A 57671-nucleotide genomic window follows, 5' to 3' on the forward strand; every position below is an offset into this window, starting at 1 on the left:
TTGTCGCCCACCGGGATGACCGAGCCGAAGTACTCCTCGAAGAACTCAGGGTGCTCCTTCAGGGCGGTGTCGGTGTCCATGAAGATCACGCCCTGCTCCTCCAGGTCCTCGCGGATCTGGTGGTAGACGACCTCGGACTCGTACTGGGCTGCGACGCCGGAGACCAGACGCTCACGCTCGGCCTCGGGGATTCCGAGCTTCTCGTAGGTGTTGCGGATGTCCTCGGGGAGATCCTCCCAGGTCTTCGCCTGCTTCTCGGTGGAGCGCACGAAGTACTTGATGTTGTCGAAGTCGATCCCGGAGAGGTCAGCACCCCACATGGGCATGGGCTTGCGCTGGAAGTACTTCAGGCCCTTCTTGCGCAGCTTGAGCATCCACTCGGCTTCGCTCTTCTTCGAGGAGATGTCCTCCACGACCGCTTCGTCGATGCCACGCTTGGCGTTGGCTCCGGCGGTGTCGGAGTCCGCCCAGCCGTATTCGTAGGAACCGATGCCGTGGAGCTCGGGGTTGCGCTCCAAGATGTCGGAGATGACCCCCTGGTCGTTCTCGCGCTGGATCTGCTCGGTCATGACAACCTCTCTTGTTGACGGGGGGAAATGACGATTCGCTTTCGTCCGCCGCTGACCTTGCGCGACTGATGTGTCGCACCGTCTGCGGCGCTGATCTGTAGTTCTGCCTCTGCGCTGGCAGCGGCACGCGCCCGCTGCTCTGCGGCGAGCTTCTCGCGGCCCACAGGGACGTGGGTGGTGCAGACATGGGCACCGGCCGCCTGTGTGGAAAGCCGCCTGACATCGACGTCGAGCAGGCGGGAGATCATATCGGTCTCCTCCTCACAGAACACCGGATGGGCCGCGGCTATTTCCCGGATCGGGCAGTGACCCTGACACAGCTGAGTGGACTGCATGGCCAGAAGTGGGTTGTCTCGGCCCACCAGGCGGGTGAACCCGGCGAACCCGGCCTCGTTGAAGAGCTCCGAGAGACGCTCGGTGCGCGCATCGAGGTCCTCGATCGCGGAGAGCTCCGGCTCCCAGCGCCGCTCGAAGTCGGAGAAGTACTCCCGGGCCAGCCCGGCCGCTGCGGAGATCTCTGCCTCGGGAGCGGCGGGTCCCTCTTCCAGCAGCCCCAGTGCGGTCTTGACCAGGCCGAGGTAGTCATCCCCCATGGTGCGCTGGCCGCGCTGGGAGACCACATAGCGTCGCGAGGGCCGGCCGGCCCCGCGGCGCCGCGTCGTGACATTCTTGACCTCGAGGATGCCTTGTTCGGTCATCGCGTCCAGGTGGCGGCGCACTGCGGCTGCGGTGAGCTGGAGCTGGTCCCCCAGTGCGGCGGCACTGATCGGGCCCTCCTCGACCACCAGCTGCAGGACCCGCTGCCGGGTGGTGCTTTCCGCCTCGCGGATCACCTCGGCCGGGGCGCCGGGCTCGGCTGCGTCCACCTCAGGTGAGGCAGGCGCTGCGGCGGCAGGCTCGGACGCGGGCGAATACATGACTCTATTCTGACCTATTCAGAACAAAGCCGCCAGCAAGGTCGACCTAAGTAGTGCTCAGTGCCCGCAGGCCTGGTCCCGGCGTCGCATCACCAGCACGTGGAACAGGACCCGGAGCGTCCCCCGCGATCTTCTACGGGGTGTAGAAATGTAGACTGGTGCGGTGCCCCAGTTTTCGCCCTGTCTGACTCTGCGCCACGTGCGCTATGCCGTCGGCTCAGCTCGCAGCCCGCAGGGACTCAAGGAGATCCTGCGCGGCGTGGACCTCACGGCTCGTTCCGGGGAGGTCACGGTCCTGCTCGGGCCCAACGGCGCCGGCAAGACGACTACGCTGAGCTGCGCCCAGGGACTGCTGCATCCCTCTCAGGGCACCGTCGCGCTGCTGGGCGAGGACCCCTTCCGAGCTGACGCGAAGCTCCGCGCTCGGGTCGGGGTGATGCTCCAGGACGGTGGCATGCCGCAATCGGTCCAGCCCCGCGCGCTGCTTCATCATGTGGCCGCCCTGCACCAGAACCCCTGGCCGGTGGAGGACCTGGTGGAGCGGCTGGGCATGGGTGATTTCCTGCGCACCTCCATCCGCCGCCTCTCCGGCGGACAGAGGCAGCGGGTCGCGCTGGCCGCCAGTCTGCTCGGCCGCCCCGAGGTGGTCTTCCTGGACGAGCCCACCGCCGGACTGGACCCGCAGTCCCGGCAGACCGTCTTCGCGCTGATCGGGGAGCTCCGGGAAATGGGAATGGGCATCGTCTTGACCACCCACCTGCTCGAGGAGGCCCAGAAGCTCGCGGATTCGGTCTTCATCCTCAAGGACGGCGAAGTGGTGCGCCACGGATCCGTCGCCGAGCTCACCGGCGCCGGGTCGGCGGGCACCGGTTCCACCGACGGCGCGGCGCGCCGGATGGTCTTCACGGCGGCCAGAACCCTGACCCGCGCCGAGATCGCGAGCGCGCCGGTGAGCATCGAGCTCGACGGCGGCACCGATAACGCCCCAGGTGCCACCTGGACGACCTCGCGCCTGACCGGCCCGGCACAGCTTCGCGAACTCGCGGCCTGGTGGGAGCTGATCGACATGATGCCCGTGGAGGTCCGTATGGAGGCTCGCACACTGGAAGACGTCTTTTGGGAGGTCTCTGCCGCATGAGCTCTCTGCACGCTCCGCTGGCGCCGGCGCCGCGCCCGGCCATCCGCCGGGTGCTTGCGCACGGGCTCTACGAGACCCGCAATGTGCTGCGGAACGGCGAGCAGCTGCTGGTCTCGCTGATCCTGCCGCTGCTGGTGCTCTTCGGCGCCCACCGCCTGGAGCTGATCACCTCCGCCGGGACTCCCAGCATCGATGTGATCACCCCCGGCGTGCTGGCCCTGGCCGTGATGGCCTCGGCGTTCACCGGCCAGGGCATCGCCACCGGCTTCGAACGGCAGTACGGGGTGCTGGCGTATCTGGCCACCACACCCCTGGGAGCCACGGGCCTGATCCTGGGCAAAGCCATCGCCGTGCTCGCGGTGGTCGCCGTGCAGGTGCTGGTGATCGGCGCCGCCGGGCTGATCCTGGGGTGGAGCCCAGACCCGGTGGGACTGGTGTGGCTGGGCGTCGTCGTCGTCCTGGGCGCCACCGCGTTCACCGCGCTGGGGCTGCTGCTGGCCGGCACGGTGCGCGCCGAGGCGACCCTGGCCCTGACCAATGTCATCTGGGTGCTGCTCGGCGCCGCCGGCGGCTCGGTGTTCCCGCTCAACCACGACGGCGCCGGGGCGCTGCTGCTGCTGCTTCCCTCCGCAGCGCTGGGTGAGGGCCTGCGCTCCGCGTCCTTCGATGGCTCGTTCCCTGTCCTGGAAGCTCTGATTCTCGCCGGGTGGGCCGCACTGGCCGTCCTGGCCGCACGAAGGTGGTTCAACTGGCGATGAAGTTCCCGATGAATATGATCGAAGCCTTTCGCAACAACCTGCCCACGCGCATCACCCGCGCCACCCAGGTGGTGGCCTGGGCGACGCTGGTCAGCAACATCGCCATCATCCTCACCGGAGGCGCGGTCCGGCTGACCGCCTCCGGGCTCGGCTGTCCGGAGTGGCCGCGCTGCACCCCGGAGTCCTGGGTCGCAACCCAGGAGATGGGACTGCACGGCGCCATCGAGTTCGGAAACCGGCTGTTGACCTACGTGCTGGTGCTGATCTGCGCGCTGATGTTCTTCGCGCTGCTGCGGCTGCGGCGCAGTCACCGTGCGCTGTTCCGGATGAGCCTGGTGATCCTGGCCGGGATCCCGCTGCAGGCCGTCATCGGGGGCATCACGGTGTGGACGAACCTGAACCCCTGGATCGTGGGGCTGCACTTCCTGCTCTCCGCGGCGCTGGTCATGGTCTCCACCATGCTGCTGAATCGGATCCGCCTGGAGCGGCGGGTGGCCCGCGAAGCCGGTCAGGACGCCGGCCAGCAGGCGGGCATGGACGCCACTCAGAGCGCCACCGCGGCCTCCGACGCGGGGTCCGGCCCGGAGTTCCAGACCAGCTCCGCCGCTGGGACTGCGGCAGACCGCGACGGCGTGGCCGGGATCCGGATGAGCCACGGCCCCTCCGACGCAGTGACCTCAGCGATGGCCCCGGTGATCCTGATCTCGACCTGGGTCTCGGTCTTCCTGGGCACTGTGGTCACCGGAACCGGCCCGCACGCCGGGGACCCCGGGTCGCCGCGGCATCTCTTCGACCCGGACCTGGTGACCCGGATGCATGTGGTCCCGGTCTACGTGCTGTGCTTCGCAGCGATCGCGCTTCTGGTGCGCCAGCATCAAATCGGCGCCGCGGCGAACCAGCGGCGCAGCGCCTGGGGACTCTTCGTCATCATCATCGCCCAGGGCGTCATCGGATACGTCCAGCACTTCACCGGGCTGCCGGTCCTGCTCGTCGGGCTGCACATGCTGGGATCGGCGCTGCTGGTGGTCACCGCCACCGCGGTCTTCGACAGCTACCGCGCCCGGTATCGCACCCGGGGCCTCTCCCAGGCTCCGGCCGAGCCGGCCGGCCAGCCGGGACTTGCTCAGCCCAGCCGCGCCAGCTGAACCAGGGTCGCGTCGAGATCCCGCGTCTGAGTTGCGGGAACCGAGTCGACTTTCGCCAGGCGCAGCTCTGAGTCCAACAGGAAGCTGATGCGCTGGGCTGCCCCGGTGACCGGATCGAAGGCGCCGTAGCGCTGGGCGATCTCGCCGTGCGGCCAGAAGTCACTGACCAGATCGAAGCCCAGCTCACCGGCCCGGGAGGCAGGGTCGGAATCAGGCGCAGGGTCGGAATCAGGTGCCGGGTCGGCCCGGTCCTCGGAGCGCAGCATCTCGGCGTAGGCGCGCAGACTGTGGATCGGGTCGCAGCTGATGGCCAGTACGCGCGCCGAGGTCTCACGGATGCTGCCTCGGCGCGCCGTGAGGGCCTGCAGCTCGGAATCACAGACCCGGCTGAAGGCGAAGGGGTAGAACAGCAGCAGCACCGGTGTGCCACGGAGCTGATCGAGCTCGAGCACCTCCCCGTGCTGGGTGCGCCCCGAGAATCCCGGCGCCGGCTCGCCGATCCTCGGGAGCCGCGAGGCGGTCACTGCTTCTTGCGGCCCATCAGCCGGGTGGCGGCCCAGTGGGTGCTCACTCCGGCGGAGGAGGTGACATGGAGTCCGGCGTTCGGCGCCGCGTCCTGGATCTCCACCGGCGCGACGTAACCCTCGCGACCCGACCGTGGGGTCAGCAGCCACAGCACGCCGCCCTCGTCCAGGGTGGCCAGGGCGTCCACCAGCGCGTCCGTGAGGTCATCGTCGCCGTCTCGGAACCAGACCAGCACGGCGTCGACGACCTCTTGGACGTCCTCGTCGAGCAGCTCCTCGTCGAGGAGGTCCTCCAGACGGTCACGGAAGTCGTCGTCGACGTCCTCATCCACACCGATCTCCTGGACCAGCGAGTCGGGCTTGAGCCCGAGCTCCTGGAGCAGGTCGCCGAGCGAGACGACGTTGGTTCCGGCGTCGTTCTTGTGGTCCGTCGCGATGCCCGACGGATCCTCGGCTGCAGAAGCCTGACTCACCTGAGGTTCCCTTCCTCTTTCATTAGCGTCTGGAGCGCGGCTCCTCCGCAAGGGAAGGGGCCGCCACCAGCAACGTTACGCGGACCCCTGTCGGTTCGGGAAGTGCGACACCACCTGAGCGGGTAGAGTTGAGCTGAAATTCGGCCGCCAAACAACCGGCGGCAGATGACCTTGTGGGTCCCGCCCGTGGCACATCCCTGTCTGCGGAGCGCATGACCCGCCACCCTTACCCCTTGAGAGGTGACCCGTGAGCGCTGGTGAAGAGAACTCCCATATCCGCAGCGGACTGACGAACCAACTCCCGGACCTGGATCCGGAGGAGACCCAGGAATGGCTGGAGTCTTTTGACCAGCTCGTGGAATTCCACGGCACCGAGCGCGCGGAGTACATCATCCGCTCCCTGCTGCAGCGGGCCGGGGCGAAGTCCATCGAGGTCCCGATGGTCACCACCACTGACTACGTCAACACGATCCCGGTGGACCAGGAACCTGACTTCCCCGGCGACGAGGAGATGGAGCGCCGGGTGCGCCGCATCCTGCGCTGGAACGCGGCCATCATGGTCCACCGTGCCCAGCGCGGTGACATCTCGGTCGGAGGGCACATCTCCTCCTACGCCGGAGTCGCCACCCTCTACGAGGTGGGCCTGAACCACTTCTTCCGCGGCGCCGATCATCCCGGCGGCGGGGACCAGATCTTCTTCCAGGGGCACTCCTCCCCCGGCAACTACTCCCGCGCCTACCTTGAGGGTCGGCTCACCGAGGCCCAGCTCGACGGGTTCCGTCAGGAGCGCTCGAAGGCCCCCAACGGTCTGAGCTCCTACCCGCACCCGCGGCTGATGCCCGAGTTCTGGCAGTTCCCGACCGTGTCCATGGGCATCGGTCCGATGAACGCGATCTACCAGGCCCAGTTCAACCGGTACCTGCACAACCGCGGGATCAAGGACACCTCGGAGCAGCAGGTCTGGGCGTTCCTGGGCGATGGAGAGATGGACGAGCCGGAATCCCGCGGGCTGCTCCAGCTGGCGGCGAACGAGAAGCTCGACAATCTGAACTTCGTGGTCAACTGCAACCTGCAGCGCCTCGACGGTCCGGTGCGCGGCAACGGCAAGATCGTCCAGGAGCTGGAGGCATTCTTCCGCGGCGCCGGCTGGAACGTGATCAAGGTGCTCTGGGGCCGCGAGTGGGACGAGCTGCTGGACAAGGACGACGACGGCGAGCTGGTTCGGGTCATGAACGAGACCCTGGATGGTGACTACCAGACCTATAAGGCGGAATCCGGGTCCTTCGTGCGCGAGCACTTCTTCGGCCGTTCCGCGAAGACCAAGGAGCTCGTCGCGGACATGTCCGACGACGACATCTGGAACCTCAAGCGCGGCGGACACGACTATAAGAAGGTCTACTCCGCATACAAGGCGGCCACAGAAGCCACCGGCAAGCCCACCGTGATCCTGGCCCAGACGGTCAAGGGCTACGGACTGGGCCCGAGCTTCGAGGGGCGCAATGCGACCCACCAGATGAAGAAGCTCACCGTCGATGACCTCAAGCGGTTCCGCGACACGCTGCGGATCCCGGTCAGCGACGAGCAGATCGAAGCCGATCCCTACAACGTGCCGTACTACCACCCCGGTGCGGACTCCGAGGAGGTCAAGTACACCCTCGAGCGTCGTCAGGGCCTGGGTGGATCGGTTCCCGAGCGTCGCACCGCCGGCGAAGGGTTGATCCTTCCCGAGGCGAAGACGTATGCGCAGGCCAAGAAGGGCTCAGGCAAGCAGAAGGCCGCCACCACCATGGCGCTGGTCCGGCTGCTGAAGGATCTGATGCGGGACAAGAACATCGGGCACCGGATCGTGCCGATCATCCCGGATGAGGCACGCACCTTCGGGATGGACTCGTTCTTCCCCACGGCGAAGATCTACAACCCCAAGGGGCAGAACTACATCTCCGTGGACCGCGAGCTGATGCTGGCGTACAAGGAGTCCCCGCAGGGTCAGATGATCCACCCGGGCATCAACGAGGCCGGAGCCACTGCGGCCTTCACCGCGGCCGGCACCTCCTACGCCACACATGGCGAGACCATGATCCCGTTCTACATCTTCTATTCGATGTTCGGGTTCCAGCGCACCGGTGACTCCTTCTGGGCCGCGGCGGATCAGCTGGCCCGCGGCTTCATCATCGGTGCCACGGCCGGGCGCACCACGCTGGTGGGCGAAGGTCTGCAGCACCTCGATGGGCACTCCCCGCTGCTGGCGGCGACCAACCCCGCGGTGAAGCACTTCGACCCCGCGTTCGGCTATGAGATCGCGCACATCATGGAGAACGGGCTGTACGAGATGTACGGCGATCATGACGGTGACCACAACGTGATGTACTACATCACCGTCTACAACGAGCCGGTCCAGCACCTTCCCGAGCCCGAGGGCTTGGACATCGAAGGTGTCAAGCGCGGGATCTACCGGCTCTCCGTCTCGGAGCAGGACGGCCCGAAGGTCCAGCTCCTGGGCTCCGGAGTCGGTGTGCCCTGGGCCAAGGATGCCGCCGAGATCCTCGCCGAGGAGTGGGGCGTCTCCGCCGATGTGTGGTCGGTGACCTCCTGGAACGAGCTGCGCCGCCAGGCGCTGCATGTGGAGCAGTCAGCCATGCTGGACCCCGAGCGGGAGCCCGAGGTTCCCTTCGTGACCCAGCAGATGGAAGGCGCCGAGGGTCCGATCATCGCGACCAGCGACTTCGCCACGCAGGTCCCGGATCAGATCCGGCAGTTCCTGCCGAACCGTTTCGCGACGCTGGGGGCCGACGACTTCGGCTTCTCCGACACCCGCGCCGCAGCCCGGCGGCACTTCAAGATCGACGCCCACTCGATGGTGGTGCGCGCACTGCAGATGCTCGCCGAGGACGGCGACATCGACGCCGGTGTCCCGGTCGAGGCGATGAAGAAGTACGACCTGGGCAACGTCAACGCCGGCGCCTCCGGTGAGGTCGAAGACGGCTGATCCCCACCACCCCGGCTGAGCCGGGGCGGAGATGAGCACCAGAAGGGCCCGGAGCAGCAGCTCCGGGCCCTTCTGCGTCGCTGGGGTCATGACGCCGGGCCCTGCTGCGTTGCTGGGCCGCACCGTGGCGCGGACCGCCTCGCGGAGTGCCGCAGGCCCCTGATCAGCCCTCCACCACCCTCGGATCGGTGTTTGTAGGGATCGCACAACTGGCGGGTCACCGGCACACGCCCTAGGCTCCAGAGCATGACTGCATCTGCTCCGACGACACCAGGGCCCGTACCGGTCTCCTGGGAGGCCCTGGAGGTGCTCCGCTCCGACGCGGGCAACCTCACCCACGAGGTCAACTGCCATCTGGAAGAGACCCTCACCTGGTACCGCCAGCTGAGCACCGATGAGCGCGCCTCGCTGCGCCTGATCGCCCAGCGCGGCATCGGGGGGCTGATCACGTGGCTGGAGAACCCGTCCTCACGCTCGCTGCCCCTGGTCAACGAACTGCTCGGCAGCGCCCCGACCGACCTGATGCGCACCATCTCGCTGCAGCGCGCGCTGCAGCTGATCCGCAGCATCGTCGAAGCCGTGGAGCAGCGACTGCCCGGCCTGGTCCCGGCCCAGGATCAGCAGCTGATGCTCGAGGCGGTGCTGCGCTACTCCCGTGAGGTCGCCTTCGCGATCGCGGACGTCTACGCGCGCGCCGCAGAGTCCCGCGGGGCATGGGATTCCCGCCTGGAGGCGCTCCTGGTGGACGCGGTGCTGCGCGGGGAGCCTGCGGAGCAGATCGCCTCCCGGGCCGCGGCCGTGGGGTGGCGCAGCCACGAGGGGGTCGTCGTCGTCGTCGGGGAGGCCCCGGAACAGGCCGACGCCGTGTTCATCTCGCAGCTGCGCCGGCAGTGTGTGCGCTTCTCCGCCGATGCTGTCGTCGGGGTCCACGGTGACCGGCTGATCCTGCTCCTGGGCCGGGTCACCGAGCTCGAGGCGGGCCTGGAGCGGATCATCCCGCGCTTCGGCGCCGGCCAGGTGGTCTTCGCCAGCTTCGCTGGGTCGATCAGCCAGGCACACGCCAGCGCACAGTCGGCCTTCATCGGGTTCGGCGCCGCGGGCGCCTGGACCTCCGCCCCGCGCCCGGTCGCCGCGGAGGACCTGCTTCCGGAACGGGCGCTGTGCGGGGACGAGACCGCGAAGACCGCGCTGCGCGAGAGCATCTTCGAGGTGCTCCGCGCGGCCGGGAACGGGCTGCTCGAGACCGTCACGGCTTACCTGGAGGCCGGCCACTCGCTTGAGGCCACGGCGCGCGAGCTCTTCGTCCACACCAACACTGTGCGCTACCGGCTTCGCCGGGTCACGGATGTCACCGGGTGGGACCCGGTGAACCCGCGAGACGCCTACGTGCTGCAGACCGCCCTCGCCGTAGGACGCCTCTGACCACGCGTTGTAGGGTACCTACAAACGCCACGTGCGAGCTTGGTGAGCCCATGACCGCCGAAAATCAGCCCCCATATGGGAAGTTGGAGTTGTGCTTGCCATAGTTTGCCCCGGACAGGGGTCCCAGACCCAAGGCTTCCTCTCGGAATGGATCCGTGACGACGCCTCCCGCGCCGCACTTGACACCTACTCCCAGCACTCCGGCACCGACCTGGTCACCCACGGAACCGTCTCTGACTCCGAGACGATCCGAGACACCGCCGTCGCTCAGCCGCTGATCGTGGCGGCCTCCCTGCTCAGCGCCTCCGCGCTGGACCTCTCGGCGCTGAACCCGGAGCGGGTGCTCTTTGCGGGACACTCCGTGGGAGAGGTTCCCGCCGCGGTCCTGGCCGGGGTGCTCACCCATCAGCAGGCGCTGGAGTTCATCAAGGTACGGGCTACCTCCATGGCGGCCGCAGCAGCCGCGGTGCCCACCTCCATGGCGGCCGTGGTCGGCGGGGCAGAGGACGAGGTCCGGCAGGCGATCGCCGACGCCGGGCTGACCCCCGCCAACGCCAACGGCCCGGGGCAGATCGTCGCGGCCGGGGAGCTGGACAAGCTCGCCGCGCTCGAGGCCAACCCACCGACTCGCGCCCGGGTGATCCCGCTCACGGTGGCCGGCGCGTTCCACACCGACTTCATGGCTCCCGCGCAGCAGTCCCTCGCCGCCGCCGCAGCCGAGTTCACGGTCACCGATCCCCGCCACCGGCTGATCTCCAACCGCGACGGCGGCTATGTCACCTCTGGAGAAGAGGTCCTGCAGCGCCTGGTGGATCAGGTGACCCGACCGGTGCGCTGGGACCTGTGCATGGAGACCATGGCAGACGCCGAGGTCACCGGCGTCCTGGAGCTGCTGCCCGGCGGCACGCTCACTGGCCTGGCCAAACGCGGGCTCAAGGGCGTGAAGTCCCTGGCCGTGAAGACTCCCGCAGACATCGACGCCGCTGCGGAATTCATCGCCGAGCATGCGGGTTGAGCCGAAGGGCCCGTGCTCCACGGGCCCACAGACCCCCTGCTCCGGCGACCCCGCCGGGCAGCTGCCCGCCCATGACCTATGAAGGACGTTGACGTGACTCCAGCTCTGAAGCAGCCCACCGCCATAGCGGGCACCCGTGTCATGGGCCTGGGTGCCTATCGTCCCGACGTCGTGATCGACAACGAGCAGATCTGCCAGTGGATCGACTCCTCCGACGAATGGATCCAGAAGCGCACGGGCATCAAGACCCGGCACCGCGCCCCGCGCGAGGTCTCCGTGGTGGACATGGCCGAAGGTGCCGCCCGGGAGGCGCTGGAGCACGCCGGGATCTCCGGGGATCAGCTCGGCGGAGTCATCGTCGCCACCGTCACGCATCCCTTCGCAACCCCCTCAGCGGCCGCCGACCTCGCGCACCGCCTCGGCGCCACCCCGGCGGCGGCGTTCGACGTCTCCGCGGCCTGCGCCGGGTACTGCTACGGAATCGGACAGGCCGACGCCATGGTGCGCGCCGGGCTCTCCCGCTACGTCCTGGTCGTGGGCGTGGAGAAGCTCTCGGACTTCATCGACAACCATGAGCGCACCATCTCCTTCCTCCTCGGCGACGGCGCCGGGGCGGCGATCATCGGTCCCTCCGAGGAACCCGGAATCTCCCCCTCGATCCTCGGCTCCAACGGCGAGAAGTGGGAAGCCGTGGCGATGGACAGCACGCTGCTGAACTTCCGCGACGCCCTGTCTCGGGCGCGGGAGACCCAGGACGCGACCGAGCTGCTCGACGCCGAGAACCGGTACTGGCCCACGCTGCGCCAGGACGGGCCCACCGTCTTCCGCTGGGCCGTCTGGGAGATGGCGAAGGTGGCTCAGCAGGCGCTGGACGCCGCCGGGATCACCGCCGATGACCTGGTGGCGTTCGTCCCGCACCAGGCGAACATGCGCATCATCGACGAGATGGTCAAACAATTGAAGCTTCCTGAGCACGTGAAGGTCGGCCGAGACATCGTGGACGCGGGCAACACCTCCGCGGCCTCGATCCCGCTGGCCATGCACCGTCTGCTCAAGGAGAACCCAGAACTCTCCGGCGGTCTTGCTCTGCAGATCGGCTTCGGAGCCGGACTGGTCTACGGCACGCAGGTCATCCGGCTGCCCTAGACCCCGGGTCCGGGCCTGCCTGGCAGACCCGGAGCAGATCCATCGTCAACCCGAAGAACCACCTACAGAAAAGGAGCCGCTGATATGGCTGACAAGAACGAGATCCTCGCAGGCCTGGCAGAGATCGTGAACGAAGAGACCGGCCTGGAGACTGAAGAGGTCCAGTCGGAGAAGTCCTTCACCGAGGACCTGGACATCGACTCGATCTCGATGATGACCATCGTGGTCAACGCCGAAGAGAAGTTCGACGTCAAGATCCCCGACGAAGAGGTCAAGAACCTGGCCACCGTCGGTGACGCCGTGGACTTCATCGCCAACGCCAAGGGCTGATCCAGCTCTGATCCGAGCGGGAGGGCTGCGGCGCAGCGCCGAGCCCTCCCCTCCACTCCCCCACCTGCTCTCCCACATTCATTGAGGTAGATCCATGACACGTCGTCTTGTCATCACCGGTCTCGGCGCCACCACCCCCATCGGCGGCGACGTGCAGACGCTCTGGACCAACGCACTTGCCGGCACGCCCGGGGCCAAGACCCTGGAGCACGACTGGGTCGAGAAGTACCAGCTGCCGGTGACCTTTGCCGCGGAGGTCTCCATCGAACCGGCCGAGGTGCTCTCCAAGCCCGAGACCCGTCGGATGGACCGCTCCACGCAGCTGGGCATGGTCGCTGCCCGGCAGGCCTGGGAAGACGCCGGCCTCGGTCGCCCCGGCGATGAAGGCTATGACCTGGACCCCGAGCGGGTCGCCGTCTCCTTCGCCACCGGCATCGGCGGGGTCTGGACGCTGCTCGACAGCTGGGACACTCTGCGCGAGCGCGGACCGCGCCGGGTGATGCCGATGACGGTCCCGATGCTGATGCCCAACGGCGCCGCCGGGGCGATCAGCCTCGACCTGGGCGCTCAGGGCGGCGCGCGCACCGCGGTCTCGGCCTGCGCCTCCGGCGTCGAGGCGTTGGACGTGGCCCTGGAGATGCTGCGCAAGGGCGACGCCGACGTCGTCCTGGCCGGTGGCACAGAGGCCGCCATTCATCCGCTGCCCATGGCGGCGTTCAGCTCGCTGCAGGCACTCTCCAAGCGCAATGACGACCCCGCAGCGGCGTCCCGACCCTATGACCGGGACCGTGATGGCTTCGTCATGGGCGAGGGGGCAGGTGCTCTGGTGGTCGAGACCGAGGAGCACGCGAAGGCTCGCGGCGCGACGATCTATGCCGAGCTGGCCGGATCCGCGATCACCTCGGACGCACATCACATCACCGCTCCGGACCCGGAAGCGCTGGGGGCTTCGCGTGCCCTGCGCCGGGCGCTGGACTCTGCCGGCGCCGAGCTGGGCGAGGTCACCCATGTCAATGCTCACGCCACCTCCACCCCGGTCGGTGACAAGCCGGAGTACGCAGCCCTGAAGGCGGTCTTCGGGGACCACCTGGAGAACATCTGCGTCTCCGCGACGAAGTCCCAGACCGGGCACCTGCTGGGAGCGGCCGGTGCCGTGGAATCAGTGCTGACCGTCAAGGCGCTGCACGAGCGGCGGGCGCCGGTCACCATCAACCTGGAGCACCAAGACCCGGAGATGCCGCTCGACGTGGTCGCCGGTGAACCGCGCGAGCTCGGAGACCGCCAGCAGGTCGCACTGTGCAACTCCTTCGGTTTCGGCGGGCACAACGCCGTGGCCGCGTTTCGCAGCTACTGAGCCGCTCCACCTCGGCGGAACCGCTCCCCTGCGACGAACCCCGATCCTCGGCGGCCGCCGCAGCGCAGGAAAAGACCCCCGGCCGGAATCCTCAGGGATTCTGACCGGGGGTCTTCTCTGCTTCACGGGGAAGCTGCCGCGGCTGGGAAGCGATGGCCCCCGAGGGGGGCGCTGGGCGGCAAGTCTGTGTCGGTGCTGGCCGGACGCGGCAGGGCCGGCGGGCTGCGGTGGAGGACGCAAGCCGCGCAGGCCTCCGCTCAGCTGACCACCTGGTGCAGCCAGTGGACCGGTGCTCCCTCTGCCGCGTGGCGGAAGGACTCGAGCTCCTCGTCCCAGGCCTCACCCAGGGCCAGGGAGAGCTCCTGATAGACCACGGAGGGGTCGCCGGCGCCCATCTCGTAGGCGTAGCGGATCCGATCCTCGGACACCACGATATTGCCGTGCACATCGGTGGTGGCGTGGAAGATGCCCAGCTCAGGCGTGTGCGACCAGCGTCCGCCGTCGCAGCCGGGCGAGGGGTCCTCGGTGACTTCGAAACGCAGATGGTTCACCGCGCGCAGCGCAGAGGCCAGCGTGGCACCGAGTCCAGCGGGGCCCTCCCAGGAGAGCTCCGCGCGGAAGTCACCGGGCGCGGCAGGCTGAGGGTGCCATGTGAAATCCACTCGGGAGTCGACCGCCGAGGACACCGCCCATTCGACATGAGGGCAGAGCGCGGCGGGCGCCGAATGGATGTGAAGCACACCTCGGGCCGTATTTTGAGACATATCCATCCTCCACTGTGCTGTTGGTACGTCTTCCCCTACGACCAGACAGCAGCCAGTTGGCTGATGGTTCTACTCTCCTGCACAGGTTAACATCCTCTGCGGCGAGCAACACTACTGATCTTAACAGATCCAGGTCAGATCGCTTTCTCAGGCGCGAGGATGGGCCTGCCCATAGGCGTCGCGCAGCGTGTCGATGGTGACGTGCGTGTAGAGCTGAGTGGTGCTCAGGGAGGCGTGGCCCAGCAGCTCCTGGACCGTGCGCAGATCGGCGCCGCCTTCGAGCAGATGGGTAGCCGCCGTGTGCCGCAGCGCATGCGGGCCACGGGCGGCTGTGGTGCCCAGCCTGGCCAGCTGAGCGTCGACGACGCGCCGGACCGTGCGCACGTCCACCCGTCCGCCGCGGCGACCCAGGAAACACGCCTGCGCCGAGGCCGGGGTCGCAAGCTCGGGGCGTCCGTGGTCGAGCCAGGCTCGCAGCGCGGCCTCGGCGGGCACGCCGTAGGGAACGATCCGCTCCTTATTGCCCTTCCCGAGCAGTCGCACCATTCGCCGCCCGGTCTCGAAGGAAGACAGATCCAGTCCGCTGAGTTCAGAGACGCGCATTCCGGTGGCGTAGAGCAGCTCTACCATCGCGGCGTCGCGCAGGCTCAGCGCGTGCGCGGGGTGATCCGGGGCCTCCGCGTAAGTGGTCTCCTGCGCCGCTTCGGCCAGGTGACCGGTGAGATGCTCCACGTGCTGGTGCTGCAGCACATCGGGCAGGTGGTTGCTGCGCCGCGCGGTCCGGAGTCGGACGGACGGGTCCTCGGGCAGGTGCCCGCGGCGGTGTGCCCAGGCGGTGAAGGCCCGCACCGAGGCGGTCTTCCGGTTCAAGGTGTTTCTGCTCAGCCCGGTCTCGTGCAGCTCCCCCAGCCAGCTGCGGATCCCGGCGAGGCTGAGCTGTTCCAGCGGGCCTCGGCGCTGGGCGAGCTGCAGGAGGTCGCTGCGGTAGGCGCGGATCGTCTGCGCGGAGAGCCCGCGTTCGTGACGGAGATGGTCGATGAACGCTGTGATCAGCTGGGGTTCTGCCGCGGCGGCGGGCTCTGCTGGTTGATCCTGCACGGGGGCCATGGCGAAAGTCTACGACCGCCTGACAGATCCCGTGGTTCGGCGCGCACCGGCCCTGGCGGCACTGCACGCGCCGCCGCACTCTGCGCGCTGACCTCATGCCCGCCCCCACTGTCCGTTGACGTCTCTGGCGTGGCCGGAGCGCTGAAGTCGAGTCAGCTCGGCGAGGACCTTGGGCAGCGGCAGACCGGCGACCGCCGAGAGCTTGCCCGGGGCGCTCAGGCCGCGTCTGGGAAGAGCGTCGAAGAGCAGCCGCTGGGCCTCATCGAGTCCGTCCTGCGGCTGCTTCGGCCCGGCCGGAATGGGCAGCTCGGGGTGGACGGGGTTTCGGGACGGGGCGCGTGCTGGTACGGCTCCGGTGACCAGACCCAGCGCGTCGGCTGCGTCGCGGACCAATTGGGCCGGGGTCTCCCGCAGCAGCCGATGGCAGCCGGCTGAGGAGGCAGAGAAGATGCTCCCGGGCACCACGCCGACCTCTCTGCCCAGGGTGAGCGCATGGTGGGCAGTGGACTGTGCGCCGCTGCGCCACCGCGCCTCGGTGACCACTGTGACCATGCCCAGTGCGGCGATGAGTCGGTTCCGCTGCAGGAATCGATGCCGCGTGGGTGCTGATCCCGGTGCCATCTCGCTGAGCAGCAGTCCCTGCGCCGCGACTTCTCGGAGCAGGCTCTCGTTTCCGGCCGGATAGAACCGGTCCAGTCCCCCGGCCATGACCGCGAGCGTAGGCGCCTTTCCGGCGTTCTCCGCGGAGCACGACCGCACGGCTGACTCGGATCCGGGTGCGGAGCGTGAGGCTTGTTCCAGGGCTGTGCGCAGCGCGGCTCTGTGTGCTGCGGCGTCGACACCGTAGGCGCCGCCGGAGACCACGCAGAGCCCCGCGCGCACCAGATCTTCGGTGAGCTCTGCAGTGACCCGGATGCCGTAATCGGTGACCTCCCTGGACCCGACGATGGCCACGGTCCGATTCGGTCCGGGGAGCCGGTTCAGCGACACCTCCTCGGGTTCCTCGCCGCCGCGGAACCAGAGCGCCACGGGCGCCGATGGTCCGAGGTCCTTCAGCTGCTGCGGCCAGCCCGGGTCCTCCGGCGTCAACACGCCTCCGCCCAGTCTGCCCATGGCCGCAAGGTCGGCGGCGGCATGGAGCTGATCGCAGCGGGGGCGCCATCGCGCGAGCCCCTCGCGAAGATCGCGCTGGCGGGGCCCCAGTCCCGCTGACTCTGCGGCCTCGGCGAGCCTCTGACGTTCCGAGGCCGAGGCTGTGCGTCCGGAGGTGATCAGCGCATGCAGGGCCTCTGCGCCGAAGCGCTCCAGCGCGAGGCCGGCGAGAAGATCGCCGGGTTCGATCAGTCGGGACAGGTCTGCGCGGATGATCCGCTGGGGGGTTGCTTGCAGGGGCTCAGGTGTCATCGGTTCTCCCGGGGTCAATGGGTCTGGGACCTCTGGCGCAGCTGCAGGGCGGCGTCGACCTCATCGACGCCCGGCCGGTCCTGGTCCATCAGGTCCGCGATGGTCCAGGCCAGCCGCAGCACGCGGAGATATCCGCGCAATGAGATCGACGCCTTGTCCAGGGCATCGTCGATGTCTCTTGTAGACCCCGCGGGCAGCTTCAGCTCTCCGGTGAGCAGCTGCATCGGAGCCTGGGAGTTGGTTCGCAGCCCCCATCGCCGCAGGCGCTCCGCCTGCGCCGCGCGGGCGTCCAGGACCCGGGCGCGGACTGCCGCCGAGCTCTCCCCCGGCGGACCGAGGGCCGCAGCGGCTGATCGGGGCCGATCCACCTGGATCTGCAGATCGATGCGGTCCAGCAGAGGACCCGAGAGACGCGCCATATAGTTTCGCCGCTGAGCCACCGAGCATCGACACCGCGTCCCAGAGCCCACATTGAGACCACAGGGACACGGATTCGCCGCGAGCACCAGCTGGAAACGAGCGGGGTAGGTCACGCTGCCGGCGGATCTGTGCAGCGAGATCCTCCCGGTCTCCAGGGGCTGGCGCAAGGCGTCGAGGGCGGGCCGGGGAAACTCGGGAGCCTCGTCGAGGAAGAGCACTCCCTGATGCGCTCGAGTCACCGCCCCAGGGCGGGCGATGCGGGCCCCACCACCGACGATCGCCGCCATCGAGGCGCTGTGATGCGGAGCCTGGAACGGCGGGACTCGGCGCAGCCTGGTGACAGTGCGCGGATCTGCCGAGATCGATTCGATCGCGGTGGCTTCCATCGCCGCTTGGTCATCCAGCGGCGGCAGAATCCCCGACATCCGCTCCGCCAGCATGGTCTTGCCAGCCCCGGGAGCACCGATCAGCAACAGGTGGTGGCCTCCCGCCGCCGCCAGCTCCAGAGCGAACCGCGCCTCCTCCTGACCTCGCACCTCCGCGAGGTCGGGGCCGGGATCACCGAGGGGACCCTCACCGTCGTTTCCTGAAAGGAACGGCCCGAGATGGTCCTGAGCAGCACTGGCCTCTCGGCGCGGATGCAGGACGCCGGCGTCCGCTGAACGCTCTGCACCCCAGCGTTCGAGCCCGAGCGAGTCGCGGACCCGCGGTGTGAGCGCGGCCGACGCGAAGGATGTCACGACCTGACCCACATGCGAGCCGGCGAGAACCGTCATCCCCGGCACCAGAGCAGCTTCCTGAGCATTCTCCACTGCGACCACCACGGTCTGTGCGCCGGCAGCCTGGGCCGCAGCCACCGAGGGAAGCACGCCGCGGACCGGGCGGAGACGACCGTCCAGACCCAGCTCCGCGAGGAACACGACCTCAGCGGTGCTGCTGACCTTTCCGTCGGCTGCCCAGGCGCTCATCAGGATCGCGAGGTCAAGCACCGAGCCGGACTTCGGCAACGACGCCGGCAGCAGATTGACGGTGAGCCGACGGGCAGGGAGATCGAGGCCGGCGTTCTTGGCCGCGGAGCGGATCCGGTCCTGGCTCTCGCGCAGTGATGCGTCGGGCAGGCCCAGCAGGATGAATGCGGGAAGTGCCCGGCCGACGTCGGCCTCTACCTCGATGAGATGACCGTCCATGCCGAAGAGGACCACCCCACGTGCGCGACCCATGCTCATCAGCTGACGCCCTTGAGGTGTTCCACGCCGCGGATCAGATGTTCCGCAGCGTGTGCCTCCGAGGTCCCGCTCAGCACCACAGCGACGACGTCGACTCGGCGCCGCTCGTGCAGCCGGTGCCCTGCGGCGCAGTATTCCAGCAGCAGCCGGTGCAGCCGGGCGAGCTTGGGGCCCGTGATCGCCTCAAAGGGGTGGCCGTAGCCGCTGCCCCGGCGGGTCTTGACCTCCACGGCCACCAGGTGGGCGCCGTCCCTGGTGATCAGGTCCAGTTCACCGCGCGCACCGCGCCATCGGCGTTCGAGGATCTCATGACCCTGCCGGGACAGATACTCGGCCGCGATCTCTTCTCCGATGATGCCCGTGACGTCCTTGGCTCGCATCTGCGCTCCTCTCTCAGGAGCACCAGCATCGGGCACGCGTCGCGGACCCGGGGGCGACACCGGGGCGCTGTGGAAGACCGGCCCGGCGCAAGACGGCGCATCCCACCTGGGGCAGACTGAGCCCGATGGCGCGCCCAGCGCCCGATCAGCCGAGAGACCGCCGGATCAGACGCCGAGGTTCCAGCTCAGCCGGTGCTGAGCGGTGACGCCGAGCTCCAGCAGCGCGCTGCGGTGGCCCTGGGAGCCGTAGCCGCGGTTGGAGTCCCACCCGTACCCGGGGTGTTCTGCGGCGAGCTCCTCCATCAGCTGATCTCGCTCCAGCTTGGCCAGCACCGAGGCACAGGCCACCGTCAGGGACTTGATATCTGCCTTGACCATGGTCTGCACCCGGGGCGAGGTCCCGTGGGTCAGCCAGTCATGGGAACCGTCCAGGATCACGGCGTCCAAGGGTCGCCCGAGCTGGAGCTCCACCGCGTTGAGGCCTGCGAATCCGGCGGCGCGCAGCGCCCCGTTGATCCCCAGCGCGTCGATCTCTCGTGGCGCCCGGTGCTGGACGCTGTAGGCAGCGGCGTGTTCGCAGATCTGCGGATGCCAGCGCTGCCGCGCCTTGGCGCTGAGCAGCTTGGAGTCGCGCACGCCGTCGAGCTGGGAGCAGACTCCGCTCCCCCTCGGCGTCTGGGCGAACACCGGGGAGGCCAGGTCGAAGACCACCACTCCGATGCTGACCGGACCGGCCAGGGCGCCCCGGCCGACCTCGTCGATGCCGGCGATGTAGCGGACGTTGCGCTGAGCGGCGATGGCCAGCTCTGGCAGCAGCGTGGCGTTCTCAGGCATCAGCGGGTGAGAGCGGAGGAACGGGTGCTCATGGCGCCGGGACCGACTCGAACGGGTCCCGCTCGGTCCCGCCGTCACCGAAGTGATCCAGCGGCCAGATCACGGCGCTGGAGCGACCGATGACGTCTTCCAGCGGGACGGCTCCCATATCGGGTTCATCCACGTGGGAGCGTGAGTCGGCGGAGTTCCCGCGGTGATCCCCGAGCAGCCAGACGCTGTCCTGCGGGACGGTCACCGCGAACTCACTCTCGCTGGGGACGTCCCCGGGGAAGATATAGGGCTCCTCGATCGGCTCGCCGTTGACCAGGATCCGTCCCTGATCGTCACAGCACTCGACCTCATCGCCGCCCACCCCGACAACCCGTTTGACCACGAAGTGCGAGGAGGTGTCGGGCATCAGACCGAAGAAGATCATCGCGTCCTGGAAGGTGTTCGTCTCGATCTGGGTCCCGGCGCCCCACCACTGGCGGGTGTCTTCGAAGACGACGACGTCCCCGCGCTGGACCTCCATGACCTCAGGCGCCAGCAGGTTCACGATGATCCGGTCATCGACCTGCAGGGTGGGCTCCATCGACTCCGAGGGGATGTAGAAGGCCCGGAAGAAGAAGGTCTTCACCACGAACGAGATGACCAGGGCGAACACCAGGATCGTGGCGATCTCGATTAGGAATGCCGCCAGCGGGTGTCGGGCGTCGCGGGCCTGACGACGTCGTTCTCGACGGCTCTGCGGCTGTGCTGCCGGAGGCGTGTCACTGCTGCTGATGATCGACCTCCGGGAGTTCTCGTCGTTCGCTCCAGGGCCAGAACACGCCAGTGACGCGGCCCAGGATGCGGTCCTCGCTGATCATACCCCCGCCAGGTGCGCCCAACAGCGCGCGGGAATCCAGCGACTCCTCACGGTTGTCCCCCATCACCCACAGGCGACCAGGGGGCACCTCGGCCTCGAAGCTCAGCTCCGAGGCGGGCATCCCGGACGAGACCTCACGGCCCAGATAGTCCTCCTGAACTGGTTCCGCGTTGACCGTGAGCGCTCCGGAGTCGGTGCAGCAGGCGACGGTGTCACCGCCGGTGCCGAGCACCCGCTTGACGTAGGTCGCCGGCGGCGTGGCGAGGCCGAACCAGTGCCCGACCCGTGCGGCGAGCTCCTCCAGGTTCGATCCACCGCCCTCGTAGGGGGTGAACGAGCCCTCACCGTCGAAGACGATCACATCCCCGCGCTGCACGCCCTCGTCCCCGGGGTAGTGCTTTTCGACGAGGATCCGTTCTGCATCTGCCAGGGTGGGCTCCATGGAGACCTGCGAGACGGTGTAGACGTCGACCACGAACACGCGCAGCCCGGTCGCCACCAGCACCGCGAGCACCACCGTCGCGGCGAGCACCGTCCAGGACGGGAATCTTCCGAGTCGGGCGGACCGCCTGAAACGCCGAGAACCCCGAGCCGCCGAGTCGGACTCGGAGTGCTCAGGGTTCTCTGCGCTGTTCATACGACGTTCAGGCTCTCAGCGGTGCGCCGACGCTGATCCGTGGATCAGGCTTCGGTGACCTCTTCGACCTTCTCGCCCTGCTGGCGAGCAATGGTGGACTCACGCTTCTCCTTGATGCGTGCAGCCTTACCATGGCGATCGCGCATGTAGTAGAGCTTGGCGCGGCGAACGTCACCGCGGGCCAGGACCTCGATCTTCTCGGTCACTGGGGAGTGCACCGGGAAGGTACGCTCCACGCCGACGCCGAAGGAGACCTTGCGGACGGTGAAGGTCTCGCCGACGCCGTGGCCCTGGCGACCCAGGACGTAGCCCTTGAAGACCTGAACACGGGTGTTCTTGCCTTCGATGATGTTCACGTGCACGCTGACCGTGTCGCCGGGGCCGAACTCCGGGATGTCGGTGCGCAGGCTGGCTGCGTCGATGAAATCGAGCTTATGCATATGTCTCTCCTTGAACGAGCGCCACAGGTCATTCGTTCGGGTTGCGACCTCTCGGCCGGCGCTCAAGGCGCCGCGCACGCCGGAGTCCGGCGCAGGTCAAATCACGAAGATCCGGATCGGGAGGAATTCCCGCTCCGGCGGCCCGTCTGTTGACGCTCATCCCCCATGGCAGATGAAGCCGCCCAGCAGGCACGGTGGTCAATTCTATGTCAGATTCTTCTCCTGTGCGACCACGTGCTTGGCCCACAGATCCGGTCGTAGCTTGCGGGTGCGGACATCCTGTTGCTGCGCTCGCCAGGCCGCGATCTTCGCGTGATCCCCGGAGAGCAGGATCTCGGGCACATCGAGGCCGCGCCAGCGCGCGGGTTTGGTGTAGACCGGGTACTCCAGCAGCCCGTGCGCATGGGACTCCTCCGCCAGCGACTCCGGGTTGCCCAATACCCCGGGGATCAGCCGGGTGATGGCTTCGACCATCACGACGACGGCGGACTCGCCGCCGTTGAGCACATAGTCCCCGATGGACATCGGGCGCACGTCGAAGTGCTGCGGGGCCCAGTCCAGCAGTCGCTGATCGATGCCCTCGAAACGCCCAGGAGCGAAGACCAGGTGCTCGGTGCGGGCCAGCTGCTGCGCGGTGTGCTGGGTGAGCACCTCCCCGGCCGGGGTGGGGATGATCAGGGTCGGCAGGCCTTCGGCGTCTGGAGACTGCGCGTGGGCCGGGGGCTGGGCCTGGGTGAGCACATGCTCCAGCGCCAGCGCCCACGGCTCGGGCTTCATCACCATCCCGGCGCCTCCGCCGGTGGGGGTGTCATCCACGCTGCGGTGCTTGTCGAAGCTGAAGTCGCGCAGCTGGTGCCGGTGCACGGCGAGCCGCCCCTCGCGCTGGGCCTTCCCGATCAGGGAGAGGTCCAGGACGTCGAAGAACTCGGGAAAGATGGAGATCAGGTCGATCCGCATGGCGTGCCTGCCGCTCAGAACAGGCCGGCCGGCGGGGTCAGCACGATGCGCCGATTCTCCACGTCGACCTCGGGGACGAGCTCTTCGACGAAGGGGACCATGACTTCCTCGCCGCTGCCGGAGGTGACCACGAGCAGGTCCTGGGCGGCTCCGGTGAGCAGCTCCTTGAGCGTGCCCAGGGGCTGGCCTGCGGCGTCCACGCAGGAGAAGCCTGCGAGCTCGTGGCTGTACCAGCCGTCCTCGTCGGTGTCCTCCAGTGCGGGGACCGCGACGTAGAGGGTGGAGCCGCGCAGGGCTTCGGCGCTGTCGCGGTCGCTGATCTCCGCGAAGCTCAACAGCGCGATGTTCTTGTTCCATCGCTGCCGGGTGATCGTCAGCGTGGTGGTGCTGCGATCCAGGGTCTGGGCTCCGGGGGTGCGGATCAGTTCCGCCCCGGGGGCCAGACGCTGCTCCGGCTCATCGGTGTAGAGCTGGGCGGTGACCTCGCCGCGGATCCCGTGGGGTTTGCCGATACGAGCGACCCGCAGGCGCTCTGCCGAATCTGGCAGTGCCTGCGGGTCGGTCTCGTGTGCTTCCTGGCCTGGTGTGCCAGCAGTCATGGTGCAGTCCTCGGATCGCTCAGCGGCTGCGGTCGGTGTCGACCACGTCCACCCGGACATCGCCCCCACCAGGGAGCGCGGAGACCACAGTGCGCAGTGCCTTGGCGGTGCGCCCGGCCCGGCCGATCACTCGACCAAGGTCATCGGGATGAACCCGCACCTGGAGCACGTCGTAGCGACGCCCGCCCTTACGGCGGACATCGACGTCGTCCGGCGCATCCACGATGCCGCGGACCAGGTGTTCGAGCGCGTCACTCAGCACTGCATCAGCTCCCATGATTACTCGGCGTTCTCCTGCGAAGCAGACTCAGCTGCCTCTTCGGCAGGAGCCGGAGCCTTGGACTTCTTCTCCTGGATGACCGAACCCTTGCTGGGAGCGACGAACTCCTCCTTGGGGGCCCGGGTGCGCAGAGTGCCCTCGGAGCCTTCGAGGCCCTTGAACTTCTGCCAGTCACCAGTGACCTTCAGCAGTGCATTGACCTGCTCGGTGGGCTGGGCGCCCACGGAGAGCCAGTACTGAGCACGCTCGGAATCGATCTCGATCAGCGAGGGCTCCTGCGTCGGGTCGTACTTGCCGATCTGCTCGATCGCGGCGCCATCACGCTTGGTGCGGGAGTCGGCGACGACGACACGGTAGAACGGTGCACGGATCTTGCCCATGCGCTTCAGACGAATTTTAACTGCCACTTGAGTGGTCCACTCCTGTTTCTTGTTTCAGGGGCGCGGTCAGGCAACAGATTGCGTGGGGACGTGCTGCACAATCGATGCGACCACTTCAGAACATTGTCCCTACGGCGGGTTTAGAGGGTGCCCTCCGTCGAACAAAGTACCTGCCTATTGTGCCAGAGATCCCTCGAACGCGCGATCTGGCGCCCGGTCCGCGCTGGTCAGCGCAGGTACTTCTCGAACCCCTTGGGTAGGTTCAGGTCCTCGGGCTTGAGATCCTTCGAGCCCGCGCCGAAGCTAGAGCCGTCCATCCGCTTGGCGGCACCCTGGGTGCGCTTGAGCTCGGCCTCGCGGGCCTCTTGGGCCGCCTTGGCCGGGTTTCCGGACTTCTTCTTGGGCTTGGGCGCAGGCTTGCGCTTCTTCGACGCCCCTCCGCCGGCGCCCATGCCGGGCATCCCACCCATTCCCGGCATCCCGCCGCCGCCGGGCATCTGAGGCATTCCCCCGCCCCCAGCCATCTTCTTCATCATCTTCTGCGCCTGGGTGAAGCGCTCCAGAAGCTGGTTGACCTCAGAGACATGCACGCCGGAACCCTTGGCGATGCGCGCCCGGCGAGAGCCGTTGATCACCTTGGGCACATTGCGCTCATAGGGGGTCATCGAATAGATGATCGCCTCCACCCGGCCGATCGAGGACTCGTCGAACTGCTCGAGCTGCTGGCGCATCCCCTGGGCGCCGGGCATCATGCCCAGCAGCTTCTTCATCGAGCCCATCTTCTTGAGCTGCTGCATCTGGCCCAGGAAGTCGTCGAGGGTGAAGTCCTCCTGGTCGGCGAACTTCTTCGCCATCTTCTCGGCCTCGCCGCGATCCCAGTTGGCCTCGGCCTGCTCGACCAGGGAGAGGATGTCTCCCATGTCCAGGATCCGGCGCGCCATCCGGTCCGGGTGGAAGACCTCGAAGTCCTTGAGTCCTTCACCGGTGGAGGCGTACATGACCGGCTTGCCGGTGACCGAGGCGACGGAGAGGGCTGCACCGCCGCGGGCGTCACCGTCGAGCTTGGTCAGCACCACGCCGGTGAAGTCGACGCCCTCGTTGAAGGCCTGGGCGGTGGTGACCGCGTCCTGGCCGATCATCGCGTCGATCACGAAGAGCGTCTCGTGGGCGCCGACCGCAGCCTTGATGTCTGCGGCCTGACGCATCAGTTCGGCGTCGACGCCCAGCCGGCCCGCGGTGTCGATGATGATCACGTCGTGCAGCTTGTTGCGCGCCTCGGCGAGCCCGTCGGTGGCCACCTGGACCGGGTCTCCGGTGGCGGCCTCGAACTCCGATGAGACCCCTGGGTGCGGGGCGTAGACCGGGACACCGGCGCGCTTGCCGCCGACCTGCAGCTGCGTGACCGCATTCGGTCGCTGCAGGTCACAGGCGATCAGCATCGGGGTGTGGCCCTGATTCTTCAGGTGATGCGCCAGCTTCCCGGCCAGCGTGGTCTTGCCCGCGCCCTGCAGGCCGGCGAGCATGATCACGGTCGGCGGGTTTTTCGCGAAGGCCAGCTCGCGGGTCTGCCCGCCGAGGATCCCGACAAGCTCCTCATTGACGATCTTCACGACCTGCTGACCCGGGTTCAGCGCCTGGGCGACCTCGGAGCCGAGGGCGCGCGCCTTGACCTTGGCGATGAACTCGCGGACCACCGGCACCGCGACGTCGGCGTCGAGCAGCGCCCGGCGGATCTCCCGAGCGGTGCCGTCGATGTCGGCCTCGGAGAGCCTGCCCTTGCCGCGGAGGTTCTTGAAGGTCGCGCTCAGGCGATCGGAGAGGGAGTTGAACACGTCTGGGATGTCCCTTGGGTCGTGGGTGGTGGCTGCGCGGCCCGGAGCAGCGTGCGTCCACCGCGCAGTGGATGTACCGAGGCTCTAGAGTATCAATGTGCGATGGACAGACCTTCCCCCCAGTGACACCGCCTCCCAGACCGCAGAACGTCCGGAGCGGGTCCCGGCCACCGACGCGGCGATCCTCGAGGCCGCCAGGAAAGCCCACGTCCAGGCCCTGGGCGCGGTGGAAGAGGCACATCGCGCGGCGGCGCGCTCCTGGTCCGCGCCGACACAGGACTCGATCGCCGGCAGCCTGCACACCCGGCACGCCGGCGCGCACTGCGAGCGCGCCGAGGCCCTGGCCGAGTCCGCACAGGCCCTGACGGGGTCCCCTCGGGCCCTGAAGGGGTCCCCCGCGCTCCCTGGCGCCCCGGCGAGCGCCGCGCCGGATCACACCAGCCCGACACCGGACCACGCCGGCCATGCCCCCGCCGATATGCCGACCCGGCAGTGGGCCCAGGCGCTGGATGCCGCCACGAAGCTGCCAGACCCGGAGGCGGGCATCTCCAGGCCCGCGCTGACCCTGCGCGTTGGTCTGGTCGCTGGAGCTCGGCTGCACGCCGGATTCTTCGGCCTGGCGGAGCTGCGAGAGATCACCGCCGAGGACTGGGAGACCGAGCTGGAGCAGATCGACCTGCTGCTGATCGGTTCCGAGACGGAGGAATCGGCGGAGTTCCTGCTCGAGACCCTGATCCCCGCGGCCCGGGCTCGCGGCCTGAGCGTCGTCCTGATGGTCACCTCCGGCCCCGCAGTCGGCCCCAGCCTGAGCATCGCAGAGCGCTGCTCGTACATCTTCGCCACAGACCACGAAGCCGCGGAGGTGCTGCGAAGCCGCTGCTCCGACGCGATCCCGGTGGAGGTGATCCCGCATCCGGTGAGTCCGTTGCTGCACTCCCCGGTGGGGACTCGTCCCGCGCGCAGCTCGCTGATCGCACTGCTGGGCACCGAACAGCGGCGGCCCGCCGCACATCTGGAGGAGCCTGAGTTCATCCCGCCGCTCTTCGACGGGGCCCTGGGCTCCGGACGGCCGACGGCGCTGCTTCCACCGCACCTCACCCCGAGCTTCACCCGCGGTCCGGCTCCGGACCCACGACCGAACCACTGGGCGATCCCCCGGGACTATGCCCCCTGGACGCTCACCCGTGCGGAGGCTGCCACGCTCGAGTCCCCGGAGACCGCGGCCAGACTGCAGCGCGCCCTCGACGTCGGGCTGGCGGTGAACGCAGTGATGGACTCGCAGGCGGTCTTCGATCCCCAGATCCTGCAGCTCCAGGCCAGCGGGACCATGGTGCTCTCCACCTATAACCAGGGCGTGAACTCCTATTATCCGCAGGTCCATATCGCGAACTCGGCGGAGGACGTCGCCAAGACCCTGGAGACGATGACCTTGGAGGAGCTGCGCCGGGTCCAGGCGGACGGGATCCGGAAGATCTTCACGGACCATCACGGTGCCGAGGTGCTGAGCCGGATCGTCCAGGCTGCCGGAATGGAGGCCGAGGTGTGCCAGGAACGCATCCTGGTGGTCGCCGATGAGCTCACCGAGCAGCTGCGCGCGGACGTCGCCTCCCAGACTCACCCAGCCAGCACGGTCACCACCTGGAGCCAGCTGAGCGCCCAGGGCAGCGAGGGCACCGAGCTTCTCCACGCAGGCGTAGACATCCTGGTTCCGCTCAGCGCGGCCCGGCGCTACAGCCCGGAGTACCTCGCCGATCATGTCGCCGCCTTCCGGTACCAGTCGGCGGCGGTGACCACGAAGCTCGACGGCGACGCCGCCTCCACGGACGACGCCGCCCATCAGCGCCGCCGGGGTGTCACCGATCTGGGACTCTCCGCCTGGTGGCGGCCAGAACTTTCCACCGCCCTGTCCCCGGAGCGACTGCTGGAATCCCTGGAGTCGTCCCCAAGCTCAGCAGCTTTGCCGCTGCCGGTCTACGCCATCGATCATCTGGGGCACCGCCGTGCCGGTGCCCGGCGTGAGATCATCCGCGAGCGGGGAACCGAGCTGGCGCAGGCTCGAGAGGAGTTCCGCGCCACCGCCGAGACGCTGGGACTCGAGCTCGCCGTCATCGTCCCGATCTATAACAACGGGGACCATCTCAGGCATAAGGCGTTCGCCTCGCTGCGCCGATCCGGGATGTTCGAGAAGATGCATGTCCTGTTGATCAACGACGGCTCCACCGACGCCTCCACCGTGGACACCATCGAGGAGCTCGCCGCGACGTGGCCAAACGTCTCGGCGTTCCATCATGGACTGGGCGGGTCAGGCTCAGCCTCCCGTCCGCGCAACACCGGGCTGGCGCTGAGCTTCACTGAGTTCCTCACCTACCTGGATCCCGATGATGAGGAGCTCGAGGACGGCTACTGGGAGCTGCTGGAGCGGCTGCGCGGGGCTGAAGAGGCTGATTACGCCCTGGGGACCATGGCGGTGTGGACCCGCAAGTATGGGGTCCACGACTACCATCAGTGGTTCCAGCCCGGCGTCGAGCACCGCGACGGTCTGCACTGGCCCACCCAGGACGCCCTGCAGATACTGAACTTCCGGCCAGCCTCCATCGAGGCGCTGGTGGCGCGCACGGCCTGGCTGCAGGGCCTCGGGCTGGTGCAGCCCGAGGGCGCGGTGGGACAGGACAGCTACTTCTTCCAGCAGATGTTCTTCCACACCCGGGCGTATGTCCCGGTCTACCGCCCGGTCTACACCTACTACGGGGCGGTGAAGACCTCGATCGTCAACGTGATCTCACCGAACTACTTCCGCAAGTACCTGATCCTGGAGCAGGATCGTGCGGCCTGGCTGCGCGAGGTCGGGCTGTTCGAGGTCTACCTCGAGCAGCGCTTCGAGTCGTTCTTCGTCTCCTGGTATCTGCAGAAGTACCGTCGTGTGCTGCCTCACGACCGCGACGAGGCGGCCGGTGTGCTCCGGGAGCTCATCGCCGCCTACGGAGAGGTCCGCTGGAGAGATCCTCGTGGACTGGACTTCTTCCACAGCGCCGAGGGGCGACCATGATCACCCAGACGAGCAGCGCCGGTTCCTGAGTCGGAACCCAGGCACAAGCAGAGCGCCCGCGAACCGGCCGGGCACCATTGAAGTGAAGGACGTTGAAGACGATGACCGAGACCGAGAAGACCACCATCGACCCAGCGGCGCAGTCCGACCTCAGCGAGGACACCCGCGAGGTCCTCGTCGAGCTGCTCACCCAGCACCAGGCGCTGCTGACCGAGCTGCGCTGGGCCTATGGGCAGCTGGAACGCCTCCAGGAGGTAGATATCGCCGCCCTGAAGCAGCGCGTCTCAGAACTCGAACAGCGCCGTTCCCGCGGGAAGACCGCACTGGCGGCCTCGGCCACCGCCTCGTCGAAGATGCGCAAGCGCGTGGAGTTCACTCTGCAGCACCCCGATAAGGCCGCGCGGGCGGCCGGACGGAAACTCTCCCGGCCCTTTGAACGGGCCGCCCGACGAGCAGGGCTCAGCCGGTGACACCCCGGCCGGACCACATCGGTCCGCACCCGCGCCAGGTCCGCCTGGAGGCGGGCGCCGCTGCGATCACGCGGCTGCTCATGGCACCGGATCCGGCGCGCGCCCTGCGCCAGATGGGCACCCTTGAGCTCTTGGGCCCAGAACCGGGCAGCCCCTTCGCCCGAGGCGCGAGAGACGCCTCGGACCTGCTCGAGCGCCTCGAGCCGGCCATGCGGGCACTCCCCGCCACAGAGTCCGGGATCTCCCGACCCGCACTCCCGCTGCGCGTGGCCGTCGTCGACGACGAGGCGACCCGCTGGGTGCTGCACGGTGCAGCCCAGGTCCTCGGGTTCAGCGGCGCCGAGCTCAGCTCCGACCCGGCGCTGCTTGAAGGGATCGACCTTCTCGTGCTGACCCCGGTGAGCGTAGGAGCCCGCTTCAGCTTCCCGGCAGAGGGAGTCAGCGAGGCCACCGAAGATGAACAGGCGGTCCGGGTCCAGCGGCTGCTTGGCGAGGTGCTCCCGCACTGCGCGATACGTGGCACACCGGTGGTCTTCTGGGACCGCACGACGCGCAGCACCACCGCCGCCGGCCGAGAGATCGCCGACGCCTGTGAGCAGGTCTTCGCCGTGTCCCAGGAGGCCGTCCGCCGCTACGCGGACTCGCGGGGCGAGGCGTCCACGGTCACCCGGGTGCCGATGGTGGTCAACCCGCTGCAGAACTCCCCATTGGGCTCGCGCAACACCTGCTCCGAGGTGATCGCGATGGCCGGGGCCCAGGTCCCCCAGAGCCCCCGCGATCTGCGATTGATGGCGGAATGGATCCTCGATGGCATCAGCGCCCAGGGGCTCCCCGCGGCGCTGCTGCGCCGGGACGGGAGGGACACCTTCCCGGCAGGGGTCGGAGCCGGGTTCGCCGCCCGGCACTGGCCGCTGCTCGTGGAGAACCCAGGAGCCGAGACCCTGGCCGCCCTGGACCGGGTGACCGACATCGGCATTGTCCTCAACGAGGTGATCAGCTCCCAGACGCTCTACGATCGGCGCATCATCGAGCTGCAGGCCGCTGGTTCCCTGGTGATCAGCGGCTACAACCAGGGCGTGAACTCCTACCTGCCGCATGTCCAGATCCCACAGTCCGCCGAGGACGTCTCGGCCGCACTGGGATCACTGAGCGTCGCGGAGCTCAGACGCGTCCAGGGCGACGGGATCCGCACAGCTTTCATCAACCACCACGTCTGCGACGTGCTGGAGACCATGTGCGCCGCCGTCGGCCTGCCAGCCGCGCAGCCCACCGAACGGGTGCTTGCCGTGATTGATCAGCCCGCGCCGGCCCGGGGAGCCGAACACCTGGGAGGAACCGCACGCACCACGGGCAACCACGAGCTGGATCCGGTGCTGCGCGGCGAGCTGGCCTCCCAGACCCACGGAGCGGTCCCGCTGACCACCTGGGATCAGCTGCCCGCCCGCCATGGCAGCTACGACATCCTGCTCCCGGTCTCCACCCGTCGGCACTACTCGCCCACCTATGTGGCGGACATGGTGGCGGCGTTCCGCTACCAGGGCGCCGGCGTGATCTCCAAGCTCGATGGCAGCGCGGAACAGACCGGGCATGCCGCCCAGCGCCACGCATCGGCCACCCATGCGGGTCTGCCCGCGGACCTCACGGCGTGGTGGCGTCCTGCTGCCGAAGCCACAGCCAGCCCCGCTGCGCTGCGCAGACACGCCGCCGAGGAGCGGGTCTTCTTCATCGACCACCTCGGACATCACGCCCGCGGGGACCGGGCGCGCCGAGACCGCCCGGCGCTGCTGGTCGATGAGGATCTGCAGGCGACCTCACGGCGTGCCGCCGAGACCGCGCGCCGACTCGACCTGGCCCTGACCGTGATCGTTCCGGTCTACAACAACGGCGATCACCTGCGGCATAAGGCCTTCGCGTCGCTGCGCCGTTCATCCATCTTCGAGAACATGCACGTGCTTCTGGTCAATGACGGGTCCACCGATCCGGTCACGGTGGACACCGTGGAGGAGCTCGCGCACGAGTATCCGAACGTGACCGCCTACCACCATGGAGGTGGCGGCTCCGGCTCGGCGTCGCGACCACGGAACACCGGACTGGAGCTCACGCACACACCGTTCGTGACCTACCTGGACCCGGACAACGAGGCGATCCAGGACGGCTTCGCGCAGCTGCTCGAGGACATCTCGGAGCACCAGGATGTGGACTTCGTGCTGGGTGATATGACGCATTGGGCCAGCCGGTTCGGCCGTCTGCGCTACAGCGAGCTGCTGCGCGAGACGCTGGCTGAGCACCAGGACCCTTCAGGCACCATCACCGTTCCGCGGGACGCTCTGGAGAAGCTGCACTTCCGTCCGATGGGGATCCAGACGGTTGTTGCTCGCACCGAGTGGCTCAAGGCCTGCGGACTGCAGCAGCCGGTGGGCGCGGTGGGGCAGGACAGCTACTTCTTCCAGCAGATGCTCTACTACGCCCGCAGGGTCCGGGTCCACGACATCGGGGTGCACACCTACTACTCGGCGGTCAGCGACTCCACCGTTAACACCATCAATCCGGGCTACTTCGAGAAGTACCGTCCCTTGGATCTCGCGCGGTCACAGTGGCTGCGGGAGGTGGGCAAGCTGGAGGCCTACCGGGAACTCCGACTGGAGCCCTTCTTCGTGAGCTGGATGCTGCCGAAGCTGCGCCGACTCGAGGCCGAGCCCGCGGACTGGCGCTTCGCCGCCGAGACCCTGGCGGATCTGCTGGGCTACTACGGGGACCACCAGTGGACCACCCCGGAGGCTGTCGAGTTCTGGGAGCACCTGGCGCAGGCTCGGGGGCGCTCCCCCCGCTGAACCCGCCATCCTGTGAGATGGTCCTTCCCCACAGCGGAGCACCCGGCGGGACGCGCTAGGGTCCCTGCAGCGCCGGCTCGATCCGCTGGGCCAGCTCCGCGGTCACCGAGCGGACGAAGTTCTGCGAGACGTGGCTGTTGTCGTTATAGGTGATCGCTCCGCCGAGCACCGCGTAGCAGGTGCCCTGCTCCTCCGAGCAGAGCAGATCCTCGGTCGGGACGAAATGATAGTTCTCAGCCTCGGCGAACACGGTCTCTGACGCTGTGAGCCAGCGCTCGCTGACCCGGGTGTCCTGGAGGTCGTCGTTGCAGGCGGCGGGGTCCTCCTCGTGCAGAGCCACGCACTCGGGCAGGGTCTCAGTCTCATTGCGCTCGAGATTGAGCCGGGGAATCTCGCCCATCACCACGACCTGCTTCTCGGCTTCGAGCCAGAACTGGATCGGGGTCAGGATGCTGCGCCCGGCGTCGCTGAGCTCCACCTCGGACTCCGGAAGGTCCACCTTGACGTCGGGGCCCTCGAAGCCTCCGGTCATCTGGCTGCCCGCGATGACCACCGTCTCGACCTCGGGGTCCTCCGCGAGCCGATCCAGGATCTCGAGGTTGGCCTCCCCACAGGGGTCCTCCGCCTGGACGTAGGTGGCGGCCCGGGGAGTGCAGCTGGAGCGGGTCAGCACCAGCAGGCGCTTGCCGGCGTCCTGGGCGATCTCATCCAGGGCGGGCAGCCACATCGTGGCGTGGGAGTCACCGAACACCGCGATGGTCCCCTCCGCCTGGGCCGCCTCCGCGCCGAGCCAGCACTCCGGAACGCCCTCGTCCTCTGCCTCGGCCTGGCAGCCCGGGTACGCCGGCTCCTGGGGCTGGGCGGCGACCTCGGCCGCGGAGGGCGTCAGGCCCTGGGTCCCTTCGAACGGGTCGCCGCACTGGTCTGGATTCGCCAAGGCCCGGTAGCCGTAGCAGGGGTGGTCCTCGGAGAGCTCAGAGGCGGTGAACTCCGCCTCCACGATCTGAACCGAGTAGTGGGCCACGCCGACCACCAGGGCCATCCCGGCCGCAGCAGCGACCAGGGTGCGCCAGGTCGGCAGCAGGACCCTCGCGCGACGCAGCGGGGCCTCGTAGAACCTGGTGCTCAGCGCGGAGAGCAGCACCACGCCGAAGATCAGCGCGACCTTGACCTCCCAGCGCTCGGTTCCCTCCAGGAGGTAGGGCGCAAAGATCAGCACCGGCCAGTGCCAGAGATAGATCGCATAGGACCAGTCACCGATCGCCGTGGCTGGTCGCAGCGAGAGCCACCAGTGCACCCCGACCCACGGGCTCTTGCCACCGCAGGCCATCAGCAGCACCGTCCCCAGAGTCGGCAGCAGGGCCGTCCAGCCCGGGAACGGGGTGGTCTCGCTGAAGCACCAGGCCGCGGCAAGGATCATCCCCAGTCCGGCCCAGCCGAGCAGGTTCCCCCACCGGCCGATGAACTGGCTGGACCCGAGGATCAGCGCCAGCAGGGCTCCGAGCGCGAACTCCCAGATCCGGGTCGGGGTGATGAAGTAGGCCTCGGCGGAGGACTCGGCGGTGTAGTAGATCGAGAACGCCAGGGATCCGGCACCGAGCAGACCGATCACCCAGAGGAAGATCGCCCTGGTGTGGTTGCGCGGCACCGCAGCACCCTCGGCACGGGTCCGGACGCGCCGGCTCAGCACTGCGATGCCCAGGACGACCGCGAGGAGCACCGGCCACAACAGGTAGAACTGTTCCTCCACAGAGAGCGACCAGAAGTGCTGCACCGCGGTGGCCCGCTCATCAGCCTTGGAGTAGTCGATCGCGTCCTCGGCCAGGACCCAGTTCTGCACGTAGAGCGCCGAGGCCATGATCTGCCGGCTGGTGCTCTGCCACAGCGTGCTGGGCAGGATCAGCACCGACGCGACAGCGGTCGCGGCCAGCACCAACAGGCTCAGCGGCAGCAGGCGCCGGATTCTGCGCGCCCAGAACTGACCCAGCCGGATCCGCCCGGTCCGGGACGCCTCCTTGAACAGGTGCCCCGTGATCAGGTAGCCCGAGATCACGAAGAAGACATCGACCCCGACGTACCCGCCTCGCAGCTGCTCCGGCCAGAAGTGGTAGACCACCACCAGCAGCACCGCCAAGGCTCGCATGCCCTGGATCTCCGGCTGAAAACGTTCGCTGCGTGAGCCTCGTCCGGCGGGCTGAGTCACGGTTGTCGAAGCCACGGCCGGGGCAGGTGCAGATGTCACGCGTGAGGACATGGGCGGTTCGTTTCTTCCTTCCACGCTTGACGGCAACCGATCTAAGATATCGCCGTTTTCGGAGAAACCCCGACCCCACACCGATCTGCAGGATCCCAGGCTCGCGGAGGGTAGTGACCGCTTGAACCGGCTGGGATAGACTCGCCTGCTGTCAGCCTCATCGTGCCCTCAGCCCCTCCCGCTCTGGGCATCATCGTGTCGCCTACGAAAGTGGACCGCCTTGCCCAGGAACTTCTCCAGCGTCGGTGTCATCGGACTCGGTTACATCGGACTGCCCACCGCCGCGATCCTTGCAGACCACGGCGTCACCACGATCGGCGTGGACGTCTCTGAGCGCAACGTTGCGGCGGTGAACAAGGGCGAGGTCCCCTTCGTGGAACCCGGCCTGCGCGAGGTCCTGGAACGTGCGGTGAGCAGCGGCACGCTGACCGCGACGACGCAGACGCCCACGGCCGAGGCCTACATCGTCGCAGTGCCCACCCCGTTCACCGAGGCACACGCCGCGGACCTCTCCTATATCGAGGCTGCCGCGGATGGGATCGCAGGGAAGCTCACCGGCGGAGAACTGATCATCTTGGAATCCACCTCCCCTCCGGGAGCCACAGAGCATCTCGCGCAGCGGATCCTCGCGGCGCGCCCAGACCTCGGCGCCGAGGACATCCTGGTCGCGCACTGTCCCGAGCGCGTGCTGCCGGGCAGGATCATGGAGGAGATGATCACCAACGATCGGATCATCGGCGGGCTGACTCCGGCCGCCGCAGAGGCCGCCCGTGACCTGTACTCAGCCTTCGCAAAAGGTGAGTTCCTGCTCACGGATGCGCGCACCGCCGAGATGGCGAAGCTCACCGAGAACAGCTTCCGCGACGTCAACATCGCCTTCGCCAATGAGCTCTCGGTCATCAGCCACCGACTGGGCATCGATGTCTGGGAGCTCATCGAGCTGGCCAACCACCATCCCCGGGTCAACATCCTCCAGCCCGGCCCGGGAGTGGGCGGCCACTGCATCGCCGTGGACCCGTGGTTCATCGTCGACGCGGCCCCCGAGGAGTCCCGGCTGATCCGCACCGCTCGCGAGACCAACGACGCGAAGCCGGAGTGGGTTCTGGGCCGGATCGAGCAGGCCCTGGAGTCTGCCGGGCCCGCCCCCACCGTGGCGCTGCTGGGGCTCGCCTTCAAAGCCGACATCGATGACCTGCGCGAGTCTCCCGCGCTGCAGATCGCTCAGACGCTGGCCGAGCGCGCCCCACAGGCGCAGCTGCTGGCCGTGGAGCCCCATATCCAGACCCTGCCCGCGGCGCTCAGCGGGTTCAGCAACGTGGCGCTGACTGACCTCGATGAGGCTCTGCAGCGCGCCGACGTGGTGGTGCTGCTGGTGGATCACCAGGTGTTCAAGGACCTGCCGGCGGCGCGACTCGGTGAGGCCGTGCTGATCGACACGCGCGGGATCTGGCGCTGACCCGCTGCAGGGATGAGCTCTGCAGGCTGATGCGCCCGCCCGCGCCGGTCTCCTAGGAGTTCGCCGCCAGGGCCGGTTCCATCCGCGAGGTCAGCTCCGGGATGGTGGAGCGCACGAAGGTCCGCGCGAGGTGGCTGTTGTCCGAGTAGGTGATGGCCCCACCGAGCACCGCATAGCAGGTGTCCTCTCGGCACACCAGGTCCTCCGTGGGCACGAAGTGGTAGTTCTCCTCCTCGGCGAAGACCTCCGCAGACCGGGTCAGCCAGCGATCCCCCACCTGGGTGTCTTCGAGCCGCTCATTGCACGCAGAGAGATCCCCTTCGTTCAGGGCCACGCACTCCGGGAGGGTCTCCTCGGACTGCTCGTCGTTGCTCATGCGCGGGGCCTCCCCAAAGACCACCACTTCCTTCTCCGCCTCAAGCAGCCGCACGATCGGCTCATACATCGCCAGCGCCGAGTCGTCGAGGTCGTAACGTTCCGCGTCGAGGCCGAGATCACTGCTGGGTCCGCCGAACTCGCCGTGCATCTGACTCGCCGCGATCACCACGGTGTCCACGTCCTCATCCTCAGTGAGCTCATCGATGGCCTCCACGTTGCTCCGGAGGCACTCACTGGAGTCGCCCCCAACCTCCCCGCCGCGGGGTGTGCAGGCGGAGCGGGTCAGCACGAGAAGCTGCTTGTTCTGCTCCTGAGCGATCTCATCGAGGGCCGGCAGCCACATCGTGGCGTGAGAGTCACCGAAGACCGCGACCGTGCCCTGGGCCTCGGACTCCTCAGCCCCCAGCCAACACTCCTGGACTCCCGGTGTGTCCTCATCGGCCTGGCAGCCCGGGAAGGCTTCTTCCTGGTACTGCTGCGTGACCACTGCCGGGGAGGGCCAGAGCCCCAGATCCCCCTCGAACGGGGAACCGCACTCCTCAGGGTTCGCCAGGGCCCTGTAGCCGTAACAGGGGTGATCCTCGCTCAGCGCCGAGTCCGCGGAGTTGGTCTGTATCGCGGAGACCGCCACGCTTCCGGAGACGATGACCAACACCATGCCAGCACCGGCGGCCGCCATGGTCCGCCAGGTGGGGAGCAGGATCTTGGCCCGGCGGATCGGGGTCTCGAAGAAGCGGGTGCTCAGCGCGGAGAGCCCGATGATGCCCAGGATCAGCAGGACCTTCACGTACCAGAACCTGGCCGACTCGCTGATGTAGGGAGAGAAGACCACCACCGGCCAGTGCCAGAGGTAGATCGCATAGGACCAGTCGCCGATGGCAGTGGCGGGCCGCAGCGAGAGCCACCAATAGATGCCGGTCCCGGGTTCACGCCCGCCGCAGGCAAGCACCAGCACCGTCCCAAGAGTCGGCAGCAGTGCAGTCCAGCCGGGGAACGGGGTGGCGTCGGTGTAGAAGACTGCAGCCCCGAGGATCATGAGGAACCCGATCCAGCCCAGGACGTTTCCGCCTCTGCCGGTGAACTGGCGGGACCCGAGCACCAGCGCCGCGACCGCGCCGAGGGTGAACTCCCAGATCCTGGTGGGTGTGACGAAGTAGGCCTGCGCCGGTGCGGCCGCCGTGTAGTAGATGGAGAAGGCCAGCGAGCCGGCGCCCAGCAGGCCCACCACCCAGAGGAATGCGGCGCGGATCTGCCGGTGTCCCAGCCCCGGGGCCCCGGAGCGTCGCTGCCGGAGGCCCAGGAACAGCAGCGTCAGCGCGAGCAGGACTGGCCAGAGGATGTAGAACTGCTCCTCCACCGAGAGTGTCCAGAAGTGCTGGACCGCCGTGGCCCGCTCATCGGCCTTGGAGTACTCCACCGCGTCGGCGGCGAGGATCCAGTTCTGCACGTACAGGGTCGAGGCGATGATCTGACGCAGGGTCGCCTGCCAGGCGGTGCTGGGCAGGATGAACACCGCCGAGATCGCAGTCAGCAGCAGCACCAGCAGACTCAGGGGCAGCAGGCGCCGGATCCGGCGTCCCCAGAACTGACCCAGACGCACTCCCCCGGTCTTCACGGCCTCCTTGAACAGGTGCGCCGTGATCAGGTACCCAGAGATCACGAAGAAGACATCGACACCCACGTAGCCGCCGGTGAGCCGTTCGGGCCAGAAGTGGTAGAGCAGCACCACGAGCACCGCGAGGGCCCGCAGCCCCTGGATCTCGGGCTGAAAGCGCGTCGGGGCCCCGGCTGCAGCTGGCAGCGGGCGGCCTGAGGCCGTCGCCTCTGCCGAGTAGGTTGAAGTCATGCTCACCTGAGTCTCTCGCCTGGTCTTCTCGACGACGCAGCGCCGGATCCACATCTGTCACCGGGTCACCTGGGAGCACTGCTGCCCACCGTCGACCTCGAAGCCGCACAATACTCCAGCGCCCTGAAGGTTCCTGGGAGGCCGACGTCGTCGTGGCTCTGACCAACGGTCCGCTGGGTCTGTGACAGACTGAGCCCGTGGATTTCGACGTACTCATTCTCTTCATCGCACTCTCCGTGATCTTGCTCGGGACCCTGGGATTCTTCCTGGTCCAGGGCGGGAAGCTGCTGCCCAAGGACAAGCGGGAGCAGTACCTGACGCAGCGGGACCCCGATGATCTCCCCTCCGGCGGCGTGGATACTCTCGAAGCTCCGGCAGAAGACCGCCCGGGCACCGAGGAGCCCACCCTTGGTGACGGCGTGGACCTCCTCGAGGAGCCCACGGTCGAAGAGCCCAGCGTGGAGACCCCGGAGCCGGTGGCGGGACGCCTCGCCCGGCTGCGTGCCCGGCTGGTGAAGTCCAACAACATCTTCGGCAGATCACTGCTGGCCCTGCTCTCCCGGGACGAGATCGACGAGGACGTCTGGGACGAGATCGAAGAGGTCCTGCTGATGGCTGACCTCGGCACAGAGCCGACCATGGAGCTGGTGGACCGGCTCCGGGAACGGGTCAAGGTCGAGGGCACCAAGGACCCCGCCGTGGTGAAGTCGATGCTCACCGAGGAACTGACTGCCCTGGTGGATCCCACCCTGGATCGCCGACTCACGGTCAGCGCCGACGGACGCCCGGCCGTGCTCATGGTGGTCGGGGTCAACGGGGTCGGCAAGACCACCACCGTCGGCAAGCTGGCCCGGATGCTGGTCGCCGAGGACAAGGACGTCCTGCTCGGCGCTGCCGACACCTTCCGCGCCGCCGCGGCCGAGCAGCTGAGCACCTGGGGGCACCGCGTGGGAGTGCCCACGGTGAAGTCCGACGTCGAGGGCGCAGACCCCGCCTCGGTGGCCTACGAGGCCGTGGATCGGGGTGTCGAGCTCGAGGTCGACGTCGTCATGATCGACACTGCCGGTCGACTCCAGAACAAGTCCAACCTGATGGACGAGCTGGGCAAGGTCAAACGTGTGGTGGAGAAGAAGTCCGCGGTCGATGAGGTGCTGCTCGTGCTCGACGCCACCACCGGCCAGAACGGTCTGAACCAGGCGAAGGTGTTCTCCGAGGTCGTCAACGTCACCGGCATCGTGCTGACCAAGCTGGACGGCACCGCCCGCGGCGGCATCGTGGTCGCGATCCAGCGTCAGCTGGGCGTCCCGGTGAAGCTCATCGGCCTCGGTGAGGGACCAGATGATCTGGCGCCCTTCGACGCGGACGAGTTCGTCGCCGCGCTCCTCGAGGACCGCTGAACCCGGCTCGCGCGGCCTGAGGTCCAGCACCGCGCGAGACCACCTGAGGCCCTCTGACTCGGTCAGCCTCGGAGCTGCACGACGGAGCAGTCACCAGCGCCGGAGGAAGGTTTAACGTCCCCGAAACATCATGGCGCGCCCGGTGAAACACGAGACGGTCACCATAGAGATCAGCTCGCATCGGTGAGATTCACCGATGACCTGATGTTTCCTGGAGGGACACATGGAACTTGGATCATTAGACGTCTGGGTGCTTGTGGCAAGCGGACTCGTGCTGCTCATGACACCCGGACTGGCCTTCTTCTACGGCGGTCTGTCTCAGGCCAAGTCCGCCATCAACATGATGATGATGAGCTTCGCCGCCATGGGCCTGGTCGCCGTGGTCTGGGCCCTCTGGGGCTCCTCCATCGCGGGCGGAGATTCAGTCGGCGGACTGTTCGGCAATCCCGGCACTGACCTCGGCCTCTACAGCACCCTGAGCGAAGCACCCGAGGAGCTCATCGGCATCGGCTTCGGCGCCACCTTCGCCATCATCACCACCGCACTGATCTCCGGCGCGATCGCAGACCGCGCCAAGTTCTCCGCCTGGATGGTCTTCGTGCCCATCTGGGTCACCCTGGTGTACTGCCCGCTGGCCTTCATGGTCTGGGGCGATGGTGGACTCCTCGTCGAGGGCGGCGCCGTCGGCGACGCTGTCGGTGAGGCAGTCGACTACGCCGGCGGCCTCGTGGTGCACATGTGCGCCGGCCTCGCTGCCCTGGTCCTTGCACTGATCCTGGGCAAGCGTCGAAACTTCACCGAACGTGCTTCACACCGCCCCCACAACACTCCGTTCGTGCTGCTGGGCGCCTCACTCCTCTGGTTCGGCTGGTTCGGCTTCAACGGCGGCGCCGCCGCCGAGGCCGGCGAAGCAGGACTCATCTGGGTCAACACCCTCCTTGCCCCCGCCGCCGCTCTGGTCGTCTGGCTCATCACCCAGCGCATCCGAGGTGAGAAGCCCACCGCCCTGGGCGCCGCCTCAGGCATCGTCGCCGGCCTGGTGGCCATCACCCCGGCCTGTGCTCACGTGGATCCGGTCGGTGCGATCGTCATCGGCGCCATCTCCGGCTTCGTCTGCTACCTGGCAGTCGGCCTGAAGTACAAGCTCGGCTTCGATGACACGCTCGACGTGGTCGGACTGCACTTCGTCGCCGGCCTGTGGGGCACCGTGGCCATCGGTCTGCTGGGGCGCGCCGAGCTGATCGACGGCGAACGTGCCGGTCTGCTCTACGGCGGCGGTCTGGGTCTGATGGGCTCACAGATCGTGGCGGTCCTGGTGACTCTGGTCTTCACCGTAGTGATGACCGCGATCATCGCCTACGCCATCCACGCCACCATCGGCTTCCGCGTCACCTCCGACGTGGAGACCGTCGGCATCGACCGTTCCGAGCACGACGAGGATGCCTACATCTTCGAGACGGTCAACGGTGCCAGCAAGACCACGGCTGGGGCACCGCGAGAATGACGACCGCCTAGGTCACGGTTCTCCGTCTCACCGAAGAAGCCGGGGTCGGGTCCATCGAGCGAGATGCTCGGTGGACCCGACCCCGGCTTCCTGCGTCTCTCGTGCGACCGGGCCGGTCAGGTCTGCGCGGGCGCGACCGGCTCCTCCTGGGTCTCCAAGGTCTCCGGGGCCTGTGTCCAGGCCAGCGCCCCGAACATCAGGATCACCCCGGTGACGCCGAAGGCCCAGGCGTAGCCCAGCTGGTCCACCAGGAACCCGGCCAGCAGCGGCCCCACGATCGACCCGAGATCCTGGGTCATCTGAAAGGTGGAGACCACCGAGCCCCCGTTGCGTCCGGATCCCACGATGTCAGCGATCGCGGCCTGCTGGGCCGGGTTCATCAGCCCGGTCCCCGCTCCAGCGATCACGCTGAGCAGCAGCAGCACCAGCGGGCTGGGCGCCAGGCCGAGCAGCCCGGTGGCCACCGCGGAGATCATCAGCCCGAGGATGATCGGGCGGCGTCGTCCGAAGCGGTCCGAGCGCCGGGAGAAGATCAGCACCGCGGCCACGTTGCCCGCCGCGAAGGTGGCCAGCGCGACTCCCGCCAACTGACTGGAATCCAGGAACCACCCGGACCCGACGAAGGCCGAGGCCGCGAAGAGCGGCACGATGGAGTTGCGCAGCCCGAAGGTCGCCCACCCGTTGGCGAACCCGGCGGTCAGCGCCGCCCGGTATCCCCGGTGCTGCCAGGCCTCGGCCAGGGTCGCCTTCTCCCGCTCCTCCTTGCGGCCCCGGTCCTCGAGCCGCGACTGCCGGAGCATCACAAAGACGATGCCCGCCGCGACCACCAGCGCCGCTCCGTAGACCAGGAAGGGCACCCGCTGACCGAAGACCAGCAGACCCGAGCCCACCAGCGGTCCGGCGACATTGCCGATCAGAAACGCCGAGGCGTACGCCCCGGAGACCCTTCCTCGGATGGTCGGTGGGGATTTCCTGGCCAGGAAGGTCATCGCCGAGACGGTGAAGAAGGTCGATCCGATGCCGCCGAGCGCCCGGAAGAGCAGCAGCAGCTCGTAGGTGGGCGCGTAGGCGGTGGCGATCATGGACACCGCGACGATCAGCAGTCCGATCACATAGACCGGGGTCTCCCCCAACCACTGCGTGAGCTTGCCCGAGGCCGGTGCGAAGAGCAGCCGGAACAGCCCGAAGGCCGAGACCACAGCCGAGACGGCCATGGCGGAGACGCCGAAGTCCGAGGCGTACTGGGGCAGGATCGGGGCGACGATGCCGAAGCCGATCGCGATCACGAAGGCCGAGAGGATCATCACCTTCAGCTCCGGTGGGATCCCGATCTTCGCGTCGCGTGTCATCTGGCCACTCCTGTCATTGCCCCACGGTCTGTGATGGCACCATCAATCGTCCTCGTTGCTCAACGCAACGAACCCTGGACTCATTCCCCGCCGCGGGGCATCCCCGCTCAGCGATCTCGCGTGGCACCATAGGAGCACATCTTCACGAGAGGCGAGCCGATGCAGCCCACCGACACGGACCTTGAGACATTCCTCAGCGCCGTCACCCCCAAGGTCCGGCAGCGCGACGCCCGGACCATGGTGGGGCTGATGCGCCGGGTCACGGCTCAGGAGCCTCGTCTCTGGGGCAGCATCCTGGGATTCGGCGAGTACCACTACCGCTACGCCACGGGGCGCGAGGGTGACGGCCCGGCGGCCTCGTTCGCCCCGCGCCGCTCCGCCACCACGGTCTACCTCCCGGATGGGGTCGGGGCGCACGCCGAGGCGCTGGCGAGGCTGGGCGAGCACAGCACTGGGGTGGCCTGCCTGTACATCACACGGCTGGAGCAGGTGGACCTGGGGGTCCTCGAGGAGATCATCTCAGCCAGCTATCAGCGCGTGAGCGCTGCGACCTTCGGATCTCGCGCACGCGATGGCGGCATGCTCGGCGAGGACGCGGACCGCGCAGCTACTGCGGGGTCGTGAGCTCGGTGGGTGCGCCGATCCTCTGAGAGACCACGCGGGTAGAGCCGTCCTGGCGCATCGATACCCCGTACAGGGCGTCGGCGATCTCCATGGTGCGCTTCTGGTGGGTGATGATGATCAGCTGAGAGGACTCTCGGAGCTCCTCGAAGATCACCAGCAGCCGGGACAGGTTTGTGTCGTCGAGGGCCGCCTCCACCTCATCCATCACGTAGAACGGGCTGGGACGCGCCTTGAAGATCGCGACCAGCAGCGCGACGGCGGTCAGCGAGCGTTCCCCGCCGGAGAGCAGCGAGAGCCGACGGATCCTCTTGCCCGGCGGCCTGGCCTGCACCTCGATCCCTGTGTTGAGCATGTCCTCCGGATTGGTCAGCTCCAGACGGCCCTCGCCACCGGGGAAGAGCCGGGCGAAGACCCGTTCGAACTGCACCTTGGTGTCAAGCCAGGCCTCGGTGAACACCCGCTCCACGGTCGCGTCGACCTCGGCGATGATCTCGAGCAGGTCCTGCCGTGACTTCTTGAGGTCACTCAGCTGCTCCTGCAGGTAGGTGTGGCGTTCCTGGAGCGCGGAGTGCTCCTCAAGTGCCAGGGGGTTCACCTTGCCCAGCGCCTTGAGCTCGCGGCGGGCCTGAGCGAGCCGCTTCTCCTGGGCGGACCGGTCATAGGGCACACCTGACTCGACCGGATCCGCTGGCAGCGCGTTTTCTCCGGTTCCGGCTGATTCGTCCGGCTTGACTGATTCCCCAGACCCGGGGGATTCATCCGCGCGGGTGGGCGAGCCGTCTTCCGGCTCGGGCACCAGCTGGTCCGGCCCGTAGTGCTCGATCAGGTATTCCGGGGTCAGGCTGAGCTCCTCGAGTCCGCGGGCCTCAGCGGCCTCCAGGCTCAGACGCAGCTCGGTGCGGGTCAGCTCCGCCTGATGCAGCGCCGCCGTCAACGTCTCCAGCTCAGCGGCCTCGTTGCGGCGCGCCTGGCGCAGCGTGCGGGTCCGCTCCTGGGTCTGACGCCCTGCATCCTCGGCAGCCAGGCGGGTGTGCTGGGAGCGTTCCAAGACTCCGACCAAGGCTTGGAAGGCCGCCTCGGCCTCCGCCTGGACGGCCTCTGCCTGTGCTGCCCGGGAGCTGCGCGCCCGGGCCACCTTCTGGGCCTCCTCCCGGCGGGCCTGCTCCGCGGTGGCGCTGCGGCGCAGCGCGGCGGCACGTTCCAGGATCTGTTTGTGCTGTTCCTGAGCGGCGCGCAGCTCCAACCGGGAGTCCACCTCCTGGCGGCGCTGCGCCGTGGCCGCGGCCGAGAGCCGGTCGCGTTCCACGCTGGAAGGCTCCTCCTCGGTGTCCTGGCTCTGCGCGGCGTCCAGTCGCTGCTGCGCCTCCTGCAGCAGCTGCTGCGCCTGGGCGGTGGATTCCTCAGCCTCGTGGATCTCCTGCTCGGAGTGCTCGATCCGCTCGGCAGACTGCGCCAGCTCGGCGTGGAGCCGGCCCAGCTGCTCGGTGGTCGCATGCATCTCGGCGTCGTTGGCGTGCAGCGCCTGCAGGGTCTGCTCGACCGCGAGCTCCGCGGCGTTCAGATCCGACTCCTGGGAGGCGCAGGCCTGGGTGAGCAGCTCCAGTTCCGCTTCCCGCCGTTGCAGAACCTCGCTGAGCTCGGTGATCTGCGCGGTGATGGCCACATCGGAGTTCTCCAGCGCGGTGCCGCCGATCCGCTCCCCCGGACGCAGGATGATCCCAGTGGTGGTCACCGCCGTGCGCACCTCGGGACGCTGCAACACCGCGCTCGCCTGGGCAGGGTCGGTGCACAGCACGACACCGGTGAGCGCCCCGAGAACCGGGCCGCGCAGGTCAGCGGCGATGCTGACCACCTCTTCCGCCCACACCGCGCCCTCAGGCAGCTGCGTCGGGGCAGGAACCGCGGCAGAGGTGGAAGCGGCGGCTGAATCGGCAGCGGCAGCGGGCTGGGGTTCGGCGTCCATGGATTCGGAGGCCACCGGGTGGATCAGGTGCGCGCGCCCGGCGGATTCTGCGGCCAACCAGTCCAGGGCGGCGGCGGCGGTGTCGGCGTCCTTCACGATGAGCGCGGTGTCCAAGCTGCCCAGACAGGCGGCGATCGCCGTCTCCCAACCGGGCGTGATGCGCAGCCGCTGGGCCAGCGGGGCGTCGACCTCTGCGGCCTTGTCCTTCAGCAGCGCTGCGGCCCCGTCGCGCGGTGAGCGGGCGGCGGAGAGCCCGGAGAGCCTCGCCTTGTCCTCGCTGATGCTGGTGCGCAGCCGTTGCTGCTGGGCGAGCTGCTCGTCGTAGGCCTCACGCAGCGTCTGAAGGCGCTGATGCGCCGCCTCGTAGGCGGCGTCGAGGTCCTGCTCGCCGGTCTCCACGCCGGCGACGCGCTGTTCCAGCTCGGCGAAATCCCCTCGGGCTCGCTGCTGAGCGGCTCGCGCCGTCTCGCGCTGGTCCTCGGCACGCCGGCGGCGAGCCTGGGCGGCGTCGATCCGGCCCTGAGCGGTGTCCACCCGGCCGCGCAGCGTGGCGAGCCCGGCCCGGCGGTCCGCAACGGCGCGCAGCTGCTCGGTCAGGCGCGTCTCTTCGTCTTTGAGGGCGTCCTCGGCGGCGGCGCGAGCTGAGGAGCTGCGGTCCAGGCGTTCCTGGGCCGCAGCGACTTCTGCGGCGAGCTCCTCGGCCTGCGCGCTGACGCTCTGGGCCTGAGCTCGCAGCTCCTCCGGATCGCGACCGGTGTGCTGGACCCGGGCCGAGGCGTGCAGGCTGCGTGCGCGTTCCTCAGCAAGAGAGGCCACGGAGCGCAGCCGCTCCTGGACCTGCTCCAGCCGGTGGTGACCTGCCAAAAGCTGCTCGGCGTGAGCTCGCTGCTCGGCCGCCTGCTTCTCCAGCTCGGTGATCTCTGCGTCCTGGGCGGCCAGTGAGTCGCGCAGCGCTTCGGCCGCTTCCCGGTCGGCCTGTTCTCCCTGGCTGGATTCGTTCAGGGCGGTGGCGGCGCTGAGCAGGTCATCCGCGATCAGGCGAGAGAGCGAATCGCGCAGGTCGTGCTGGATGCGCTGCGCCCGGCGCGCCACCCGCGCCTGGCGTCCCAGCGGCGCGAGCTGCCGAGAGATCTCGCTGATCAGATCTTCCAGGCGAGCGAGGTTGCTCTGCATCGATTCGAGCTTGCGGACGCTGCGCTCTCTGCGGCGCCGGTGTTTGAGCACACCGGCGGCCTCTTCGATGAAGCCTCGGCGCTGTTCCGGTGTGGCCTGCAGGATCTGGTCCAGCTGACCCTGCCCGACGATCACGTGCATCTCCCGGCCGAGCCCGGAATCTGAGAGCAGCTCCTGGATGTCCAACAGCCGGCACTTGGCGCCGTTGATGGTGTACTCGCTGCCTCCGGCGCGGAACATGGTCCGCGAGATCGTGACCTCGGAGTATTCGATCGGCAGCGCGCCGTCGGAATTATCGATGGTCAGCGCGACCGAGGCCCTGCCCAGCGGCTGGCGCTCGGCGGTGCCGGCGAAGATGACGTCCTCCATGGTGCCCCCGCGCAGCGACTTCGCGCCCTGCTCGCCCATGACCCAGGCCAGCGCGTCGACCACATTGGACTTGCCCGAGCCGTTGGGGCCCACCACGGCGGTGACTCCGGGTTCGAACTCGAAGGTCGTGGCCGAGGCGAAGGACTTGAATCCACGGACCGTGAGGGTCTTCAGATGCACGGGGGTGGACTCACACTCCGCCGGTCGCGGCGGGGCTCTCCTGGGGCTGGAAGTCCTCGAGCCGATCCCCGAGACCGAACATCGACGCGATCGCCGCGACGGTGCGCTCGGCCGCGTGGCCATCACCGTAGGGGTTCACCGCATTGGCCATGGCCGCGTAGGCGTCCGCGTCGTCGAAGAGCGTCGCGACCTCTTCGACCACCCGTTCTTCGGCGGTGCCGATCAGGCGCACGGTCCCGGCGTCGACGGCTTCTGGACGCTCGGTGTTCTCCCGCATCACCAGCACCGGCTTGCCCAGCGACGGGGCCTCCTCCTGCACGCCGCCGGAGTCGGTGAGCACTACGGTGGCCAGGTTCATCAGCCGGGTGAACTCCCCGTAGGGCAGCGGCTCCGTGACGATCACGTTCTCGTGACCGGCAAGTGCGGGAAGGATCGCTTCGCGGACCACCGGGTTGCGGTGCGCCGGGAGCACGATCAGCTTCTCCGGATAGCGATCTGCGAGTCGGGCCAGGGCCCGGCCCACGCCCTCCATCGCGGAGCCCTGGTTCTCCCGGCGGTGGGTGGTCACCAGCAGCACCTCGCGGCCGGAGGCGGCGGCGTCCTCGAGCTGCGGATCCGCGAAGGGCACGTGTTTGCTGGCCACCTCGAGCAGCGCATCGATCACCGTGTTGCCGGTGACCACGATGTCCTCGGCCGGCAGCGCCTCGCGCAGCAGGTTCGCCCGGGACTGCGCAGTGGGAGCCAGGTGCAGCGCCGTGATCTGACTCGTCATCTTCCGGTTCGCCTCTTCCGGGAACGGCGAGTAGAGGTTGAAGGAGCGCAGCCCGGCCTCGGCGTGGATCACCGGGATCCCGGAATAGAACGCCGCCATCGCCCCGGCGGTGGTGGTCGTGGTGTCACCCTGGACGACGACGGCGTCAGGCTTGTGCTCCGCGAAGAGCGCGTCCAGGCCGGTGACCGTGCGGGTGAGCACGCCGTTGAGCGTCTGCCGCGGCTGAATGATGTTCAAGTCGTGGTCCGGCACGATCCCGAAGAGCTCATTGACCTGGTCCAGCATCTCGCGGTGCTGCCCGGTCACGGTGACCTCACACTCGAAGAGATCGCTGGCCTGCAGCGCCTTGACGATCGGGGCCATCTTGATGGCTTCGGGACGAGTCCCGTAGATGGGCATGATTCGCTTCATCGCCTCTGACAATCCCTTCATACGCCCGATATCTGCCACCAAGCCTAGCTCCCCGCTCCGACATGGGGCCGGACTGACACCCAGGTACCGTGGTCCTGAGCGATTGTGCCGGTAAACTTCAGCACCGTGTCAGCATCGGGACCGAGATCGATGCAGGAAAGGGATTGATTTTGCGTTCAGGTTCGACGCGTTCGCTGCGTGGTCTTCGTCAACGACTCACGCGGACCCACAAGGCCGCGATCGGGGTCTTCATCGTTGTTGCGACGCTCAGCACGGCGGCTGCCGTTCTGCAGTGGTGGCCGGTCGTCGTCGTCGGGATCTCAGCGATGCTGCTGCTCTCGCTGGGGGTCTCCATCTATGGGTTCAGCAGCGTTTCCCGACGGCTGCTCGCCCAGACCAGCGACATCTCCCGGCAGCTGCGCAGGGACCGCAAGGCTCAGACTCTCGTCACTCCGGCCGTCTCCGGCAAACACGACTCCACCACAGGGTATTGGGCGCAGCAGGTTCGCTCGGTCAAGGGGCAGCTTTCCTGGTTCACCACACTGGCCATCCGCAACCGGTTGATCGGAGCACGCGATGTCCTGGCGCACGCTGCCACCAACGGCCACCACGACTTCACCCAGTTGGGTGATCTCCTGGAATCCTGGCGCATCCCGATGTACCGGGAGAGGGCCGAGAGGGAGCTCATCGGCAACACCTGGAAGCCGGGGCTGATCAACCTCGCCCGCGTGCTGTATTCCCAGCGCGACACCGAGATGGACCTGCTGGATGCCTTGAGCATCTACGAGCTGCTGCACCATGAGCACGGTCCGAAGGTCCTCTCCGGAGTAGATCGCTCATATTACGCCGACCTGCTGACCTGGAAGAAGCGCTTCCCTGAAGCGATCGAGGTGCTGGAGTCAGCACCTGCTCAGGGTGCCGACCGTCACTACGGCCAGGGCTTCCTGAGGCTCAACGCCATCAACCCCAACGTGACCTCGGACCCGCGACGTCGATTCGAATGGCTCGAGTCCATCAACACGCTGCTCAGCGAGAGCGGGCTCAGCCCCATCGAGGTGAAGAATCCCGACTCTCCCTCATTCTTCGAGCTCACCGCTGAGACTCCGCAGGCGGCGATTCCGCTCAACGAGCAGCCCCTGGTCAGCGTCATCATGCCGATCTACGAGCCCGATGACTCCACCGACCTCGCCATTGACTCCCTGCTGCGGCAGAGTTGGCGAAACCTGGAGATCATCGTCATCGACGATGCCTCCCCCACACATGACCGCAACGGGGTTCCCACCGGATATCGAGACCGGTTGCAGAACTGGGCCGAGAGAGATGACCGAGTCCGGCTGGTGTTCTGTGAGACGAACCGTGGCGCCTACGCCGTGCGCAACGACGGCTACGACCTCGCCCAGGGCCTCTTCGTCACGATCGCGGACAAGGACGACTGGCACCACCCGCAGAAGATCGAGCTGCAGGCGACTGAACTGCTCAGCGACAGCTCCGTCAAGGCGAACCTCGGCAACTGGGTGCGCGTGAGTGAAGATCTCGAATTCCTGCTCCGGTGGGGTCCCGACCGTGTGGTCCACCCGAGCTTCGCGTCGCTGATGTTCCGCCGAGAGGAGATCCAGCAGACCCTGGGCTATTGGGACACCGTGCGCAAATCCGGCGACGGCGAATTCAAGTTCCGCTTCCAGCTCGTCTACGGCGTGGACCTGCAGCCGACGATCAAAGCACCGCTCGCCTTCTCCCTGATGGGCAGCGGGAACCTCACAAGCTCGGATCTGGGACTGGGCTTCCGTCACGACGACCGGCATGCCTACCAGCGCGCATACCGGGACTGGCATCGGAAGATCGAACGCGGTGAAGCCACCCCCTATATGCCGAAGCACCCCGAGGTTCGGCCCTTCGTCGCACCCCCGAGCTTCCTGCCTGAGAAACCCTCAGAACCTGCGGACTATGACGTCATCTACCTCTCGGAGTTCGGCTTCGAAGCTGGCAACTCCAGCGTGCTGCTCCAGGAGATCACGACCTGCCTGGATGCCGGCCTGAAGGTCGGTGTGATCCCGATCGAGAATGGCCTCATCCCCTCCGCATCGAAGCGCCACTTCGTTCCCGCACTGGAACGCCTCGTCCTCGACGGACGAGTCGATCGGCTTGCTGTGGCGCAGTCCGCGCGCACGAAGCTGCTCCTGATCCGGTGGCCGGCATGCATGCAGCTGGCACTTGGAACCCGCTCGAAGCTGGTTGCCGAGCGGGTACTCGTGGTGGCCAACCACATGCCCTATGAACTTGCCGGCGATCGCCGCAGCTACGATGTGCGAGCAGTCACCCGCAACGTCTCGGCGACGTTCGGGGCAGCCCCCGAGTGGGCAGCGGAGAGTGAACGGCTGCGCGAATACATCCAGGACCTCGTTCCTTCCGGCCAGCTCGCCCCGGGCGCCTGGAAGGGCATCACCGTCCCGCTCGAACTCGAAGCACGCAGCACCAGGCTCCCGTCTGAAGAACGAACCCCAGTGATCGGGCGTCACGGACGGGATCATCCGGGCAAGTGGCCTTCGACGAAGTCGGACTTCCTCAAGACCTACCCGGTCGACGGCTCAGTCGAGGTCGCGATCCTTGGCGGCGCAGGCACACCCATCAAGGCCGGCTGGCTGCCCGAGGAGCTTCCGCCGAGCTGGACGGTGCACCCCTTCAACGGCATCGAGGTATCGGATTACCTGCGCAGCCTCGACTTCTTCGTGTACTACCACAGCGACGACCTCGTCGAAGCCTTCGGGATGGCGATTCTCGAGGCGATGAACCACGGCGTCGTCTGCGTGCTCCCGCCACATTTCGAGCCGGTCTTCGGAGAGGGCGCCGTCTACGCGACGCCGCGAAACGTGCAGGCCACGATCAGCGGGCTCTGGGACCCCCAGCGCTACGAGGAGCAGCGCCAGAAGGGTCTAGATTTCGTGCGCGAGGAGTGCAGTCCCTCCGCGTACATCGCTCGGCTTCGGTCGTACGGGATCGATCCTGCGTAGCTCCAGTGTGGAGCGTCAGCCTGACCTGCCCCAAGCTGCCCAGGCACGCCCTTCTGCCACGGACCAGCGCCTGACGCACAATCTTCCCGAACGCCGCTACCGCCCAGAACTCCACGGGGTGCGTGGTCTCGCGATCCTGGGTGTGGTGCTGTTCCATCTCTTCGGGGCTGGGCGGGTCTCCGGTGGCATCGACATCTTCCTCGCGGTGTCGGGGTTCCTGTTCACCGGTATGCTGCTGCGCGAGTCTGCCGTCGGGGCGGGCCCCATCAATATCGTGCGGTATCTGGCTCGCATCGCGCGACGGCTCTTGCCAGCTGCTGCGATGGTCATCGCCACGACTCTGGCCGTCGGGCTCTATCTGTTCCCCAGTACGCGACATGAACAGCTCTGGACTGAGGCCCGGGCCTCGTTCCTGTACTTCGAGAACATCGAGCTGATCAACTCACAGCTGGCCTATGGTGCCGCTGGGCTTGGGACCAGCCCGTTCCAGCACTTCTGGTCACTCAGCGTCCAGGGGCAGTTCTACCTGGTCTGGCCTGTTGTCGCCGTGGTGTCCGTGCTGCTTGCCCGCAGGCTCAGGAGGCCTGCCGCGCACGTGATGACGCTCCTAGTCATACTCATCATCGCCGCATCTTTCGTCTTCACGCTCTACATGCAGACGATGGATCAGGACCAGGCCTATCTCATGACGCGCACGCGATTCTGGGAGCTGGCGTTCGGCGGGCTTCTGGCTCTCGTCGCCTCGTCGATCGCGTTGCCTTCACGACTGAGGTTCCTCGCGGGATGGATGGGGGTCGGACTGATCGTCACCTGCGGCTTCCTCCTTGATGGCGCCTCATTGTTCCCGGGGCCCTGGGCACTGTGGCCGTTGGCCGGGCTCACATTGGTGATGCTCTCGGCCAACAGCGGCCTAGGTCTGAATGAGTCCAGAGCCAGCGCTGCGGCGTTCCTCTCCCACGGCTTCTTTGCATGGATCGGCAACGTGGCGTACGGGCTCTATCTCTGGCACTGGCCGCTGTTGATCTTCTATCTCGAGGCGCAAGACCGAGAAGCGATCGACGTGCAAGGCGCCGCGGCGGTGTTCGCTGTCTCACTGCTGCTGGCCTGGGTGACTTACCGGTGGGTCGAGCAGCCGATGAACCGGACAAAAGTCGGGGTAAAGGCACAGCTCGCGGCCACTGCAGCGGTGCTGACGGTCGTCGGAATTGCATCATCGCTGGTCATGACCCAGCTCGCACCCGCGATCCCAGAAGGCTACGCCATGACGGGTGTAGATCGGAGCGCTTACCCAGGTGCCGCGGCGCTGGAGGGCGGACAGCGCTTGAACGATGACGGGGATGTGTTTCCGGAACCGCACGAGCTGGGCGCGAGCGAACCGATGTTTGCGACCTGGGGCTGCGAACAGACCAACCTGGATGAACCAGGCTCGGATGAAGTGCTGGTCTGCGAGGATCCAGATCCACCCGCGGAACCGGCCGCGACTATCATGCTGACCGGAGGGTCACACTCTGCCCACTGGTACAACGCACTCGCTCTCCTGGCAGAGGAACACCACTGGGAGCTCATCGTGGCAAATAAGTCTGGGTGCAGACTTCGAGACGCTGAGGATGAAGACCGGGACAACTGTGTGAGGTGGAACGAGAACCTACCCTCCGTCGTGACGGAGTATCGACCCGACGTGGTGATATCCACTGGGACGGCCTTGTACCGCAGCGGGAGCGAGGAGCAGATCACCCCCGGTGCGGAGAATCGCTGGCACGAGATTGTGGAGACCGGTGCTGAACTTCTTCTCATCCGGGGAACAGCACGTCCAGACGAGAACGTGCCCGACTGCCTCGCCGCTGGCGGAACTTCAGAGAGCTGCGGCGTGGACCACAGCATCTATGCCGAGCAGGATCTCCTTGCCGAGATCACTCGGACCGAATCCATCTATTCGATCGACATGACGGACTACATCTGCCCTGAGGGGGCATGCCCAGCAGTCATCGGCAACGTCGGTGTCTACCGAGACGACAGTCATTTGAGTTCCCACTACGTGGAGACGCTGGCTCCCTACCTCGATGAGCGGATCAGAGCAGAGCTGCCCCACTTGTACCGCTGACGGCAGGAGGGGCGGTCCATCAGGCCAGGATTCCTCGTCTCAGCACGCCGAGTCGGCTGAGTCCCTCGTCCTCCTGCACGAGCTCCGCGAACTCGCTGCGCCAGGATTCGAGTATCTCGACCTCACCCGAGCGGTGCATATCATCCAAGACGATTGTGGCTTGATCTGACAGCTTGTCCCGAAGCGCTGGAACAGCAGGGAAACGAGCCCTGGGCCCGGTGGATTTGGGCGGACCATCAACGATCAGGAGATCTATGCCTGAAAGATCAGACGATGCGCCCTGGGCGTACCACTCGAACGTCTGACCGTCGATCTGGACGGGCTCGAGGGGTGCCACTCGGAGGTCCACAACATCTTCCAACCCGTGTCGCCGCAGCGCGGCCTTCGTCTGCTGCGCGTAACCCTCCAGGTGATCCAGCGAGACCAGTTCGATACCGAGTTCACGGCACAGATAGGCGATCCAGATCGTCGACGTGCCGCTTCCGAGCTCCAGAATCCGCTGTGGTCGTTTAGAACGTATGAGGTGCAGCAGATGTAGCATCGCCGGAGCATCCAAGGCGTAGTTGCCGGTCGGAGGCATGGGCGCACGCTGGTCGGTCGCTTCACCGGCGAAGAGCTGGAAGAGCGCCTCAACCTGCCGCACCACATCACGGGTTTCTCGGGGGCCTTGGCTGATCAGTTTCTTCGCCGAATCCTCCATCGAAAGCCGGGATGTCTCGGTGCCAGCAAGAATCCTTCTCTCCGCCTCTTCGAGCCGCACACGCAGCGCCCGTATACGATCGACGTCCCCGGCTGACTTCGCGATGCGCGCTTCGTTCTTGGTGTTGGTCGATTTGACGTCTTTCCGCATGATCGCGAGCGTCTCTTCGATCTTGTGCTGTCGGGACGAGACCTTGGCCAGTTCCCGGTTCGACTTCTCATCCGCACGTTTAGTCGCAGTGGAAGATCGCCGGACTTCTCGCAGGACTGCATACTGCACGCGCAGAACCAGCACACTCAGGGCGCCAAGCGTCAGAAGAACGGTGAGAGCAGACACCATCAATCCTGTCTCATCTACTGCTAGCAGGACCACGGCGACTGCTGCCGCCACGACGGCCGCTGTGACGATCGCCTGTTTTCTAGACATTCCCAGCAACGAATTCTCCACTCTTGTCCGAGGACTCTTCAATCGATACGACGGATTGGATCAGTTGCACAAAATCTGTGTTGTGGATGAGGTTTCCGCGAACGAGCTCCGCGGCCCGCTGACGGTGCGCGTTCATGGTCGCCGGAGATCGCCAGAACGAGCGAATCCTCGCAGACACCTGCGCAGGTTTCGCGTATACCGCCGCGTCGCCCAGCATAGGCCGGAAGGGCTCCGGAAGAATCGCGATGCAGCCGCTCGCGATCGCCTCTATGACCTCTCTGACTTCACGCGGACCGGCTCTGGTGAACGTCGGCACGTAGAAGTCAACCGCGTTCAAGAACGCTCGAACGGGTAAGTCCTTTGCAGGGAAGGCCACCCAGGATTTTGGCAGTGCCTCCACCTCCAAGACGTCGAGCACTTCGCTGACGCCACCGCGGATCCACACATCTTCGGCACTACTCAGAGGCCAGAGCTCGTTGACCGTCTTTGGATCCTCGGGCCATGCCTGATCCAGAACTCGAGCGTGGCGGCCGATGACAGGATGTTCACTCAACCTGCGTTGCGGTCTGCTGTTCCACAGCTTATTCGAGAGCGCATACGGAACCGTCTGATCCATGACCGAGACACCCTGGTTGCGCACAATGGCCAGCGCTGGCAGCCCCGCCCGGGTGGCCGACCAGATCGGCTCCACGTTGAAAAGCGTGCGTGCATTCTCTGTGCAGGAAACGGCGTCGTAGCCGCGAACTTCTTCTGCGGCCGGGCTCTCGTCTATGAGCAGCATCACCCGCCGGATGACAAGATGGCACGGCTCGGCCGGTAGGAACTGGAGAACTCTCGGGTCCCTCACGACGAGAAGACCCACAGCCGCCGCCTCGTCGAAACGCAGCAGACTCCATTTCCTTGCGTTGATCCCGTCCTGGAGCTGAGCCGCGAAGGGACCCATACGTTCACCGCAGTACTTCCAGGAATCCATGTGCACCACCCCCACGCGAAGTCCTGCGGCGGCCAGCAGCTCCAGCTCGTCCAGGGCCGCGCGTTGCACGCCTTCGTCGCCTCGCCAGTCAGCAAGGTAGGCGACATCGACCTGCGGAGGGTCGGGCTGCACCAGCTGGAAGCGACCGGGTATGGATACTTCCAATTCCTCCAAAGACGTTCCCGGGGTGACGCGGAGGCTTCCGCCGGCGGCCGAGGCCACGGCATGCCAACGAGCATAGGAGCGCCGATATCCCATCCTGCTGGGGTGGGACCATCCCGGGAGATAGTCTCCCCGGGACAACGAGTTCGGCAGCACGCGGATGAGGTAGAGAGGAGCCATCAGTCTGCCGACCGGTTGGGAGGACGCCGCTGAGATGCGCATTCTGAACTCGGAGTCTGCCGCCTTTCGAGCGGGCATGTACCCACCGACTCGAGCAGCAGCGACGCGTCGGACCATGAGGCTGACTTCGCAGGGCCTCCTGGGGTCTCTTCCTCGCCACGTCATGACGAGGTCCTCGTCCATCTTGAGCGCAGAAGTGATCACGCCAGGGACATCGGGGTTCTCCTCGAGGTACTCCACCTGAGCCTGGAGTCGCTCGGGGTGGGACCAGTCATCCGAGTCCTGTCCAGCGATGAACTTTCCGGAGGCGATCCGCATGGCTTCGTTCCGCGCAACGTATGTTCCCCCGTTGCTGGTCAGACGAACAACCCGCAGGCGGTCATCTAGAGCTTCCACCTCATCGAGGACGGACTGGAACTCTTCGGGTGACGCGTCATCGACGACGATGAGCTCAAGCCTGCGCCAGGTCTGCGCCAGAATCGAGTTCACTGCGGCGAGCAAGGTATGCCGTTCTGGTTTGAAGGTGGTCATGATCACCGACACCAGGGGTGATTCCGCATCTGTTCCGCAGGGATCAGCCGCCTCCTGCCCTTCAAGACGATCGAAGGGCTGAGAGGACCCCTCGGCGACGCTCACCTGAAGCCACCCACCTCGGAGGAAGGGCCGGTTGAACTCCTCGACCCAGTTCTCGTACAGGTTCGGGTCCGCACGCAGGAACGGGTTCTGAAGATCGCACTTGATATACCCCTGCGTCGCACGCCGCAGATCAAGGTTCTCGTGAAGTCGTTGTTCCGCCTCCTCGAACTCTCTTCGTTCCATCAGCAGCTGGATCTCCAGCACGTGGAACCGCCGATAAGGCTGGGATCGCCACAGGGACCTGTTGGCATGACGCAGCGCTGCCAGTGCGAACTCGGAATCGTCCTCGTAGAGGTCTTGGAGACCGGACACACGCGCAAGCTTCGCGAGCCAGAGCGGATCTAGACCACGAAAATCTGAGTCCAGCACCCGTCGATGGACCTCCTGCCAGGTATAGCTCCCACCGCTGGCGGCATACGCGAAGATCTCCCGCATATCCGGTGATCTGGCCTGGAGCGCGGCGCTCTCCGCCACGATCCCCAGCCTCCTGGCGTCGGCGACGTATTCCTCGAGGAGGTCAGCGGGCAATGTGCTCATCAGCGGGCAGCTCCAGCGCAGGATTCAGCGGGCGTAAAGATCAAAGATGCCTGGTACGCAGCAACGTGGACCATCGGGCCTGGCAAGCGGTCCATTAGAGCTTGTACACACCTTCCTGGCCGGCCACGGCGCCGCGGGTGTCGAACAGCGTTTTGGACAGCCGAGCCACGTGGTCCATGTCGTAGCTGGCGTGTGCCTGAAGCAGCAGAACCAGGTCGGCCTCCTCCAGGGCGGCATCGAGGTCGGGGACTCGGGAGATGCGCTCACCTGCAACATCCCACTCCTTTACCAGCGGATCATGGAAGGAAACCTCGGCGTTGCGCGCACGAAGGATCTCCACAAGCGGCAGTGCAGGAGATTCACGCTGATCGGCGATATTGGGCTTATAGGTGATCCCAAGGATGAGAATCTTGGACCCGTTCAGAGGCTTGCGCTGGTCATTCAGCAGTTCGGAGACTCGGCCCACGACGTACTGGGGCATTGAGTTGTTGATCTCCTGAGCAAGTTCAACGAAACGGAACTGGTAGCCGAGCGTCTTCTTGACCTGGAAGCTGAGATAGTTCGGGTCGATCGGGATGCAGTGCCCTCCGACACCCGGACCGGGTGTGAACTTCTGGAATCCGAACGGCTTGCTGGCTGCCCCGCGGATGACCTCCCAGATATCAATGTCGAGGTCGTGGCAGAAACGTGCCATCTCGTTGACCAGGGCGATGTTCACATGACGGTAGGTGTTCTCGAGCAGCTTGGCTGTCTCGGCTTCCTTCGCGCCTGCGAGCGGGACCACGGTGTCTACGAATCCCTCGTAGAAGCGAGTGGCTTTCTCGGTGGCCTCCGGGGTGAGCCCTCCGACCAGCTTCGGTGTGTTCCGGATGCCGAACTCGGCGGAGCCGGGATCCACTCGTTCTGGCGAGAAGGCGAGGAAGAAGTCCTCCCCGTGCACGCGTCCTCCACTTTCAAGGATCGGCAACACCACGTCCTCGGTTGTGCCCGGGTAAGTGGTCGATTCGAGCACCACAGTAGCTCCGGGCTTCAACTCCACCG

The 57671-nt window shown here is 67.2% G+C and carries 44 protein-coding genes (2 of these 44 running past the window's edge); 18 read left to right on the forward strand and 26 right to left on the reverse strand.

Annotated features, from left to right (window positions below; all coding sequences use genetic code 11):
• Together sufB and HNR11_RS11970 are read right to left on the reverse strand one after the other, a co-directional pair.
• Positions 1-569, reverse strand: partial view of a Fe-S cluster assembly protein SufB gene (sufB, locus tag HNR11_RS11965; protein ID WP_179442575.1) — the beginning only. It extends 889 nt beyond the left edge of the window; the window shows 569 of its 1458 coding nt (coding positions 1-569); the start codon lies at positions 567-569; the stop codon falls past the left edge of the window.
• Entirely contained in the window at positions 566-1486 is a 921-nt protein-coding gene (locus HNR11_RS11970; RefSeq protein ID WP_179442576.1) for a helix-turn-helix transcriptional regulator, read from the reverse strand. Before HNR11_RS11970 ends, sufB begins: the two co-directional genes overlap by 4 nt.
• 163 nt (positions 1487-1649) lie before the next feature.
• Between HNR11_RS11970 and HNR11_RS11975 the strand changes: the two genes are divergently transcribed.
• The 3 genes from HNR11_RS11975 to HNR11_RS11985 are packed head-to-tail and all read left to right on the forward strand — an operon-like array spanning position 1650 to position 4527.
• Entirely contained in the window at positions 1650-2624 is a 975-nt protein-coding gene (locus HNR11_RS11975; RefSeq protein WP_310735367.1) for an ABC transporter ATP-binding protein, read from the forward strand.
• The gene (locus HNR11_RS11980; protein ID WP_179442577.1) at positions 2621-3382 is read left to right on the forward strand and encodes an ABC transporter permease; all 762 of its coding nucleotides are present in this window, start codon (positions 2621-2623) and stop codon (positions 3380-3382) included. The genes HNR11_RS11975 and HNR11_RS11980 overlap by 4 nt, the downstream gene beginning before the upstream one ends.
• Positions 3383-3390: 8 nt before the next feature.
• Entirely contained in the window at positions 3391-4527 is a 1137-nt protein-coding gene (locus HNR11_RS11985) for a COX15/CtaA family protein (RefSeq protein WP_179442578.1), read from the forward strand.
• On the opposite strand, the gene HNR11_RS11990 is transcribed toward HNR11_RS11985, so the two are convergent.
• Both HNR11_RS11990 and HNR11_RS11995 read right to left on the reverse strand, forming a co-directional pair.
• Entirely contained in the window at positions 4506-5051 is a 546-nt protein-coding gene (locus HNR11_RS11990; RefSeq protein WP_343050670.1) for a redoxin domain-containing protein, read from the reverse strand. The genes HNR11_RS11985 and HNR11_RS11990 overlap by 22 nt on opposite strands.
• Entirely contained in the window at positions 5048-5524 is a 477-nt protein-coding gene (locus HNR11_RS11995; protein ID WP_083504914.1) for a DUF3052 family protein, read from the reverse strand. Before HNR11_RS11995 ends, HNR11_RS11990 begins: the two co-directional genes overlap by 4 nt.
• A 247-nt stretch (positions 5525-5771) precedes the next feature.
• Here HNR11_RS11995 and aceE point away from each other — a divergent pair, with 247 nt between their 5' ends.
• The 6 genes from aceE (at position 5772) to fabF (ending at position 13777) form a co-directional block, all read left to right on the forward strand.
• On the forward strand, positions 5772-8510 hold the full coding sequence (gene aceE, locus HNR11_RS12000; protein ID WP_058889085.1) for a pyruvate dehydrogenase (acetyl-transferring), homodimeric type: 2739 nt from the start codon (positions 5772-5774) through the stop codon (positions 8508-8510).
• 246 nt (positions 8511-8756) lie between these two features.
• A complete protein-coding gene (locus HNR11_RS12005) occupies positions 8757-9932 on the forward strand; it encodes a PucR family transcriptional regulator (RefSeq protein WP_058889084.1) in 1176 nt (391 codons plus the stop codon).
• A 91-nt stretch (positions 9933-10023) separates the two neighbouring features.
• Entirely contained in the window at positions 10024-10947 is a 924-nt protein-coding gene (locus tag HNR11_RS12010) for an acyltransferase domain-containing protein (protein WP_179442579.1), read from the forward strand.
• Positions 10948-11088: 141 nt separating this feature from the next.
• The gene (locus HNR11_RS12015; RefSeq protein ID WP_246310664.1) at positions 11089-12093 is read left to right on the forward strand and encodes a beta-ketoacyl-ACP synthase III; all 1005 of its coding nucleotides are present in this window, start codon (positions 11089-11091) and stop codon (positions 12091-12093) included.
• 84 nt (positions 12094-12177) lie between these two features.
• Positions 12178-12423 (forward strand): acyl carrier protein, encoded by a 246-nt coding sequence (locus tag HNR11_RS12020; protein WP_058889081.1) that lies wholly within the window; start codon positions 12178-12180, stop codon positions 12421-12423.
• A 94-nt stretch (positions 12424-12517) separates the two neighbouring features.
• Positions 12518-13777 (forward strand): beta-ketoacyl-ACP synthase II, encoded by a 1260-nt coding sequence (gene fabF / locus HNR11_RS12025; protein WP_179442581.1) that lies wholly within the window; start codon positions 12518-12520, stop codon positions 13775-13777.
• 257 nt (positions 13778-14034) lie between these two features.
• Here the strand turns inward: fabF and HNR11_RS12030 are convergent, their stop codons facing one another.
• The 14 genes from HNR11_RS12030 to ffh all read right to left on the reverse strand — a co-directional run bounded on the left by HNR11_RS12030 (position 14035) and on the right by ffh (position 25884).
• Positions 14035-14541: a DUF3145 domain-containing protein gene (locus HNR11_RS12030; RefSeq protein WP_058889079.1), complete on the reverse strand. Its 507-nt coding sequence runs from the start codon at positions 14539-14541 to the stop codon at positions 14035-14037.
• A gap of 147 nt (positions 14542-14688) precedes the next feature.
• Positions 14689-15648, reverse strand: coding sequence for a tyrosine recombinase XerC (locus HNR11_RS12035; protein ID WP_179442582.1), 960 nt, complete (start codon positions 15646-15648; stop codon positions 14689-14691).
• A 93-nt stretch (positions 15649-15741) separates the two neighbouring features.
• Positions 15742-17052, reverse strand: coding sequence for a DNA-processing protein DprA (locus HNR11_RS12040; protein WP_179442583.1), 1311 nt, complete (start codon positions 17050-17052; stop codon positions 15742-15744).
• A 14-nt stretch (positions 17053-17066) separates the two neighbouring features.
• Positions 17067-18692 (reverse strand): YifB family Mg chelatase-like AAA ATPase, encoded by a 1626-nt coding sequence (locus tag HNR11_RS12045; protein ID WP_343050672.1) that lies wholly within the window; start codon positions 18690-18692, stop codon positions 17067-17069.
• A gap of 5 nt (positions 18693-18697) precedes the next feature.
• Positions 18698-19078, reverse strand: a complete 381-nt coding sequence (locus HNR11_RS12050; protein ID WP_179442585.1) for a YraN family protein — start codon at positions 19076-19078, stop codon at positions 18698-18700.
• Positions 19079-19243: 165 nt separating this feature from the next.
• Positions 19244-19912, reverse strand: coding sequence for a ribonuclease HII (locus HNR11_RS12055; protein ID WP_179442586.1), 669 nt, complete (start codon positions 19910-19912; stop codon positions 19244-19246).
• Positions 19913-19940: 28 nt separating this feature from the next.
• Entirely contained in the window at positions 19941-20675 is a 735-nt protein-coding gene (lepB, locus tag HNR11_RS12060; protein ID WP_425488277.1) for a signal peptidase I, read from the reverse strand.
• Positions 20662-21291, reverse strand: coding sequence for a signal peptidase I (gene lepB, locus HNR11_RS12065; RefSeq protein ID WP_343050673.1), 630 nt, complete (start codon positions 21289-21291; stop codon positions 20662-20664). The genes lepB (HNR11_RS12060) and lepB (HNR11_RS12065) overlap by 14 nt, the downstream gene beginning before the upstream one ends.
• 149 nt (positions 21292-21440) lie before the next feature.
• Entirely contained in the window at positions 21441-21836 is a 396-nt protein-coding gene (rplS, locus tag HNR11_RS12070) for a 50S ribosomal protein L19 (RefSeq protein WP_058889071.1), read from the reverse strand.
• A 204-nt stretch (positions 21837-22040) separates the two neighbouring features.
• Entirely contained in the window at positions 22041-22793 is a 753-nt protein-coding gene (trmD, locus tag HNR11_RS12075) for a tRNA (guanosine(37)-N1)-methyltransferase TrmD (RefSeq protein WP_179442588.1), read from the reverse strand.
• 14 nt (positions 22794-22807) lie between these two features.
• Positions 22808-23392: a ribosome maturation factor RimM gene (rimM, locus tag HNR11_RS12080; protein ID WP_179442589.1), complete on the reverse strand. Its 585-nt coding sequence runs from the start codon at positions 23390-23392 to the stop codon at positions 22808-22810.
• 19 nt (positions 23393-23411) lie between these two features.
• On the reverse strand, positions 23412-23654 hold the full coding sequence (locus HNR11_RS12085) for an RNA-binding protein (protein WP_036476533.1): 243 nt from the start codon (positions 23652-23654) through the stop codon (positions 23412-23414).
• 17 nt (positions 23655-23671) lie between these two features.
• Entirely contained in the window at positions 23672-24079 is a 408-nt protein-coding gene (rpsP, locus tag HNR11_RS12090) for a 30S ribosomal protein S16 (protein WP_179442590.1), read from the reverse strand.
• Positions 24080-24279: 200 nt separating this feature from the next.
• A complete protein-coding gene (gene ffh, locus HNR11_RS12095; RefSeq protein ID WP_179442591.1) occupies positions 24280-25884 on the reverse strand; it encodes a signal recognition particle protein in 1605 nt (534 codons plus the stop codon).
• A gap of 97 nt (positions 25885-25981) precedes the next feature.
• Here ffh and HNR11_RS14300 point away from each other — a divergent pair, with 97 nt between their 5' ends.
• From HNR11_RS14300 to HNR11_RS14305, 3 genes are all read left to right on the forward strand, one after another.
• A complete protein-coding gene (locus HNR11_RS14300; protein WP_179442592.1) occupies positions 25982-28930 on the forward strand; it encodes a glycosyltransferase in 2949 nt (982 codons plus the stop codon).
• A 101-nt stretch (positions 28931-29031) separates the two neighbouring features.
• On the forward strand, positions 29032-29400 hold the full coding sequence (locus tag HNR11_RS12105) for a hypothetical protein (RefSeq protein WP_179442593.1): 369 nt from the start codon (positions 29032-29034) through the stop codon (positions 29398-29400).
• Positions 29397-32231: a glycosyltransferase gene (locus HNR11_RS14305; protein ID WP_179442594.1), complete on the forward strand. Its 2835-nt coding sequence runs from the start codon at positions 29397-29399 to the stop codon at positions 32229-32231. The genes HNR11_RS12105 and HNR11_RS14305 overlap by 4 nt, the downstream gene beginning before the upstream one ends.
• Positions 32232-32286: 55 nt before the next feature.
• Here HNR11_RS14305 and HNR11_RS12115 read toward each other — a convergent pair whose 3' ends face one another.
• The gene (locus HNR11_RS12115; protein ID WP_179442595.1) at positions 32287-34434 is read right to left on the reverse strand and encodes an SGNH hydrolase domain-containing protein; all 2148 of its coding nucleotides are present in this window, start codon (positions 34432-34434) and stop codon (positions 32287-32289) included.
• A gap of 271 nt (positions 34435-34705) precedes the next feature.
• Here HNR11_RS12115 and wecC point away from each other — a divergent pair, with 271 nt between their 5' ends.
• Complete coding sequence (wecC, locus tag HNR11_RS12120) at positions 34706-35941, forward strand: UDP-N-acetyl-D-mannosamine dehydrogenase (RefSeq protein WP_179442596.1); 1236 nt, start codon at positions 34706-34708, stop codon at positions 35939-35941.
• 52 nt (positions 35942-35993) lie between these two features.
• Here the strand turns inward: wecC and HNR11_RS12125 are convergent, their stop codons facing one another.
• Positions 35994-38165, reverse strand: a complete 2172-nt coding sequence (locus HNR11_RS12125) for an acyltransferase family protein (protein WP_179442597.1) — start codon at positions 38163-38165, stop codon at positions 35994-35996.
• Between the two features lie 197 nt (positions 38166-38362).
• Between HNR11_RS12125 and ftsY the strand changes: the two genes are divergently transcribed.
• Together ftsY and HNR11_RS12135 are read left to right on the forward strand one after the other, a co-directional pair.
• The gene (gene ftsY, locus HNR11_RS12130; protein ID WP_179442598.1) at positions 38363-39562 is read left to right on the forward strand and encodes a signal recognition particle-docking protein FtsY; all 1200 of its coding nucleotides are present in this window, start codon (positions 38363-38365) and stop codon (positions 39560-39562) included.
• 223 nt (positions 39563-39785) lie between these two features.
• Positions 39786-41066, forward strand: a complete 1281-nt coding sequence (locus HNR11_RS12135; protein WP_179442599.1) for an ammonium transporter — start codon at positions 39786-39788, stop codon at positions 41064-41066.
• A gap of 116 nt (positions 41067-41182) precedes the next feature.
• Here the strand turns inward: HNR11_RS12135 and HNR11_RS12140 are convergent, their stop codons facing one another.
• Positions 41183-42415 carry an MFS transporter gene (locus tag HNR11_RS12140; protein ID WP_179442600.1) on the reverse strand — a complete coding sequence of 411 codons (1233 nt, stop codon included), beginning with the start codon at positions 42413-42415 and terminating at the stop codon, positions 41183-41185.
• 159 nt (positions 42416-42574) lie between these two features.
• On the opposite strand from HNR11_RS12140, the gene HNR11_RS12145 reads away from it, so the two are divergent.
• Positions 42575-43039, forward strand: a complete 465-nt coding sequence (locus HNR11_RS12145; protein ID WP_179442601.1) for a DUF1801 domain-containing protein — start codon at positions 42575-42577, stop codon at positions 43037-43039.
• Here the strand turns inward: HNR11_RS12145 and smc are convergent.
• Together smc and wecB are read right to left on the reverse strand one after the other, a co-directional pair.
• The gene (smc, locus tag HNR11_RS12150; RefSeq protein ID WP_179442602.1) at positions 43023-46724 is read right to left on the reverse strand and encodes a chromosome segregation protein SMC; all 3702 of its coding nucleotides are present in this window, start codon (positions 46722-46724) and stop codon (positions 43023-43025) included. The genes HNR11_RS12145 and smc overlap by 17 nt on opposite strands.
• 10 nt (positions 46725-46734) lie before the next feature.
• Positions 46735-47907 (reverse strand): non-hydrolyzing UDP-N-acetylglucosamine 2-epimerase, encoded by a 1173-nt coding sequence (gene wecB / locus HNR11_RS12155; RefSeq protein ID WP_179442603.1) that lies wholly within the window; start codon positions 47905-47907, stop codon positions 46735-46737.
• A 164-nt stretch (positions 47908-48071) separates the two neighbouring features.
• Here wecB and HNR11_RS12160 point away from each other — a divergent pair, with 164 nt between their 5' ends.
• Entirely contained in the window at positions 48072-50915 is a 2844-nt protein-coding gene (locus tag HNR11_RS12160) for a glycosyltransferase (RefSeq protein ID WP_179442604.1), read from the forward strand.
• A gap of 7 nt (positions 50916-50922) precedes the next feature.
• Complete coding sequence (locus HNR11_RS12165; RefSeq protein WP_179442605.1) at positions 50923-53016, forward strand: SGNH hydrolase domain-containing protein; 2094 nt, start codon at positions 50923-50925, stop codon at positions 53014-53016.
• Positions 53017-53035: 19 nt separating this feature from the next.
• On the opposite strand, the gene HNR11_RS12170 is transcribed toward HNR11_RS12165, so the two are convergent.
• The 3 genes from HNR11_RS12170 to HNR11_RS12180 all read right to left on the reverse strand — a co-directional run.
• Positions 53036-54142, reverse strand: coding sequence for an O-methyltransferase (locus HNR11_RS12170; RefSeq protein WP_179442606.1), 1107 nt, complete (start codon positions 54140-54142; stop codon positions 53036-53038).
• A complete protein-coding gene (locus HNR11_RS12175; RefSeq protein ID WP_179442607.1) occupies positions 54135-56630 on the reverse strand; it encodes a glycosyltransferase family 2 protein in 2496 nt (831 codons plus the stop codon). Before HNR11_RS12175 ends, HNR11_RS12170 begins: the two co-directional genes overlap by 8 nt.
• A gap of 94 nt (positions 56631-56724) precedes the next feature.
• On the reverse strand, positions 56725-57671 hold the 3' portion of the coding sequence (locus HNR11_RS12180; RefSeq protein ID WP_179442608.1) for a nucleotide sugar dehydrogenase. 331 nt of this gene lie beyond the right edge of the window; the window shows 947 of its 1278 coding nt (coding positions 332-1278); its start codon lies beyond the right edge, outside the window; it ends in the stop codon at positions 56725-56727.

Source organism: Nesterenkonia sandarakina, from assembly GCF_013410215.1.
Lineage (GTDB): Bacteria > Actinomycetota > Actinomycetes > Actinomycetales > Micrococcaceae > Nesterenkonia > Nesterenkonia sandarakina.

Excerpts from the sequence above, each read along its gene's own strand:
- HNR11_RS12030 (WP_058889079.1), bottom strand. The coding sequence starts at position 14,541 with ATGTCTCAAAATACGGCCCGAGGTGTGCTTCACATCCATTCGGCGCCC.
- HNR11_RS12055 (WP_179442586.1), bottom strand. The coding sequence starts at position 19,912 with ATGCCTGAGAACGCCACGCTGCTGCCAGAGCTGGCCATCGCCGCTCAG.
- wecB (WP_179442603.1), bottom strand. The coding sequence starts at position 47,907 with ATGAAGCGAATCATGCCCATCTACGGGACTCGTCCCGAAGCCATCAAG.
- HNR11_RS11980 (WP_179442577.1), top strand. The coding sequence starts at position 2,621 with ATGAGCTCTCTGCACGCTCCGCTGGCGCCGGCGCCGCGCCCGGCCATC.
- HNR11_RS12020 (WP_058889081.1), top strand. The coding sequence starts at position 12,178 with ATGGCTGACAAGAACGAGATCCTCGCAGGCCTGGCAGAGATCGTGAAC.
- trmD (WP_179442588.1), bottom strand. The coding sequence starts at position 22,793 with ATGCGGATCGACCTGATCTCCATCTTTCCCGAGTTCTTCGACGTCCTG.
- HNR11_RS12005 (WP_058889084.1), top strand. The coding sequence starts at position 8,757 with ATGACTGCATCTGCTCCGACGACACCAGGGCCCGTACCGGTCTCCTGG.
- rplS (WP_058889071.1), bottom strand. The coding sequence starts at position 21,836 with ATGCATAAGCTCGATTTCATCGACGCAGCCAGCCTGCGCACCGACATC.
- HNR11_RS12175 (WP_179442607.1), bottom strand. The coding sequence starts at position 56,630 with ATGAGCACATTGCCCGCTGACCTCCTCGAGGAATACGTCGCCGACGCC.
- HNR11_RS12040 (WP_179442583.1), bottom strand. The coding sequence starts at position 17,052 with ATGACACCTGAGCCCCTGCAAGCAACCCCCCAGCGGATCATCCGCGCA.
- HNR11_RS12170 (WP_179442606.1), bottom strand. The coding sequence starts at position 54,142 with ATGTCTAGAAAACAGGCGATCGTCACAGCGGCCGTCGTGGCGGCAGCA.
- HNR11_RS12145 (WP_179442601.1), top strand. The coding sequence starts at position 42,575 with ATGCAGCCCACCGACACGGACCTTGAGACATTCCTCAGCGCCGTCACC.
- HNR11_RS12125 (WP_179442597.1), bottom strand. The coding sequence starts at position 38,165 with ATGACTTCAACCTACTCGGCAGAGGCGACGGCCTCAGGCCGCCCGCTG.
- HNR11_RS12105 (WP_179442593.1), top strand. The coding sequence starts at position 29,032 with ATGACCGAGACCGAGAAGACCACCATCGACCCAGCGGCGCAGTCCGAC.
- HNR11_RS12140 (WP_179442600.1), bottom strand. The coding sequence starts at position 42,415 with ATGACACGCGACGCGAAGATCGGGATCCCACCGGAGCTGAAGGTGATG.
- HNR11_RS12035 (WP_179442582.1), bottom strand. The coding sequence starts at position 15,648 with ATGGCCCCCGTGCAGGATCAACCAGCAGAGCCCGCCGCCGCGGCAGAA.
- rimM (WP_179442589.1), bottom strand. The coding sequence starts at position 23,392 with ATGACTGCTGGCACACCAGGCCAGGAAGCACACGAGACCGACCCGCAG.
- fabF (WP_179442581.1), top strand. The coding sequence starts at position 12,518 with ATGACACGTCGTCTTGTCATCACCGGTCTCGGCGCCACCACCCCCATC.
- HNR11_RS12045 (WP_343050672.1), bottom strand. The coding sequence starts at position 18,692 with ATGGGTCGCGCACGTGGGGTGGTCCTCTTCGGCATGGACGGTCATCTC.
- HNR11_RS11970 (WP_179442576.1), bottom strand. The coding sequence starts at position 1,486 with ATGTATTCGCCCGCGTCCGAGCCTGCCGCCGCAGCGCCTGCCTCACCT.
- HNR11_RS12015 (WP_246310664.1), top strand. The coding sequence starts at position 11,089 with ATGGGCCTGGGTGCCTATCGTCCCGACGTCGTGATCGACAACGAGCAG.
- HNR11_RS11985 (WP_179442578.1), top strand. The coding sequence starts at position 3,391 with ATGAATATGATCGAAGCCTTTCGCAACAACCTGCCCACGCGCATCACC.
- HNR11_RS12050 (WP_179442585.1), bottom strand. The coding sequence starts at position 19,078 with ATGCGAGCCAAGGACGTCACGGGCATCATCGGAGAAGAGATCGCGGCC.
- HNR11_RS12135 (WP_179442599.1), top strand. The coding sequence starts at position 39,786 with ATGGAACTTGGATCATTAGACGTCTGGGTGCTTGTGGCAAGCGGACTC.